General features: G+C 60.1%; 51 protein-coding genes and 2 pseudogenes (2 of these 53 cut by a window edge). 29 read left to right on the top strand and 24 right to left on the bottom strand.

Annotation, left to right across the window (positions count from 1 at the left end; all coding sequences use genetic code 11):
* The 4 genes from LB524_RS16600 to LB524_RS16585 all read right to left on the bottom strand — a co-directional run.
* A protein-coding gene (locus tag LB524_RS16600; RefSeq protein ID WP_224528319.1) for an O-antigen ligase family protein crosses the window boundary here: on the bottom strand, window positions 1–1320 show its 5' portion. The gene continues 168 nt to the left of window position 1, outside the view; 1320 of the gene's 1488 nt are visible here — the first part of the coding sequence; its start codon is at window positions 1318–1320; its stop codon lies beyond the left edge, outside the window.
* Window positions 1275–3245: an asparagine synthase (glutamine-hydrolyzing) gene (gene asnB, locus LB524_RS16595; RefSeq protein ID WP_224528301.1), complete on the bottom strand. Its 1971-nt coding sequence runs from the start codon at window positions 3243–3245 to the stop codon at window positions 1275–1277. The genes LB524_RS16600 and asnB overlap by 46 nt, the downstream gene beginning before the upstream one ends.
* A 70-nt stretch (window positions 3246–3315) precedes the next feature.
* Complete coding sequence (locus tag LB524_RS16590) at window positions 3316–4110, bottom strand: class I SAM-dependent methyltransferase (protein ID WP_224528297.1); 795 nt, start codon at window positions 4108–4110, stop codon at window positions 3316–3318.
* 193 nt (window positions 4111–4303) lie between these two features.
* On the bottom strand, window positions 4304–5584 hold the full coding sequence (locus tag LB524_RS16585) for a nucleotide sugar dehydrogenase (RefSeq protein WP_015316630.1): 1281 nt from the start codon (window positions 5582–5584) through the stop codon (window positions 4304–4306).
* A gap of 232 nt (window positions 5585–5816) precedes the next feature.
* Here LB524_RS16585 and LB524_RS16580 point away from each other — a divergent pair, with 232 nt between their 5' ends.
* Together LB524_RS16580 and LB524_RS16575 are read left to right on the top strand one after the other, a co-directional pair.
* Window positions 5817–6947 (top strand): glycosyltransferase family 4 protein, encoded by a 1131-nt coding sequence (locus LB524_RS16580; protein ID WP_015316631.1) that lies wholly within the window; start codon window positions 5817–5819, stop codon window positions 6945–6947.
* Window positions 6948–7039: 92 nt separating this feature from the next.
* Window positions 7040–7783, top strand: coding sequence for a class I SAM-dependent methyltransferase (locus LB524_RS16575; protein ID WP_051041282.1), 744 nt, complete (start codon window positions 7040–7042; stop codon window positions 7781–7783).
* Between the two features lie 60 nt (window positions 7784–7843).
* On the opposite strand, the gene LB524_RS16570 is transcribed toward LB524_RS16575, so the two are convergent.
* Window positions 7844–9652: an ABC transporter ATP-binding protein gene (locus tag LB524_RS16570; RefSeq protein WP_157163639.1), complete on the bottom strand. Its 1809-nt coding sequence runs from the start codon at window positions 9650–9652 to the stop codon at window positions 7844–7846.
* A 140-nt stretch (window positions 9653–9792) separates the two neighbouring features.
* Between LB524_RS16570 and LB524_RS16565 the strand changes: the two genes are divergently transcribed.
* The 3 genes from LB524_RS16565 (at window position 9793) to LB524_RS16555 (ending at window position 14116) form a co-directional block, all read left to right on the top strand.
* The gene (locus LB524_RS16565; protein ID WP_224528295.1) at window positions 9793–10701 is read left to right on the top strand and encodes a hypothetical protein; all 909 of its coding nucleotides are present in this window, start codon (window positions 9793–9795) and stop codon (window positions 10699–10701) included.
* Between the two features lie 107 nt (window positions 10702–10808).
* The gene (locus tag LB524_RS16560; RefSeq protein ID WP_015316635.1) at window positions 10809–12095 is read left to right on the top strand and encodes a glycosyltransferase; all 1287 of its coding nucleotides are present in this window, start codon (window positions 10809–10811) and stop codon (window positions 12093–12095) included.
* Entirely contained in the window at window positions 12092–14116 is a 2025-nt protein-coding gene (locus LB524_RS16555; RefSeq protein WP_224528276.1) for an O-antigen ligase family protein, read from the top strand. The genes LB524_RS16560 and LB524_RS16555 overlap by 4 nt, the downstream gene beginning before the upstream one ends.
* Here LB524_RS16555 and LB524_RS16550 read toward each other — a convergent pair.
* Window positions 14052–16127, bottom strand: coding sequence for an acyltransferase family protein (locus LB524_RS16550; protein ID WP_224528273.1), 2076 nt, complete (start codon window positions 16125–16127; stop codon window positions 14052–14054). The genes LB524_RS16555 and LB524_RS16550 overlap by 65 nt on opposite strands.
* Window positions 16128–16132: 5 nt before the next feature.
* Complete coding sequence (locus LB524_RS16545) at window positions 16133–18148, bottom strand: acyltransferase family protein (protein ID WP_224528272.1); 2016 nt, start codon at window positions 18146–18148, stop codon at window positions 16133–16135.
* 373 nt (window positions 18149–18521) lie between these two features.
* On the opposite strand from LB524_RS16545, the gene LB524_RS16540 reads away from it, so the two are divergent.
* Together LB524_RS16540 and LB524_RS16535 are read left to right on the top strand one after the other, a co-directional pair.
* A complete protein-coding gene (locus LB524_RS16540; RefSeq protein WP_224528270.1) occupies window positions 18522–19535 on the top strand; it encodes an NAD-dependent epimerase/dehydratase family protein in 1014 nt (337 codons plus the stop codon).
* Between the two features lie 23 nt (window positions 19536–19558).
* Window positions 19559–20311, top strand: a complete 753-nt coding sequence (locus LB524_RS16535; RefSeq protein ID WP_224528269.1) for an MraY family glycosyltransferase — start codon at window positions 19559–19561, stop codon at window positions 20309–20311.
* A 97-nt stretch (window positions 20312–20408) separates the two neighbouring features.
* Here the strand turns inward: LB524_RS16535 and LB524_RS16530 are convergent, their stop codons facing one another.
* A complete protein-coding gene (locus tag LB524_RS16530) occupies window positions 20409–21269 on the bottom strand; it encodes a hypothetical protein (RefSeq protein ID WP_224528267.1) in 861 nt (286 codons plus the stop codon).
* Window positions 21270–21395: 126 nt separating this feature from the next.
* On the opposite strand from LB524_RS16530, the pseudogene LB524_RS16525 reads away from it, so the two are divergent.
* Window positions 21396–21884 (top strand): annotated as a pseudogene (locus LB524_RS16525) (IS5 family transposase); the annotation flags it as partial.
* Between the two features lie 35 nt (window positions 21885–21919).
* On the opposite strand, the gene LB524_RS16520 reads toward LB524_RS16525, so the two are convergent.
* The 4 genes from LB524_RS16520 to LB524_RS16510 all read right to left on the bottom strand — a co-directional run bounded on the left by LB524_RS16520 (window position 21920) and on the right by LB524_RS16510 (window position 24913).
* Window positions 21920–22147 carry a hypothetical protein gene (locus LB524_RS16520; protein ID WP_224528265.1) on the bottom strand — a complete coding sequence of 76 codons (228 nt, stop codon included), beginning with the start codon at window positions 22145–22147 and terminating at the stop codon, window positions 21920–21922.
* A 752-nt stretch (window positions 22148–22899) separates the two neighbouring features.
* Window positions 22900–23253, bottom strand: coding sequence for an SDR family oxidoreductase (locus LB524_RS28890; protein ID WP_263486624.1), 354 nt, complete (start codon window positions 23251–23253; stop codon window positions 22900–22902).
* A gap of 13 nt (window positions 23254–23266) precedes the next feature.
* Window positions 23267–23638, bottom strand: a complete 372-nt coding sequence (locus tag LB524_RS28885; protein WP_263486623.1) for an SDR family NAD(P)-dependent oxidoreductase — start codon at window positions 23636–23638, stop codon at window positions 23267–23269.
* Between the two features lie 6 nt (window positions 23639–23644).
* Window positions 23645–24913, bottom strand: coding sequence for a family 1 glycosylhydrolase (locus LB524_RS16510; RefSeq protein ID WP_224528249.1), 1269 nt, complete (start codon window positions 24911–24913; stop codon window positions 23645–23647).
* An 801-nt stretch (window positions 24914–25714) separates the two neighbouring features.
* Here LB524_RS16510 and LB524_RS16505 point away from each other — a divergent pair.
* The 4 genes from LB524_RS16505 to LB524_RS16490 all read left to right on the top strand — a co-directional run bounded on the left by LB524_RS16505 (window position 25715) and on the right by LB524_RS16490 (window position 29088).
* Window positions 25715–26572: a hypothetical protein gene (locus LB524_RS16505; protein WP_224528246.1), complete on the top strand. Its 858-nt coding sequence runs from the start codon at window positions 25715–25717 to the stop codon at window positions 26570–26572.
* Between the two features lie 41 nt (window positions 26573–26613).
* Entirely contained in the window at window positions 26614–27348 is a 735-nt protein-coding gene (locus LB524_RS16500; RefSeq protein ID WP_224528676.1) for a hypothetical protein, read from the top strand.
* An 84-nt stretch (window positions 27349–27432) separates the two neighbouring features.
* Complete coding sequence (locus LB524_RS16495) at window positions 27433–27678, top strand: DUF2188 domain-containing protein (protein WP_224528244.1); 246 nt, start codon at window positions 27433–27435, stop codon at window positions 27676–27678.
* A 351-nt stretch (window positions 27679–28029) separates the two neighbouring features.
* Window positions 28030–29088: a PAS domain-containing protein gene (locus LB524_RS16490; protein WP_224528241.1), complete on the top strand. Its 1059-nt coding sequence runs from the start codon at window positions 28030–28032 to the stop codon at window positions 29086–29088.
* A gap of 92 nt (window positions 29089–29180) precedes the next feature.
* Here LB524_RS16490 and LB524_RS16485 read toward each other — a convergent pair whose 3' ends face one another.
* Window positions 29181–30302, bottom strand: coding sequence for an alpha/beta hydrolase family esterase (locus LB524_RS16485; protein WP_224528239.1), 1122 nt, complete (start codon window positions 30300–30302; stop codon window positions 29181–29183).
* 1381 nt (window positions 30303–31683) lie between these two features.
* Window positions 31684–31914 carry a DUF6894 family protein gene (locus LB524_RS16480; RefSeq protein WP_224528236.1) on the bottom strand — a complete coding sequence of 77 codons (231 nt, stop codon included), beginning with the start codon at window positions 31912–31914 and terminating at the stop codon, window positions 31684–31686.
* Window positions 31915–34407: 2493 nt separating this feature from the next.
* Between LB524_RS16480 and LB524_RS16475 the strand changes: the two genes are divergently transcribed.
* The 5 genes from LB524_RS16475 to LB524_RS16455 all read left to right on the top strand — a co-directional run bounded on the left by LB524_RS16475 (window position 34408) and on the right by LB524_RS16455 (window position 36589).
* Entirely contained in the window at window positions 34408–34614 is a 207-nt protein-coding gene (locus tag LB524_RS16475) for a hypothetical protein (RefSeq protein WP_224528233.1), read from the top strand.
* Window positions 34615–34721: 107 nt separating this feature from the next.
* Complete coding sequence (locus tag LB524_RS16470) at window positions 34722–34904, top strand: hypothetical protein (protein ID WP_140792186.1); 183 nt, start codon at window positions 34722–34724, stop codon at window positions 34902–34904.
* Between the two features lie 522 nt (window positions 34905–35426).
* The gene (locus LB524_RS16465) at window positions 35427–35621 is read left to right on the top strand and encodes a DUF3606 domain-containing protein (protein WP_411909916.1); all 195 of its coding nucleotides are present in this window, start codon (window positions 35427–35429) and stop codon (window positions 35619–35621) included.
* A 7-nt stretch (window positions 35622–35628) separates the two neighbouring features.
* Window positions 35629–35847, top strand: coding sequence for a hypothetical protein (locus LB524_RS16460; RefSeq protein WP_181763201.1), 219 nt, complete (start codon window positions 35629–35631; stop codon window positions 35845–35847).
* 301 nt (window positions 35848–36148) lie between these two features.
* Window positions 36149–36589 carry an ion channel gene (locus LB524_RS16455; protein WP_224528230.1) on the top strand — a complete coding sequence of 147 codons (441 nt, stop codon included), beginning with the start codon at window positions 36149–36151 and terminating at the stop codon, window positions 36587–36589.
* Between the two features lie 105 nt (window positions 36590–36694).
* Here the strand turns inward: LB524_RS16455 and LB524_RS16450 are convergent, their stop codons facing one another.
* Entirely contained in the window at window positions 36695–37069 is a 375-nt protein-coding gene (locus LB524_RS16450; RefSeq protein ID WP_224528670.1) for a low affinity iron permease family protein, read from the bottom strand.
* On the opposite strand from LB524_RS16450, the gene LB524_RS29000 reads away from it, so the two are divergent.
* Entirely contained in the window at window positions 36960–37571 is a 612-nt protein-coding gene (locus LB524_RS29000) for a hypothetical protein (RefSeq protein WP_224528708.1), read from the top strand. The genes LB524_RS16450 and LB524_RS29000 overlap by 110 nt on opposite strands.
* Before the next feature lie 328 nt (window positions 37572–37899).
* Here the strand turns inward: LB524_RS29000 and LB524_RS16440 are convergent, their stop codons facing one another.
* From LB524_RS16440 to LB524_RS16430, 3 genes are all read right to left on the bottom strand, one after another.
* A complete protein-coding gene (locus LB524_RS16440; RefSeq protein WP_140792768.1) occupies window positions 37900–38196 on the bottom strand; it encodes a hypothetical protein in 297 nt (98 codons plus the stop codon).
* Window positions 38197–38447: 251 nt separating this feature from the next.
* The gene (locus LB524_RS16435) at window positions 38448–38663 is read right to left on the bottom strand and encodes a hypothetical protein (RefSeq protein ID WP_141907404.1); all 216 of its coding nucleotides are present in this window, start codon (window positions 38661–38663) and stop codon (window positions 38448–38450) included.
* Window positions 38664–38984: 321 nt separating this feature from the next.
* Window positions 38985–40082: an ABC transporter substrate-binding protein gene (locus LB524_RS16430; RefSeq protein WP_224528227.1), complete on the bottom strand. Its 1098-nt coding sequence runs from the start codon at window positions 40080–40082 to the stop codon at window positions 38985–38987.
* Between the two features lie 534 nt (window positions 40083–40616).
* Between LB524_RS16430 and LB524_RS16425 the strand changes: the two genes are divergently transcribed.
* Complete coding sequence (locus tag LB524_RS16425) at window positions 40617–40820, top strand: CsbD family protein (RefSeq protein ID WP_027162011.1); 204 nt, start codon at window positions 40617–40619, stop codon at window positions 40818–40820.
* Window positions 40821–42148: 1328 nt separating this feature from the next.
* Here the strand turns inward: LB524_RS16425 and LB524_RS16420 are convergent.
* The 3 genes from LB524_RS16420 to LB524_RS16410 all read right to left on the bottom strand — a co-directional run bounded on the left by LB524_RS16420 (window position 42149) and on the right by LB524_RS16410 (window position 44838).
* Entirely contained in the window at window positions 42149–42454 is a 306-nt protein-coding gene (locus LB524_RS16420; RefSeq protein ID WP_224528224.1) for a hypothetical protein, read from the bottom strand.
* A 470-nt stretch (window positions 42455–42924) separates the two neighbouring features.
* Window positions 42925–43503: a DUF6101 family protein gene (locus tag LB524_RS16415; RefSeq protein WP_224528220.1), complete on the bottom strand. Its 579-nt coding sequence runs from the start codon at window positions 43501–43503 to the stop codon at window positions 42925–42927.
* Window positions 43504–44256: 753 nt separating this feature from the next.
* Window positions 44257–44838, bottom strand: a complete 582-nt coding sequence (locus LB524_RS16410; RefSeq protein ID WP_141907401.1) for an amino acid synthesis family protein — start codon at window positions 44836–44838, stop codon at window positions 44257–44259.
* A gap of 161 nt (window positions 44839–44999) precedes the next feature.
* Here LB524_RS16410 and LB524_RS16405 point away from each other — a divergent pair, with 161 nt between their 5' ends.
* The 8 genes from LB524_RS16405 to LB524_RS16370 all read left to right on the top strand — a co-directional run bounded on the left by LB524_RS16405 (window position 45000) and on the right by LB524_RS16370 (window position 54272).
* A complete protein-coding gene (locus tag LB524_RS16405) occupies window positions 45000–46790 on the top strand; it encodes a helix-turn-helix domain-containing protein (protein ID WP_224528217.1) in 1791 nt (596 codons plus the stop codon).
* A gap of 169 nt (window positions 46791–46959) precedes the next feature.
* The gene (locus tag LB524_RS16400) at window positions 46960–47937 is read left to right on the top strand and encodes a flavin reductase family protein (RefSeq protein WP_224528214.1); all 978 of its coding nucleotides are present in this window, start codon (window positions 46960–46962) and stop codon (window positions 47935–47937) included.
* Window positions 47938–47956: 19 nt separating this feature from the next.
* Complete coding sequence (locus tag LB524_RS16395; protein WP_224528210.1) at window positions 47957–49468, top strand: aldehyde dehydrogenase; 1512 nt, start codon at window positions 47957–47959, stop codon at window positions 49466–49468.
* 33 nt (window positions 49469–49501) lie between these two features.
* A complete protein-coding gene (locus LB524_RS16390; RefSeq protein WP_015316670.1) occupies window positions 49502–50578 on the top strand; it encodes an LLM class flavin-dependent oxidoreductase in 1077 nt (358 codons plus the stop codon).
* 2 nt (window positions 50579–50580) lie between these two features.
* Window positions 50581–51408 (top strand): alpha/beta fold hydrolase, encoded by an 828-nt coding sequence (locus LB524_RS16385; protein ID WP_140792748.1) that lies wholly within the window; start codon window positions 50581–50583, stop codon window positions 51406–51408.
* A gap of 262 nt (window positions 51409–51670) precedes the next feature.
* A complete protein-coding gene (locus LB524_RS16380) occupies window positions 51671–52504 on the top strand; it encodes a transporter substrate-binding domain-containing protein (protein WP_140792746.1) in 834 nt (277 codons plus the stop codon).
* 53 nt (window positions 52505–52557) lie between these two features.
* On the top strand, window positions 52558–53532 hold the full coding sequence (locus LB524_RS16375; protein WP_140792744.1) for an amino acid ABC transporter permease: 975 nt from the start codon (window positions 52558–52560) through the stop codon (window positions 53530–53532).
* Window positions 53529–54272, top strand: coding sequence for an amino acid ABC transporter ATP-binding protein (locus tag LB524_RS16370; RefSeq protein WP_140792742.1), 744 nt, complete (start codon window positions 53529–53531; stop codon window positions 54270–54272). The genes LB524_RS16375 and LB524_RS16370 overlap by 4 nt, the downstream gene beginning before the upstream one ends.
* A 239-nt stretch (window positions 54273–54511) precedes the next feature.
* Here LB524_RS16370 and LB524_RS16365 read toward each other — a convergent pair whose 3' ends face one another.
* The 3 genes and pseudogenes from LB524_RS16365 to LB524_RS29080 form a co-directional block, all read right to left on the bottom strand.
* Window positions 54512–55573, bottom strand: a complete 1062-nt coding sequence (locus tag LB524_RS16365; protein ID WP_015316675.1) for an aromatic ring-hydroxylating oxygenase subunit alpha — start codon at window positions 55571–55573, stop codon at window positions 54512–54514.
* Window positions 55574–55710: 137 nt separating this feature from the next.
* The gene (locus tag LB524_RS16360) at window positions 55711–56325 is read right to left on the bottom strand and encodes a class I SAM-dependent methyltransferase (RefSeq protein ID WP_224528198.1); all 615 of its coding nucleotides are present in this window, start codon (window positions 56323–56325) and stop codon (window positions 55711–55713) included.
* A gap of 128 nt (window positions 56326–56453) precedes the next feature.
* Window positions 56454–56654 (bottom strand): annotated as a pseudogene (locus LB524_RS29080) (hypothetical protein); the annotation flags it as partial.
* A 497-nt stretch (window positions 56655–57151) separates the two neighbouring features.
* On the opposite strand from LB524_RS29080, the gene LB524_RS16355 reads away from it, so the two are divergent.
* The gene (locus tag LB524_RS16355; RefSeq protein ID WP_224528195.1) at window positions 57152–57361 is read left to right on the top strand and encodes a DUF3072 domain-containing protein; all 210 of its coding nucleotides are present in this window, start codon (window positions 57152–57154) and stop codon (window positions 57359–57361) included.
* A gap of 175 nt (window positions 57362–57536) precedes the next feature.
* Window positions 57537–57671, top strand: partial view of a YidB family protein gene (locus LB524_RS16350; RefSeq protein WP_015316679.1) — the 5' portion only. The gene runs 333 nt beyond the window's last position; the window shows 135 of its 468 coding nt (coding positions 1–135); its start codon is at window positions 57537–57539; the stop codon falls past the right edge of the window.

Here is a 57671-nt window from a genome sequence, read left to right as displayed (position 1 = left end):
CCCGAACCGCTCTAATGGATCGGCACTAAGGCGAAGAACCCTCGTTGCGTTCGAGATCGCGACGATGAAGATCGCCGCCAACGTCAGCGCGCCCACAAGTCCGGCCTGTACCAACGCTGTCAGGAAGCCGTTGTGAAAATGGTTGAACCCCTGACTCGCCCCATATTCTTTTTCGAAACCCTGCTGCGAAATCGCCCGGCTGGCGGACATGCCGTGGCCGAATAGTGGCGATTCGCGAAACGCATCGATCCCAATTTCCCAGAGCCCAACACGAAGGCCGAGCGGAGTGGAATGATCACCTTTGGTGGCTAAAGCTTTCCAGTCGTCGAACAGGAAATGAGTGCGCCGTACGATGATTGGAAACGTGATCACCGCAGTGAGCAAGCAGCAGGCGCTGGCAATCACCAGCGCCCGCTTCATGTTCGATCGCGTAAATCTCTTACGATTGATCGCAAGGACGGCGACAATGGCGATCAGCAAGGCCACCCAGATCATGCGCGAGCCAGAATAGGCGGTCGCTACAACGCCGGCGAGTATGGCGGCGGTGAGTGTCTTCCAGGCTTTCTCTATTCCCGACACGGCGCCCGTAAGGCACATTATCACGGCAAGGCAGGTGACGGTCGCAAACACGATCGGATTTCCTGCTCCTCCTTCGGCCCTCAGCATCCCGATCCAGTAGTATTGGACGATGGTCAGCGCCAGCGCACCGACACATGCTGCCGCGCTGGCCAGCACGGCAATGCGTGCGAGCGTCGCCTTGTCGGTGATGCTCCAGGTCGAGTAAGAGATCGGGAACAGCAATAAGGTGGTCAGTGGCAGGAAGTGGGTTGCATCGGCCCGCAGGGTGCCGTTCACGATTGAGGCCAGAACCATCGCCGCGCAATAGGTATAGATCGCAAGCGTCATGGCAAGCGTCGGCCGGTCGATGTTCAAGCGGCGTCGCTTGGCGGCCAGCAACACCACCGACCAGAGCGCTCCACCATGAAATACGAAGCTCACCACCGATCCGAGCACTGCCGGCGAAAAAAAGCAGATCATCGAGAAGTAGCGGTTGACCTGTTCTGCCGTCAGGTGGCGCCGCAGCGATCTAAACGCGTTCAATGCCTTGGCTTCGCGCTTTTGCGGGTCGCGTGCGAATCGTTCGGCTGATCCTTGCTCACCGTGTTTGGCCCCCGTGCTCGAATCCGTATAGCCGCTCGCTTGGGTATCTGGTAGTGTGGATCCGTTTCGCTCGCCATCCGGCTCTATGAGCAAAACCCGGTCTGGACGCGTGTTCAGGCCGCGGCAGCCGATGAAGCTCCTTGGGCTGCTTCCCGCCACGATTGAAACATCAAGACGTCCCAAAGCAGATACTGGTTGTTGCGGCGTCCGGAGAGGTGTTCCGACCAAGCGCGCCGGATCGCATCCGGCCTAAAGAACCCGTCTTCCCGCAATCGGCGCTCGTCGAGCAGCGCCTCTGCCCATTCGCGAAGCGCGCCACGCAACCAAGCGTCGATGGGCACGCCGAAGCCCATTTTCGGACGTTCGACAAGCGCCTTCGGAACATGTCGGTAAAGCAGTTGCCTGAGCGGCCACTTTGTCTGGCCGCCGGCTCGCAGGATGGAAAGCGGCAGCGAAAATGCGAAGCTTATCAGACGGTGATCAAGCAGCGGCACGCGGGTCTCGAGGCCGACTGCCATCGCCGCGCGATCAACTTTGACCAGGATGTCGTCCGGCAAGTAACTCATCATATCGATATACATCATCCGCTCGACGTTGCCTGGCAACGATGGAAGCGCCTCCAATCCAGTCAGCATGGTAGGCGGCTCTGCCGCATCCGGGATGATCTCGGTTGGTTCCCAATGCGAGCAGAGACGGCGGTAGACCTCGTCCATCGTTTGCAGTGAAAGAACCGAGGCCGCCTTGTGGATCTTGTCTCCGACGCGCTCACGGCGAAAGCGTTGCGGCAGAAGCGGCATGAGCCCGCCTGCGACACTGTTGTAGAGACCAGGTGGTGGCAGCGTTGCCAGGTTGGCCGATGCGCGCCGCAGGCTCATCGGGATCCGGGAAAGCTTGTTCCAAACAGTATCGGCAAGTGCATAGCGCGTGTAGCCGGAGAACAACTCGTCGCCACCATCTCCCGACAAAGCCACGGTGACACTGCCACGCGCCAATTTGGAGACAAGAAACGTCGGAATTTGCGAGGAGTCGGAGAAAGGCTCGCAATAAATGCCAGGCAGTTGGGGCACCACATCGAGCGCGTCCCGCTCGCTGAGATAAAGTTCTGTATGATCGGTGCCGAGGTGGTGCGCTACTTGCTGGGCATGATTAGCCTCGTTGTAGCCCATTTGGTCAAATCCGATCGTGAAGGTCCGCACCGGTCGTGAACTGATCGACTGCATGACCGCTACGACGGAGGAAGAATCGATGCCGCCAGAGAGAAATGCGCCGAGCGGAACGTCCGCGATCATCTGCCCCTCGAGCGCGCGGCGAAGATGACGCTCGACTTCGTCTACCGCCTCGTCGGGGCTTCCCTGAAAAGTGTCGCGCTGGCCCTGTTCGGCGACTTCCTTGGCGCTCCAATAACTCTCGACGTGCGGCTCACGCATCGGGTCGGAAAGAACAAGGACGTGGCCGGGTCTTAATTTCCGGATGCCTTGATAAATGCTGTAAGGGGCAGGGATGTAGTTGTGGCGCATCAGCAAAGCCAGCGCATTCCGGTCGATGTCCGGGCGCCAATCCGGGAGTGGTTGGAACGCCTTGAGTTCTGAAGCAAAGGCGAACGCCTTGCCGATCCGGCCGTAATATATCGGCTTTTCCCCCAGGCGATCACGTCCGAGAGTAAGCGTTCTACCCCTGCGGTCCCATAAGCCGAAAGCAAACATGCCAGCGGCCAGTCCAAGGGCCTTTTTGGTTCCAAGCTCTTCAATCGCAGCCAGAAAGGTCTCGGTGTCGGAATGACCACGCCAACTATGAGCGCCGAATTCCCGGTCCAGATGCGCCCGAATCTCCCCGTGATTGTAGATTTCGCCATTGAAAACGATGACATAGCGACCGCTGTGCGAAATCATCGGCTGCGCGCCGGCCGATGACAGGTCAATGATTGCCAGGCGGCGTTGACTGATCGCGACCCCGGCCTCCGCGTCAGTCCAGACGCCGTCGCCGTCCGGTCCGCGATGCCGGATCATGTCCGCCATACGGCGCACGCTTAAGGAGCCGCCGCTTGTCGCGGCCGCTCCACCCACAATACCGACGATACCGCACATCCTGCGTTACAGCTCCACAATGACCTAGGCTCTCTTCTCTCTCTGCCGGGTCAGAGAGGCAAGCCAACTGCTATAGGGCCGTCCGTTTGAAACACCATTCGCCACAGCCGGTGCCAAAAAGGCCAAATCCAGGCACTACGTTGAAGCGCTGCTTGGTGCTAAACCCAAGTTTTTTCAGGGACGTCTCCAACTCTTCGGCTGAGGTGGATTGATAGGGGTAGCCACCTAGCCAGTCGTCCACATCAGCCAGGAACTCCATGCCACGGCGGGCGCGATAATTCTTTACAAATGCGATCGTGTCTCCATGGCGAAGCGTCCTAGCCAACAGGTGGGCCGTGACGAAGACCGCTTTGACCGGAGGCCGCAGCCACCGATGAGACGAGTAGAGCCTTTTTTCGACTGTCCAAAGTCCGCAAAGCGGTGTCTTCAGGTAAATCGCAATCGCAAATTTTCCGCCGTGACCTACGAGGCCGGCCGCGTTGCTGATCGCCCCCCACATGTCTCCCGTGTGATGCAGGACGCCCCACGAATAAACGACGTCGTAGGTTGCGGTCGGAAGCGACGCTTTGTCGAGGACGTCGGCTCGTTTCACACTCCATTGGGCTTCTGGTGCGAAGCGAGAAAGCACGGCTTTGGTCGTTTCCACACACTCGGTGTCATAGTCAATGGCGTCAACTTTCGCCGCCCCCAGCCGAAGAGCGGCCGCGGAATGCAGGCCCGATCCGCAGCCGATGTCGAGAAATGTCTTCCCCTCCAGGTCACCAAGCAGGCGGCGAAGATCCGCGCAAGCTCGGTCCAGATGCTCGTCCTCGAAGCGCGCGGCAAGCGCAGACCAGTTGCGGCCGAAATCGTATCGAGCGTTCATAAGCTTCCCACCATCGCCCCTTCCCAACACCGAAGCCGTGGCTGATTCTGATAGAGGTCCTGAAGCCAAAGCGTTCAGCCGGTCGAGCCGCGCCTGCCACTTGCCACATGGGACCTGAAGTCAGGTGCGTCGGCCATCAGAATGGACCTGCTTGATGTCGCTGTATATCCCATTGTTAAATGTAGGCTGAGCCTCACAGACTCCAATATTTTAAACTGTCAGGAATCTCGTTCGGCTTAAGAGCAGACTTGATGTCGAACAGTGTTCCGCCTTGCTTGATCATTTGAAAAAGACGCGTTCTCTCGCTGGTGAGATAAACCTTGTGAGGTACCGCCAAAACAAGCGCCTGCAAGTCGCCTATCTCATTAATCGGCAGGATTGTCTCGCCATGGTCGCGTAAAGCGGATTCAGTATCTGCAAGAGGATCGTGAACTTTGGGCACGATTCCGAACTGTCTTAGTTCCTTGACCATGTCGAAAACGCGGCTGTTACGCAAATCCGGGACGTCTTCCTTGAAGGTCAGTCCGAGAATGCCGACCGAAGCGCCTTTGACGGGTATGTCCGACCGGATCAGCTGTTTGACGATCTGTTGGGCAACGAAGGCTCCCATGCCGTCATTGATGCGGCGGCCAGCGAGGATGATCTGTGGGTGGTAGCCTTCGGCCTCCGCCTTGGCGGTCAGGTAATACGGATCGACGCTGATGCAGTGGCCGCCGACGAAGCCCGGCTTGAAGGGAAGGAAGTTCCATTTTGTCGAGGCGGCATCGAGGACATCTTGCGTGCGGATATCAAGCCGTTCGAAGATCATTGCCAGTTCATTCATCAGCGCGATGTTGAGGTCGCGTTGCGTATTCTCGATAACCTTCGCTGCTTCGGCCACCTTGATCGATCCCGCGCGGTAGACGCCGGCGTCGATGATTTGGCCATAGACTCTCGCTACGCGCTCCAGGGTCTCGGCATTCTCACCGGAGACGACTTTGATGACCCGTCGCAGCGAGTGTTCCTGATCGCCAGGGTTTGCCCTTTCAGGCGAGTAGCCCAGCGCGAAGTCATGAGGATGCCGCAGGCCGGACATATGTTCGATGATCGGGCCGCAAAAATCCTCGGTCACGCCCGGATAGACCGTCGATTCGAAAACGACGACTGCGCCCTTGCTCACAGTTTCACCGACAAACTGCGATGCCAGTTTCAACGGCGCAAGATCGGGAGCACGGTTGATGTCGATAGGCGTGGGCACAGCAACAATGAAGAAAGTCGCGCCTTTTAACATCTCCCGGTCGGTCGTAAGCACGATCGAGGATTCCCTGAGCGCCGCAGTGTCGACCTCTCCCGTGCGATCAACGCCGCGAAGCAGTTCCTCGATCCGGCGTTCGCTGATATCGAAAGCTATCGTGCCCGGGAAAACCTTCCCAAACGCCACGGCTACCGGTAGGCCGACATATCCCAGGCCTATAACGGCGATGCGTTCGGACATCCGCGGATTCCAGAGCCATTTATGCGTTGGGCGCTTCTATGACAGGCCGCTCGCAAATTCAACGATGTGTCATTGCAAGCGGGAAGTCTCCGCTCACAATGATCCCTGAGCAATGCGAATGTCGCCACCTGAAGATCGATGTTGTGGATAAGATGCGGCAGGATTGGGTTTCGCGTGTTCCAGACCCTACAACAGCGCAATGGTCTGACAAATTGGCCAAGAACCTGAACGCATGGATCGTATCGTTGTTGTCGTGAGCGAGCCCAAATCCCTTGCAACCACGCGGGGACATCTTCTGCTCGCGCTGCGCGCTGCCGGATACGAAGTGCATGCTCTGGCGCCGCGCGATGCCACGACCGTTCGTTGGCTGTCCGAGAACGGCATCCTCTTTCACGCGTTGCCAATGGAACGGGCTTCTATTGCGCTATTCGGCGACACGTCGTTGGCTTTTCGTCTTTACAACAAGCTGCGAGAGCTCAAACCGCGTGCCGTCCTGACCTGCGCGATCAAGCCAATCGTGTATGGCATGCCCGCGGCGCTGATTGCGGGGGTGCCGCGCCGGCACGCGCTTATCACAGGCCTCGGCTATGCGTTCACGGACCGTCACAAATCTCTACGGTGGAGGATCGTCAATGCGGCGGCCCGGCTTCTTTATGGCGCGAGCCTGCGTGTTGCCACCACTGCCACCTTTCAGAATCTCGATGACCGGGATGACTTTCGTCGCCTGGGACTACTCGGGCGCACACCGGCCAATGTCGCCAACGGTTCGGGTGTAGACCTTGAACGCTTCAAGGTCGTGCCATTGCCGGAGAAGCCGCGGTTTCTCATGATCGCACGCCTACTTCGCGATAAAGGTCTCGCGGAATATCTGGGTGCGGCGAGGCTGGTGAAGGCGGTTCGCCCAGAGGCTCGTTTCGACCTGGTCGGCGACCGGGATCCAAATCCAGCGGGATTTCCAGCGTCGGAGATTGAGGCAGCCGTCACAGACGGAACCATCCACTACCACGGGCCTGTCGATGATGTACGCCGACTGATCGGCGATTCTCGCATCTTCGTGCTTCCATCTTACCGGGAGGGTACGTCGCGATCGGTCCTGGAGGCGATGGCAATGGGGCGCCCGGTGATCACGACAGATGCGCCGGGTTGTCGTGCGCCGATCATCCCCGGCGTGAACGGCCTTTTGGTGCCGGTTGGCGCCACGCCTTCCTTGGCGCAAGCCATGATCCGTTTGATCGACAACCCAAACGAAGCCGAGTACATGGGCAAGAACAGTCGATCGATCGCAGAAGAGCGCTATGATGTTCACAAAGTTACAGCTCACATGATGGAAATTATCGAAACCGGGCACCAAGCCGCAAAATGACCTTTGCAGGGAATCCATCCTCAAATCGCTACGAATTCGGGGCTAATTGGGCGTCCTTCATCGATAGGCACTATTCGCCTGAACGCCGTCGGATGGCGGCACAGAAGCTCTTGTCATTCCTCGGCAGACAGAGCCTCGAAGGAATCCACTTTCTCGATATCGGCAGCGGCAGCGGACTGCACTCGCTTGCTGCCTTGGACGCAAAAGCGGACAGGATACATTCATTCGATTTTGACCCGCTTTCGGTAAGCACAACCGGCAAGCTGCGCCATTTGGCCGGTGACCCGCCGAACTGGAATGTTGAACGCGGCGACGTGCTCGACATCGACTACCTGAACAAGCTGGGCACCTGGAACCTGGTCTATTCCTGGGGCGTGCTCCACCACACCGGTGCCATGTGGCAGGCAATCGAAAATGCGGCGCGCACGGTTGCGCCCGGTGGTCTATTCTTCATCGCTCTTTACTCATCGAATGTCGTGAGGCCTTCGGCGCAATTCTGGCTCGACGTGAAACGGCGATACAATGCCGCCAACCCCCACCAAAGACGCTGGCTGGAATATTGGTACATCTGGCGCTTCGGGCTCGGTCGCAATCCATTGCGACTGCTCTCGCTTGTGAAGCAGATCTACGAGAAAAAAAAAGGTCGCGGCATGAGCTATATGACCGACATACGCGACTGGCTGGGCGGCTGGCCAATGGAGTTTGCCGACGACCAGGCGGTGATCGACTTCCTGAACAGACGGTTCGATTTCGAGCTCGTCAGGATCTCCACAGGGGAAGCTTGCACTGAATTTCTTTTCCGGAACCCGATCAAATCGACCTCTAAACCGAACTGAGGGAACGGCATGCAACAACAAAGTCAAGCGCGTCATTGGGTCGATGCGGCGAGACACATTTCAAGCGCTCTGGTCGCCGTTTTTCGTCCATATATGCGGCCGGCCGTCTTCGAGGGTCACGATTTCATCGCAATTTTCCACCGTCGTGAGGCGGTGCGCGATGATCAGCACCGTCAGGTCGGCGGGTAATTCCCGGATCGCCTCCATGACCGCGGCCTCGGTCTCCATGTCGAGCGCGCTCGTGGCTTCATCGAACACAAGCACGGAAGCCTGCTTATACAAGGCCCGAGCGATGCCGATGCGCTGGCGCTGGCCACCCGATAGACGAACCCCACGCTCGCCCACCCGCGTTTCATAGCCCTGGGGCAAGCCTTCTATGAAATCTGCCAAAGCGGCCTGCTGCGCGGCACTGCGCAAGCGCTCACGATCGATCATGGCAGGATCGATGCCGAAGGCGATATTGTCGGCGATGGAAGCGTCGGCGAGGAAGATGCTTTGCGGCACATGCGCGATTTGTGTTTGCCACGCCCGCCGAGTAGCGCCATCCAGCTTCTGGCCGTCGATCTCGATCGCTCCGCCGGTCGGCTCGAGCAAGCCCATTATGAGATCGACTGCCGTGCTCTTGCCGCTGCCTGTCTTGCCTACGAATCCGATCTTGGTCCCTTTCGCGATCGTGAGATTGAACCGCTCAAGTATCGCCGGTTGGTCAGAAGCGTAACGAAACGACAGATCCTTGAGCATGATCGCGCGATCGAATGGGAGGCGCTTGGCCGGCGGCTGGTTCCACTCTGGGCCAACTGGTGCCTCGAGCGCCTGAAGCACGACTTCAGCGCCGGCAAGATTGCTCAGTATCAGCGCCCAATTGCCGTATACAAGCTGCATGGAGGGGAGCAGGCGCTGCGCTCCAAGAACAAATGTTCCCAGTATGGGAAGGACTTGGCCGGGATCGTTCGAGCGGGTGATGAGGAAATAGGCAAGCGCCGCTATGATCACCATCCCCGCGGCTTCGATCGCGAAACGCGGCGCGCCCGCCGCAAGCGCGTTGGTTGCGTTCGCGCGCTGCAGGCGTGAGTCGAGTTCGCTGTATCGCGAGAGAAAGTACGGTTGGGTGTCGTTGATGATGACATCGCGGATGCCACCTAGTCCCTCCTGGACAGATCGGATGCCTTCGGCCTGTGTGGTGGCGATAATTTGTGCATTCCTCTTGAGGTGCTTGCGGATGACAAGCGACATGGCGAGGTAGACCGCGCCAAAGCCCGCGAAGATAACGAAGGTGATGAACGAACTTAGAGCAAAAAGGGCGGCGACGATAAAGAGACCGATGATTATGCCGCTAATTGATTGCAACAGTGGCAGCATTACACCCGCGGTGATGGCTTGAACCTGCCGGAGCGCGGCCAACACAGAACTGGAGTTGCGCGAAACGTGATAGCTGTAGGGCTGGCGGAGTATTTGGTCATAGACCTTCACGCCGACCTCGTGTCCGAGCGAGAAGACATAAGAATTCGTGGCCCAGGCAAGGAATATGCGCACAGCGCCGGCCATGATCGCGACCACCGAAAAAACAACGGTTAGACCGAGGAGGCTGTCTGCAGAGCCGGTCAGCCGAAAGCCGACAAGCTGGCGTGCGAGGAACGAATCGCCGCCAACCGCCTCGGGATTGGCGATGCGCGCGAGAAACGGCAACAAGGCACCCAAAGTAGCAGCTTCCGCAAGTGCACCGAACATCATCAAGACAAGGAGGCCGAAAAACTGCCTCTGTCTAATTTTCGATACCTGCCGCCACAAGCGTCGCAGTGTGTCGAAAGTGCTGCCCGAGTTTCGGTTTCCGCTCAATGCCAAATCGATGTCCGCATCCAGCGCGCTCAATGCACACGTTCGTAGCTCCACGACAAGTCACAACCGATGCCCATTGACAATTTTGTCGCGGAAGCAGGAAGGTGAAGTGTCCACAACTCTGCGTAATGGCGAGAGAGACCGCGATTGCGGTGAAGTGATATGCTTCAACCATGAGCGACGCTATAAAGATTCGGGATCGAAAGCAGCGGCTGACCTTGATTGCGGCATTGCTTCGCACACTCGGCGTGTTCTCCGCCGGGGTAGGGAGCGCGCTTCTGTTCTTCGTCTCGGCATACCCGCTTGGATTGGTCAGCGCCTACCCCGCTCCCCCCGCTGCCGCAATTGAGGGGCCGCTGGGGTTTGCGCAGAAAGTGGGAAACGTCGAGGATCTCTACCGGCGCCAGAGCGAGCCAATGCAGGCGTATCTCGAGCGTCTCACGACGGCCGTGGCGGGTGGAATGGTGCACTATTGGACAGAAGGTGACCGCTGGGCGGTCGCTGATGTGCCCTACACGCGGATCGGGATTTTCGACAACTACCTGCTCTGGATCCTGAGCTTTCGCCCAGAATATCGGCAAACTCTTCAGAATTATGAATTCGTGACTCCCCGCAAAGCACTCGATCGGGGCTATGGGTTCTGCTCCCAAGTTTCGAAGATCGTCTACTCTGTCCTCGCCGATCAAGGCATCGAAGCCACGATCTATAGTGTCCCCGAGCACACTGTGGTTGAGTCCAACGGCAGCATTCTGGATTCCGACTACGGTGTCTTCGTTCCTCACTCGCTCGAGGACGTGCAACAAGACCCGTCGATCATCGACGACTATTACGCGCAATTCGGGCCGATGCTGCCTCTGTTAAGGAGGGCGTATGGTCAGGCCTGGCAGCCGCTTGGCACCGCCGAAGACTTCAACAGCGTACGTGCCTACGAGGCAAAGTTCGAGCGCTTGAAATGGGCTCCGCCGCTGGCGTTTCTAGGAAGCGGTGTCTTGCTCGCGGCCATTGGCATGCTGCTCCGGCACCGTGAAAGGCTTGCTCGGCTTGTGCCGGCGCGGGTTCGCAGAACTGCTCGGTCGAGTTAGTTGCTTGCTCGAGACCCTTTGCAGAGCTCATGGTCCGGCAGAGACTGCCGCTTACAGACCGCCGCCTCTTGTGGCTAGCTGGGAACACCAAAAAGGCGGCGGGGCGGATGATGCTGCGAGATAAATTATCGATGACGGATGCTGAAGCTCAAGAACGCGTTACCGTGCGTTCGGCACCAGTGGCGAAAAGGCCTCGCCGCAAGGTGCTCTTTGTTGTTGGGACGCTTGATCTCGGCGGCACGGAAAGCCAGCTCGTGCTGCTTGCCACGGAGTTGAAGAAGCGAGGCTGGAACGTCGAGGTCTTTGCGCTTTCACAGGGCGGCGTTCTGGCCGAAACACTGCATCGCGCAGGAGTGCGGATATCGTACGGGTTTCACCGAGCGACTCCGTCGCGAACGTCGATATCGGCCACGGCGGAGGCCAAATCAAGCTTTGCCCCGAAGACGCGGCCGAGCCTGAAGGCGATGCTGGTTCTCGGCGCTGCGGTCACTTCGCTGGTCATTCGCACTGCTTTGACGCGGCCGCGCGTTGTCCACGCCTTCTTGCCTTTGACCAACTTCCTGGGCGCTCTCGCAGGACGATTTGCCTTGGCACCACTCGTCATCACTTCGAGACGCGGTCTGGGCAATCACCAGGAGCGCTGGCCGCGGCTGAAGCGTATGGATCGCATCGCCAACCGGCTCTCACATGTGGTGGTTGCGAACTCGCATGCAGTCGCGGCCGATATGGCGGCTCGCGATGGCTACGATATCGACCGCGTCCGTGTGATTGCGAATGGTCTCGATCTGGGTCGCTTCGATCATATCGGCCGCCGACGAGGCGACATGCGGCGCCACCTCGGTCTCGAGGCCGACGACGTCGGCATCGTCATAGTCGCCAATCTGATCCCGTATAAAGGACATGGCGATCTCATCAACGCGTTTGCTCTCGCCAGCAAAAGTCGACCGAAGCTAAGATTGTTCGTGGCAGGACAGGATCGGGGTATCGGGCCGGGTCTGAACGACCAAGCCGAGCGCCTCGGGATTGGGTCGAAGGTACGACTGTTGGGACTGCAGAATGATGTCCCGAGCCTGCTCGCCGGCATGGATATCGGTGTGATCGCCTCCCACGAAGAAGGTTTTTGCAACGCTTTGATGGAAAAACTCGCGGCAGGTCTTCCCGTCGTCGCTACAAATGTCGGAGGAAATCCGGAAGCTGTCGCGGGTATGCCGGGCTGTGTCCTGGTGATGCCTCGCGACCCTACCGATCTGGCTCGCGGGCTCCTTGCCGTTATTGACCAGTTGCCGGAGCCGGCCGCCGATCGCGAGTTTCGGCAACGGATGATGAGAGAGCGATACTCGGTCGGATCCATGGTCGATGCTTATGAACGCCTCTATATCGAGGACAATAAATGAGCGGGACTGCTCTCTCTGAACGCTCAAGGAATTCGGCGCGTCCGATGCGGGCGATCTTGCCCCGCCTCGCCGCCGGCCTGTGCGCATTTACCATAGTCATTTATCAGTCCTGGTTCATGCCATACTTCCTGCCCTTCTTCACGGGACGGGACGAGTTTGCGAGGCTGGTTTTCCATGCGATCTATGGTGGCGTGCTGATTGTTTCGATCGCCATTCTTGCGACGCGTCGGGACGTGCGTAGCGCAATTCTCCTGATTGTGATCGCCGCCGCCATGGCAATCGTCCCGGTTACGTTTCATCCAGTCGGGATCGTAGCCAAGTGTTACCTGATCACGCTTTTCCTCGGCGGCGCGGCGATTGTCCTCATGCTTGCCTCGGCGCCGGCAATCGTGTTGCGCCTCTCGGCATCAGTCACAGTGCTCAATGCGCTGGTTTGCTTCCTCGATCTCCTCTTTGGCAACGGCTTCACCAACACTCCCGGCCGGGCCGCCGGTTTGGCGATCAATCCCAACGTCGCAGCGGCCGGACTTCTGCTTGGCGCTGCCGCGAGCTATCGCGCCGTCGCACAAAAGTGGCGCGCTAGCTTCCTTGTTCTTGTATCCATAACGCTTTTTGCGACGCTTTCGCGCTCGACCCTTCTTGCCGCCTTTGCAACGGTGGCTGTGCCCATCATCGTTCGCATTTGGCAATGGTTGCGCAGCGGCCGTCACATTCAAATCGATCTTGGGGGTTGCGGCCGTGCGTCCATCGTTGCGTTTGCACTGCTGGGAGCGACCGGCATCGCATTGGCCACAAATGCGTCTTTCCGAATTGCGATGCGGGAATCCTTTGCCGGGATATTGTCTGTAAGCACAGCGCTCGACGAAGCATCGGAGGCTATAGATCGATCTCCGCCTGCCGCTATAGTGCCAATTGCGCCATCGCCGGAAGGGGGGTGGGTAGATCAACCGGCTGCGCCTGGGGCGAGTTCTGCCAGCATTGTCACGCCTCCCGCCGAACCCGCGACCAGTTCGGGCCATCCCAAAGCTGGTGCATCTGCGGATGCCGTAACTTCGTCTCCTCTGGCACCCGGTATCGCGCCACCGCCGGCGGTCACCCAATCCACGAACGTCGCCAAGATGCAGGCGCTCGCCGATCGGCTGACGAATGAAGGCGAGAGGAACTCGATTTCGGCAAGGGCTCTCTTTCTCGAGCGGGGCTTGCTCGCCTATCGAGAAGGTGGTTTCTTCGGCAGGGGACTTGAAGACGCGCAAGCCCTCGCGCCCCACAACACCTTCGTCCTGTTTGCAATCGCATTTGGTCACCTTGGCTGGATGATTCCGATTGGCTTGGTCTGCTTTGCCTTCTGCTTTTCGCGGAACGCCGGCGATCTTGCCCTCGGTGTCGCAGTGGGAGGGGTGATGCTGACCTCGCATGACCTCTTGTTGACACCGAGTCTTTTTCTTCCGATTGCGCTTGGGATTGGCGGCATGCTCGCGGCAACGAAAGTGGCTGCCGAAAAGCCAACACCAACAGGTAAAGGGGAGCGGTGGAGCTTTACTTGCGGAACCGTCGTCGGTGTCGCCGCGTTCGGTGCCGGCTGTGTCGCGATATTGGTCGTCACACCACCGCTTATTATCGGACGGCTGCAGAACGAGACCGTGTTTGCCGCGCGGGGCGGATTCGAAACGCTGCTTCCGCGGCCGCAATTTCCCGGCCTTTTCCAATTAGACAACCTGTCTGGCATTCCGTCTTCGCCAGCATCCTATCTGCGCGAAAACGGGACATCGTTGCGTCGCATAGGCTGGTCTTCGCATTCATGGCCGGCCGTCGGGCACGGCGAGTATACTTTTCGCCGGCGCGATGCTGTGCTGTTTGCGCCCACGGATTCGAGCGACCCTCGCAGCAATGAGCGAACCTACGAAGTCGCCGTCCCGCTTTCGATAGGGACCCTCTGTTTCGGTCTTCTAGGCACGATCATCTTATGGTCTGTTGCGACGGTGGCCGTGACACTAACAGATCGGTCTGCAGCCTGCGGATAATTTTCGGAACGACAAGCCTCGCGCCGAAGATCGACAGGTGGTGGTCGTCGACGTATAGACTGTGTCCAGCGTCGTCTGTCCCACGACATTCCGTCGCCGAGCATATCGTCTCGATAGGGTCTACGAGGTCGAAACCGGGATGCGCCCCCGCGAAAACTCGAAACGCCGCTTTGAAGGCGACATGCTCTACCCGCGAGGGCATTTGGCAGGGCAAGGGGATATAGGCCGGTCTCAGCCCGCAAATTAGATTGGTGTTCGGCGCGTGCCCGATCAAGATGACCGGACCATGAAAACTAACGTAGAGTTTAGCGATATCGGCAAGCATTGCTGGGAACAGCTTCGCCAGATCAGGCAAACCCACAGGGGCGCCGGTGCCCTTCTGTTCGAGGAGATTGCGATATCCAGGCCATCGCTGGCCTTGGATGATGGCCACGATTCCACCTGTCTTCATCCACCGCGCAGCTTGATCGTTTGCGGCCCGGCAGTGCCGCGTGACTGCGCCACTGGGTCGGGTCTGAAGATCGGCACCGAAGTAGCAGTTGCCCGCTTGCGCCAGCAGAAAGTGGAATTCCCGTCCACCGAGCTCGTCCAGAGCGCGTGTGTAGTGGTCAACGTGCGAGTCTCCAACCACCAGGATTTTCTCTGAGCTTTGAAGGTTTCCGAACTCGCAGAAATCTACGCATTCCAATGAGCCGGTGATCGCCTTCAAGGCTACACTGTCGGCGAGTTCTGCTCCCGCGGCGGCGGAGTGGAGACGCCAAGGCATACCGCCAGACATCGCGTAGCTGGCGAATGAGAATGAAACCAGGCCAGCCAAAGCAAGTCCGAGGAGTCCGACGAAGCCACGGCCGGCATGATAAGGCTGCTCGACGGCGTGAAACATCAAGATGGCCAAGGCGAGGGACACGAGCCCGACAAAGATGGTCTCGGTCGGCAGCAGTGGTCGCAGGAGGCCATATTCCCAAAACACAATCAGGGGCCAATGGACCAAGTAGAGTGAGTAGCTGATGCGTCCGACATACCCGAACGGTCGATTGCACAACAAAAGTCCTGCCCATCGTGAGCGGTCCGCATGCAGGACCATCGCGGCTCCGATAGCAGGCGGAAGCTCATTCCACACCGGAGCGCCCAAGTTGCTATCGCGAACGAAAATTGTGCCGAAAATGAGAGCCAGCCCAAGCAACACGAGGAACTCGTGAACGATGACGGGCCGCGGCTTCGGAAGCCACACCAGCCCCGCGCCGCAAGCGAACTCGAACACGCGAAAAGGCGTGTTGTAGAAGACGGTTGCACGGCCGTCCGCGATCCACTCAGCCGCGCGCGTGCGTGAAAGCAGCCAAAATGATCCATCCTGGAATACGAGGACTAGGCAGAAGCTTAAGGTGGCGATTGCCATAACTAGCCAAACCATCCGCCGTGGGAATAGTGCTAGCAAAACCGAAAGCAGGGGGGGCCAAGCGAGATAGAACTGCCACTCTACACTCAGTGACCAGGTATGCAGGAGCGGCTTCATGCGCGTTGCGAGGTCGAAATAGCCCGACTCGCGCCAAAAAAGGATATTCGACAAGCCGAAGTTCGCAGCCAGGACAGAGGTAGCGAAGCTTTCCAGATGCTGAGGTGCAAACAAAACAAATGCGGCGACGCAGGAAAACGCCAGTGTCGTGAAGAAGGCTGGCAGGAGGCGGCGAGCCCGGCGCGCATAGAACCGGGCGAGACTGAAGCGTCCTGATTCGATGTCGGCTGCAACAATACGTGTGATCAGAAAACCGCTGATCACGAAAAATACATCGACGCCGACAAAGCCGCCGGAAAAACCCCAAACTCTTAAATGGAAAAAGAGAACCGCCACGATGGCGACTGCTCTAAGCCCGTCTATGTCCGTGCGATGATCATCTGGCCTGTCGGTTGCGGTGAACACGGTAGACGAGCGGGAGCCTTGCTCTTCGGGCAGGATGACCCTCTTATTCTGCAAGGTCCGCCAACTCGAAGATGCGGCTTTGCCACGGGGCATCGGGCTCAGTGGCTCTTGCTGGACGTGTGCGGCGACGCGGTATCCGCAGCCGATAGCTGGTTTTGCTCTAGGCCAGTGGCAAAAACAGAATAGAGGCCCATCCTCCGTGCAAGCACGTCATCGGTCTCCGTCCTCAAATTTCTGCGCAGATGAGATCCGTCGCGGTAGATGAACTCGCCGTTGACGTAGGAGGCGCACTGCCTGTTCGGACACATCCCTTTAAGCGGATCGACAAAGAACACCCCATTTTCATTCGCAAGCGATCCCAGCGCAGTCACCATTGGCGACCACACCCGCAGAATTTGCTCGCTGTCCATGGTGGTCGAGCAACGTCTCAATATCGTGCTTTCACGCATCGCGGCACAGGAAGTCAGATCCACGCCGGGTCCTGGCACCTGTCCGATGATTTCAACGCGCCGATCTGGGCTTTTGATTTCCTTGACGAGGCTGCGCAAGCCATCGCGCAACAACAGGACTTTATCTGCCTGGCGCCCATCATCAGCGACGACGTCTGTGTAGCCAAGGCTTGTCCAGGCTGCGGAGAGCACCACGAGATCCAAGTCTCTGCGCTGCCTCAGCATGCTGACCACCGCTTTACGAGACGATGCGCAGCTTTCCCGGTACAGGGGCAGTTCCGGGAACTGGCGATGGACACCTTCTCCGAAGGCGGCCGGGCAGTCATGAAAAAGGAAGAAAGCGGTATTCTCCCTTTGACCCACCATATCGAACAGTGGGGCAAGATGCTCTGCATGGCTGTCGCCCCACAGCATGGCGTGTCGTGAAGCTTTGTCCCACCGCGCTCCGAAGGCGCAGAAGGTACTGCCCAGTTCAGGGATGCTGACCGTCTGCGGACACGGCCAGCCCCACATCACATCGAGGCTGCGCATTGCCTCGGCTTCCTTCGAAATCCTGCTGGTGAAACCGCCGGCTTCGAAGATCGCGTTGCCGCTTAGGCAAACAAACATCGCGGCGGCACCACCGGCGGCGAATGCCCACGATGGAGGCGTCCGCAGACGGCGAAGGGGTTGCTCGACTACTCGCCAGGATAGATATGCCGCCAGCCATGCTGCAGCGACAAGGATGGACGCCTCGGCCGCGCTCGGCATTGCGTTCCCTGCAAAGTGACGAAAGAAGACCAGGATCGGCCAGTGCCAGAGATAAAGGCTATAAGAAATCTTGCCCGTGGTCCGCAACGGAGCGCTCGCAAGCAGTGCCGAGATCATTGACTGCGAACGCGGCCAAATGAGCAGGACAGCGCCGATCACGGGCGCGAGAGCGTTCAGGCCTGGGAACGGTTGGCTCGGCGACAGCCAGATAGCACTCGCGGCGATCAGGCAAATCCCGGCCAGTGCGCCAAGTTCGGAAGCGCCTCGGCCGCGAATAGGCGCCGCAAAGACCAGCAGGCCACCGAGAGCCAGTTCCCAAGCTCGGCTGAATGGAACATAAAATGCCTGTTTCGGAGCGATTGCCACCAGATGCAGGCTGATCGACAAGCTGATCAGTGCGACGACACAAATCAGCGAGATGATCGGCAGAGGGGTGCCACGTGCTAACCGGTTCGCAACCAGGAGCAAAACGGGCCATACTAGGTAGAACTGCTCTTCGACTCCAAGTGACCAGAGATGGAGGAGGGGCAGAAGCGTCGCCTCCCGGTCGAAATAGCCCGTGTTCCAGAGAAAGTAGTAATTGCCCAGTCCGACCGTAGAATATGCTGCACTGCGTCCTAAGCCGGCATAATCTCCAGGGAGCAACAAAAACCACCCCGCCACGAGCGAGAAGCAGATCGTTACCAGCATGGCCGGCAGAATGCGGCGCATGCGCCCGGCGTAGAATGCCATCAGTGACAGCCCATGGCCTTGGCCCACCAAAAGGCGCGTGATCAAGTAGCCAGAAATAACAAAGAAGATATCGACGCCGACGAACCCTCCCGGCAAACCGGGCACACTGAAATGGAAAAGAATGACGGCGATCACTGCGATTGCGCGCAATCCATCGATGTCAGGCCGATAGTCGAGCTTCAAAGCTCCCCCCGAATATCCCGCGGCCTCATAGCCTATTCGCGCGATATGAGTCGATGACCGAACTTACACAGTGACGACACTCGCGGTTCGACTTACAAGTCGCATTTCGAGAAACGTGGGGATACTCCCACAATTTGTTTCGCGCTAGAACGACGAAAACCTAACATCGGAACGCATCTGCCGGAATCAGTTCGGCCTCCTTGACCACGGTCGTCGGACGCAGAATTCGGATAGGTCCTCGTTCGTGGACAATATCGCGGGCGGCGAGAACTCCCTTGCTTGAGAGAAACGGGTTGTTCACCTTGTCCATGAATGTATAGAAAGACTGTCCCGTGCGTTGCGAGGCCGCGGGTTGTTCTGGAGGATGGCAACTGTGGACAACCATAGCGCGGACACGGTTGAATTCGGCCCGCAAACGCATCTGTTGGTTACTGGCGGCGCAGGCTTCGTAGGGTCGGCACTCGTCGATATGTTGCTGACGCGCAGTTGCAGCGTGACCGTTGTCGATGATCTCTCGAACGGCTTGCTTGGCAATCTCCCCGCTGGTCACCCTCGGCTGACGATCCGTACCTTCAGGGTTGGCGATCCGGCTTACCATGCGGCGATCCGGGATGAAGTTGGCTCGGCCGATGCCGTGTTCCATCTGGCCAGTCCGATTGGCGTTGAGCGCGCTCACAAGGAACGCTTCGCCGTCACCAGCGGCATTCTCGAATCGGGCTGTTCAATCGTTGAAGCATGCCGGCTGCACAGGCGTCCCCTTCTTTATACATCGAGTTCGGAAGTTTACGGCTCCGGCCGGGACCGGCCAATCACAGAGTCGGATCCAGTTATGACGGATCTTCGACCGCGATGGGGCTACGCCGCCGCCAAGGCAGCTGTCGAGCATCTGGTTGCTGGACTGTTTTTTGAGTTGGGCATTCCTACTTGGATCGTTCGGCCGTTTAACATGGCCGGACCGCGCCAGCGCTCTGCGACCGGCCTCGTATTGCCAATGTTTGTCAACGCAGCGTTGCAGGGCCGACCCCTCGTGGTTCACGACGACGGCGAGCAGAGGCGTGCGTTTCTTCACGTAGCCGATGCCGCGGAGGGGTTGCTTCTTGTGATGCAGTGTCGGTCGTTGCAAGGCCGCCCAGTCAACTTGGGCGGCAGCGAGGCGGTTCAGATTGGGAATCTTGCAAGGATGGTGGTTGACGCCACCAAGACGAATGCGCCCATTGTAATGAAACCTTCCAGTGCGGTCTTTGGTGAGCGGTTTGCCGTAACGCACGACCGCGTGCCTGACACAAGTCTATTGACCACCATGACCGGATGGCGACCACTGCGAAGCACCAAACAGACGGTGGCCGATTGCATCGAGCACATGCGTGCCGAGCGAGCAATGGCTTGACACCTGGTCCATTGCTCCCGTTCATGGGGGCCTTGCTCATATCGGCTGCTTGTGTCTGGCCGTTTGCGCGTCTGGCGAAATGCATCGGAGCGGTCGCGACGGTCAAGAGCGATCGGTGGCACACAGCAGGCGAGGTTCCCCGACTGGCAGGGCCTGCCATACTGATCGCGATGTCTCCGTGGCTTCCGTTCGAGCATATTCTTCTGCTGGCTGTTTTCTGCCTGATCGGCGCGCTGGATGACGTACGATCCCTTTCGGCCGGGGCAAAGGCGGCGGCGTTGGCTGGGGCCGCTATTTTGGCTGGCATTGTCACAGGTCTGTGGTGGGTGCCGATCGTCATTTGGATAGCTTGCAACGCCGTCAACATGCTCGACCATGCCGATGGGCTTGCAGCGAGTGCAACCACGGCCTCCTTCCTCGGCCTGGGCGGCGATATCGGCATGGCCGGCGCGGGGGCTTGCCTCGGGTTCCTTTGCTTCAACTATCCGCCCGCCCGCTTGTTCATGGGGGACAGCGGCAGTCTTCTCCTCGGGGCGGCAGTCGTGCTTCTTGCTTCGACAAGAGGTTTTGACGCCTCGTTGGCGTGGATTGCCGTCCCGCTGATTGACGCGATATTCGTAACAACTCGACGCTTGCTGCAGGGGCGGAGGCCCTGGATCGGCGGCACCGATCACCTCGGTCACACGTTGCTTCGGCTTGGTGTGAACCGTCAGGTTTTGCCTGCTATTTATGGGGCGGCGGCGTTGACGGCAGGGCTTATTTTCTGCTGCGGTTGATCAGTAGGCGGCTTTTGTATTCGCGATGCTGGCGATGAGACAACTTGGCTGTGAACTCATAAAGCCGGATTGACCGAGAGATGGGGTCGAAACAGACTTAGCGCGATTTTGAAATAGGACTACCGCAAGGGTTGCCACCCGGCCCGACACTGCTCTTCGGTTTTTTCAGTTCGCATACTACGGCCAAAAGAGCCGGGAAGTCCTCGGACGGTCCGATAGCGTGGCGCACAAATGCGGTGATGGCTTTGCCTTCACGCTCAGCTTGCCGAGAACGCGTCTCACCAGTGCTATCCCAAACCGTCCATACCGCGGCAAGATGCTGCTTGATTGGTATTGCTGCCGTACAAAAAGTGGTTTTAGAGGGATCGAGGTTCCGATCACAAACGACAGATGCTTCGTTAACCTTCAGTTGCATCGAATGAAGTTGGTCGGAGACGCGTTCGGCGCCGACGGTGAAATGGTTGTCGAACGCATCAAATTTCCTGTCGTCGACAACATAAAAGCGATTTTCTGGCATCGCCTGTTTAAGCGCCGCCCACGGGTCGTCGCAAACGGACTTGGACCATTGCCGGCTTAGCTGAGTACAGATTCTTTTGAACGGCTGCGGGTCGAGGTCATTCCATCCATAGGCATACACCTCAATCTCAAGCTGATCGATCGTCGGCGCGCCTTGCGGGTTGCTGGCAGCCTTGCGAAACGCCTCCAGGCGATCTGTCGCCGCCTGGCGATCTTGCTGTCTGTTGAGCGAGAATGACGGTTTCGCGGCGACATAACCGGTGAGCGAAATAAAGGGCAAGACGAGAGGCACGCCGCCGACAACGACATGAGCATCGGACGCGAGAAAATCGATGTCAGCATCCGAGACATGTTTCGGCGAGGGCGAGCACGATTCCAAAATGGTGCCAAGCATCACGAGGCAAGCGAGAAAAACGAACGAAGACAAGGAACGTCGCGTCATTCTTCGCCTCTACATGATGCCGATTGCGGAAGAGTTAGCGGTCGTCACTGAATTGACGCAACGACTGCAGTGGGTCGTTTCCGACTAGCGGCTTTCATATTGCCGCGAAATCCGATTCGCCTCAGCATGACCCGATATCATCGGACCGATTTCGAATGGATCGTGATCGAGCCGAAGTTGCCCAACAAGCCGCGACGAGTGCCGCGCGTCGATGACCGGCGGGTGCTCAGCGGCCTCTTCTGGATGCTGCGATCCGGTACGCCATGGCGCGATCTGCCAGAGTGATACGGCGCACGCACCACCTGCTACAACCACTTTGTCCGATCGCAAAAGCAGATGTGTGGGACCGCCTCGTGGCCGACATGCCAAAGCACATGACGCCGAGGTGCAGATGATCGACACCTCATTGTCCGCGTCCATCAGCAGGGCGCGACGGCAAAAAATCGGGGTCGAGATTATTGTCTCGGTCGTTCTCGAGCCGGGCCGGCAACCAAAATCCATGCTCTTGTCGACGCCCAAGCCGATCAAGCTGCGCTGACGGCAGGCCGGAAGTGCGACACTGCCTCCGCAGTCGACTTGATCAGGGATTTGCCCGAGGGTGCCATGCTGCTCGCCGTGCGAACGCCTTGCGAGAGATGGCAGTGTGAATACTAGTTGCCGGCCAGTTCTGTGCATTCTTCATGCAGTCCGCCGATTTCCTGACATAAGTCGACCCGCCCAAGGCGATCGTCGCCCTCTTCAATCCCCATACGCCTGTGGTAGGCAGCGACAATATTTTTCAACTGCGATATTCTGCCGGCCCGGTGCCCGCTGGAATATGCCATACCCGCGATGCCACCGCACAAAGCGATTGCGAGCACCGCAGTTTTGCCGTTCATTTAGCTCCGCCCCTGCGAATCGTGTCACGAAGTACGAAGTCGATATTACTCCGCCGACATTGGGAGGACTGCAAATGGAAGATGCATTGGCCGCCCTGTTGACGAGTTTCCACAGGAAGTGGGACGCGTGGGCGCCGGCAGCAGGCATGTTTATAGCTATTGCGGCCTGCCTTGTCTGGACGGTCTACCTCCCGATCGTGGGTTTGCGCCACCTGATGGGCTGGTAACTCTGCGACTGAGCGTCGTCTCTCGGCCAGTCGCCGTCCCAAATTATTGGCGCAACAGCGGGCGTGTTGAACGTATCTGCGCCAAGCCTAGCTGGATGGGCTGGATGTCGATGGTCCTGGCCGAGATCGGTCACCTCAAGCTGCACCACGGCTGCCTTTGGCCGGGCTCAGCATCTGGTCGGCCCGACGCTCCTCATCAGGGCATTCGCGGCCGGCGGCTGGAGCCCGCTCGTCTTCATCGACGCCGCTCGTCGCCCCTCACGTGATCTCCTCGTGGCATTGGTCCGCATCGCTGCCGCTATCGGTGCATGCCTGTCAGAGCGCTGGCGCGATAGAGCGACTTGGCCGCCCAGCTTGGATGATACATTGTCGAGCCTTTCTCCAGCCGAACCAGTGACAATGTGATTGTCGTCTAGCCCCCGAGCGCGGGATCGTTCCCTGCCGACGCGCGCGCTGTCGACGCCGGTGCGGGTGATCCATGCGCGACTTGGCCTTCGCAGTGCCGCAGCAATACCGCTTGCACGTCTAGAGCCGCGCCAACCGGCCGCCATCCACGTTGAGCGCCGCGCCGTTGACAAAGGCGGCGTCGTCTGAAGCAAGAAAAGCAGCAGCTGCGGCAATCTGCTCCGGCTTGCCGACATCTTCCGGGCTGATGGTTTCGACCCCTGATTTGATGTTCGGATTTTCCCAAAGCATCGGTGTGTCGATGGCCCCAGGCAGGATAGCATTGGCGCGTATGCCACGCGCCCGGCCTTCGATTGCCGTGGACCGGGTGAGCGACAGTAGCGCCGCTTTCGCCGCTGCGTAAGGGGCGACATGCGGCGTCGTTTCAAGCGCGTGCACGCTCGAGATGTTCACGATCGACCCGCCTTGGGTCATGTGCGCGAATGCCTCACGCGTGAAATGGACTGCCCCCCAGCAAGTCCACACTCAGCACCTTCAGCCAGTCCGCGCTGGTGAACGCCTCGAGGGGCTTGAACATTATTAGGCCGGCGTTATTGACGATGATGTCCAACCTGCCAAATCGCGCGAGGGCCAGTCGACAGCACTGCCCGACGGCAATCTCGTCTGAAACGTCGCAAACCGAGGCGGCGGTGTCCGGCGCGCCGGCTTTTCGGACTGCCTGTGCGGCCGCCTGCGCACTGCCTCCATCCAGGTCGGCGATGATAACCCGGGCGCCTTCGGCGCCTAAGCGGCTCGCGATGGCCAGCCCAATGCCGCTTGCCGCGCCAGTCACAATCGCGCTCTTGTCAGCCAGCCGCATCGGGTTTCACCTTGTCCTTGGAGGGTTCCAGCGGTTCGGCTCCAGCTTCGGCGATCCGGTCCACATGCAAAAGGCCCCGCGCAAAGCGAGGCAGACACTTTGGGTGGCGAGCAGCTTGTTCCAGTTGGCGATGAGCGCCTTGTATGCGGTTCCCACCGCCCTGGGGTTGCGGTCCAGATCATAGAGGCCGACCGCATTGACCCTTCCGTTGTTCTCGCGCAGGGCGCTATCCCAGTCCACCTGATCGGTGAGCGAGTACCAAGTGAAGCCCACGATAGGTATGCCGTCGTTGCGGATCCTAAGCACGTTGGCCCACTCCTTCCACAACCAGTAAACGGCTTCGTCCCCGTTCGGCCCTTCGCGGATGTTTGTCTCTGTATGCATCACAGGTAGGCGGTAACGGTTGAAATACTGGCGCGTAATTTCGTCATAGCCGAACACCTCGCCGGAAGCCGACGTGGTTCCGTCCGCCCAAACCCGGTGCTCGTTGGTCTGGTAATAGTCAGTGCCCATCACGCAATGCCTGCGCAAATGGTTTTCCAGGAAAAAGCTGTACTCCTGCGCGGTCATCCCGTTTTCGAGCAGGTAGCGATAAGTGCGCGCGTCGACGTCATGCCCGTAATTGAGGTCGAGCGATAGGAAACGCTGGCTATTGAAACGCTCCGCCTTGCCGATGGCCTCGGGGGAATCGGCGTGAAAGTATTCCGAGGACTCGCTTTGAATGAAGATATTGTCGGGCCTCACTTGCAGGATTGCCCGCATCGCCACCACGTTGCCCTTCACGATATGCTTGAGGGCGGTGACGAAGGCGGTGTCGGTGCTCAGTTGCTCGTTCCACCAACCCCAGCGCGCTGAAAAGGTGGCGCAGACGAACATCTCATTGACCGGCGTGTAGAGCTGGATCCAAGGAAAGCGGGTTGCGAAGTCGTGCGCGTAACGTTCAAACAGCCGCGGAAAATCCGGGTTCTGGAAATTGCCCACCCAGTCTGGAACGCCGAAATGGCAGAGGTCGACGATCGGAAGAACATCCCTGGCCTTGAGGTCAGCGAAGGTCTCATCGGCGAAGGTCCAGTCATAGTGTCCGTCGCCGAACCAGGTCTTGTGAATTGGAGGCCCGTAGCGGAGAAAGCGAAGACCCAGTTCCTGGAGCAGTTCGAAGTCGGTCCGCCATTGCTGGTAGAAGCGACATTTCTCCATTTCGTCGACCCGCTCCCGTCCTCCACTGATCGTGGGAGCGCTGTTTTCAATGCCGGTGGCAAAGACGAAATTGAACATCAAAGGTCCTGAGCAGCCAAGCTGCAGCAATTTCCTAACGTCCAGCTTGCAACGCAGTTCCGGCCGGCAGGTCAGCACACTTTTGGCGATACGCGACTACGGCACCGGATGGCGCGGCGGGTCTCGCCAGCCACATTATGCGGCACCTGCGTGTTCAGTTCCTGCCGTTCGAGTCCGGGTGAAACGGATTGCCGCCGAAGGTGACTGCGTCAGATATCCATGCGACGAGATCGCCAGACGATGTGGGATTGCGATCGTTGATTTTTCCGCCTGGATGGACGAGCGCCAAGGGGAATGCCAAGCGAGGCAGGCATTTATAGAATGAATCTCCCGTTCGTTCGAATGATGGCGACTAAGGAACCAGCAGTTAGGATCCAACTGATGCTTTGGCCCGCGCGGCGGTGTTTCGCTGGCTTCGCGCTTTTGCTCGGCTGCACCGGATGTTCGACAGGTGGAGATGCAATGCGGTGAGGGCCGCGGTCTTGAGGTTCAGCGATGGGTCATGTGCAGAGCACGAGGGCGAATTTTCTCCTCGGTGCGTTCAGCTCGATTGGACGATGGACTTCGATTTTGCCGCACGAGACGCGCGGAGAACGGGCCGGGGCCATCTTCGCCCTCTTTCTGTTATGCCTTGTTTTGCTGTTCGCATCTCCGGCTCACAGTCAGCGGGCGCCTGACGCCTCAGCGCCTCTCCCAGCCAGCGACATCTCGTCGGATGCATTTACGGAACACGTCGATGTCGGCAAAGAGGCCGACAAGGCACCGGCACGGGCATTCGGATCCCACGCACCTGGAGAGCTGGTGCCCAGCGAAGCACAGGCACCCGACGCAGAGGCACAAACGCCGCCAGGCGAAAATCAGGAGATGTTACGACGCGAATTGGATGCCGCACGAGCGGAGCTAGCCAAGCAAGCACAAGCTCTAAAAGAGCAGCAGCGAAAGGACGAAGCCCTTTCGCTCGATCTGCAGACGGCGCAGCGCGCCATCGAAAGCTTCAGGGCCGAAGCCACTCTCTGGGGCGGTGACAAGCCCGCGCCCGGTGCAGCCCAGCCCTCCAAGGACGTTCCCGAGACTGCTGTGACGCAAGCTCTTGACGACGAACGGCACAAGGTTGAGCTCTTGGGGCAAGAGCTCACAACGGCTCACCGAACCATCGAGGCCCTCAAGACAGCCGCAAATGCGGCCGCCGTCGAGCTGGCCAACGCCAATAAGAACCGTGAGGCGGCCGAAGCAGGTCTACGGCAAGCTGGAGAAGCGCTCGAACTGGAACGCAACCGAGCCGATTCAGCTGCCCGTGACCTCGACGTCGTTCGCAAGGAGCGCGACGCTTCAAACCGGACCTCGGTCGGGTTAAGCGCGGCGTTCGAAGAAGAACGTGAACGGGCGACCGGTCTGGCCCTGAGCCTGAGTGCCGCGCGCGAGGCAATCGACGACGTCGCAACCATGAACCGGCCTGCGGCTGCACCGCGCTCGCGAATGATCCATAAGCCGGCAGGCGTGGTTGCAAGTGCACCACCCAGATCAGGGGTTGAACCGGGGCGCAAACCGCGCTCGCGAGAAAAACAGACAGGGAAGCAGGCTGCTGTCTTGGCCCCGATCTCTCTTCCTCTCGCATTGCTGCCGACCCGACCACCAAAAGGGCTCGACCCGCGCCAATGAACAGACCGTGGAGCCGAATGTATGCCGAGGTCAACATAGCAATGAAACAGTACGTCGCCGCCGCCCTGATGATCGGGATTGGAATCGGACCTGCCTCCGCTCTCGACAAAGGGGTAGGCGCCAGCGTCGGCGGAATCGGAGTCGGCGCCGGAGTAAACGCCGGTTCGCAAGGCGCATCGGTCGGGGTGGGAGCGAGCGTCGGCGATGCAGGGGGATCACATGTCGGAGCTTCGGTTGGCGCGGGCAAGGGATCAGTCGGCGTTGGCGTTGGTGCCAGCGGCAATGTCGGCAACGCAAGCGGAGGCGTTTCGACCAGTATTGGTGCCGGCGATGATCCGGCGGCCGATAACGGGTCGCCTACCGCTAGCGGCAGCCCAGCCACCACACCCAAAGGAACGGCTGGGCCCACCGCCGCTGCGTCCGCCAGGAGCGGCAAGCAATCGATCGCCTTGCCGCCAATTCTTAAGCCTTCCATATCTGACGGCGGCTTCACCGACGGCTATCCTGTCAAGCCTCAGAGACCCCTGAGAGCGAAGCCCGGTATACCAGCTGCTGTTGTGCAAGCCTGCCGCTCCGCGATCACGTCCGCCGCCACACCGCTTGGCGCCGTCCGCGTCAGGGCGTTAAGCGCAGGATTGTTGCGTCGACGTGGGGGTACACTCACGGCCCCAATCAAGGTTCAAATAGATTATGCAAGGCAAGGGGGCGTCGAGGTTCGGCAGGCCGACGTCGATTGTCGACTGGACAGGGCGGGCAGGGTCACGGCGATAAAATGAGAACTGGTTGGCCACGTTCGAACGCCGCGCCGTTCGGCTGCCTGGGAACTATACCGTCAATTTGCGATGCTTGTTGCAAAGCCAGTGAACATCGTGATTTCTAAACGATCATCGGGGGCGGGCCGTGGGCATGTCAGGTATTTCATTTCAAAGATCGGTGACCAATGGCTGGTCCGGTTTGACGGCAAGGACTATCCTTATGCAGCGCATTCGGAGGCCGTGCGTGCGGCTGTCAAGGCAGCCAGCAGTGCCTCGGCTACTGGCTACGGTGCCGAGGTATTGGTTCAAGGCGTCGATGGGAAGTGGCGAACGGAATGGCCCATTGATTGAGTCGGAACGCCCTGCACTGACGGCTGTACTGCGCGTTGGCGCTCATCTGTTCGCAGTTTGCGGCCGCGCCTTGTGGCGACCTTTTGATCGGCTCACCTTCGATGGGAAGCTATAGGTCAAGCTGTCGACCAACATAGCTATCCTCCTGACACACACCGGCGATGCTTGGTCTGTCCGGTAGGCTGCACATTTCAGCTGCGGCACAAGCGCCGTGTGCCTCGTGTCAACCAAATATTTCGAAGAACCGATGCGCGGCTTTACTCACCGCAACCAGTCCGGCTCGAAAACGTGACATTGGAAACCTTGTAGGAAGTGGGGCGTTATCGCTGACCTCTATCGAGTGAGCAAAGAGTGCCTGACAACGCCAAATCATCGTCAGCCCTCCATGGCGACCCCCCGGCGGCAGCAGCCACCACCGCATGGGCGGATCGCAAGGAGCTGGCATCGGCGGCGTTCGAGCGCACCCGCATGCCCATCGTCATCACCGATGCTCGGCAGCCTGACAATCCCATCGTGCTCGCCAACAGGGCCTTCCTGGATCTGACCGGCTATACATCCGATGAAGTCCTGGGTCGAAATTGCCGCTTCCTACAAGGGGAGGGAACATCGCCCACGGCCGTTGCGGAAATTCGAGTGGCGATAGAGCGTCAACGCGAGACGAATGTAGAGATACTGAACTTCCGCAAGGATGGTTCGCCGTTCTGGAACCAGCTCCATCTGAGTCCCATCAAGGACGATGAAGGCGGCCTCCTCTACTACTTCGCGTCGCAGATCGACGTAACCAAACATCGCATGATCCAGAGCCTGGAGGCGGCGGAGCACCGCCTTCTCATGGAGGTCGATCATCGCGCAAAGAACGTTCTAGCGGTAGTCGATGGTATCGTTCGGCTGAGCAAAGCAGACAGTGCACCGCTCTATGCAGCGGCCGTTCAACGCCGGGTCCAGGCTTTGGCGGTCGCACACGCCCTGTTGGCCGAGCGCGGCTGGCGCGATGTGCCGCTGGACGAAATCGTCTCCAGGCAGGTCGCCCATTTCGCGTCTGGCAGGACAGCGATGACTGGTCCTGAAGTTCTGATCCCAGCGGTGGTCGTTCAACCACTGGCTCTCGTCACCCATGAATTGATCGTCAACGCCGCAACCCATGGAGCTCTCGCCCAGGATACGGGGCGGTTGCAGGTCAGCTGGCAGGCGACCGGCCATCATGGCGGCTTTAACCTGCGGTGGGAAGAAAGCGGCAGACGTAAAGCTGGATCTCCGCCAGGGGAGCCCGGCTTCGGAACGACCATGGTCAATGCGATTGTCCAGAAGCAGCTTCAGGGTGAGATCCTGCGGGATTGGACATCGGACGGTTTGAAAATCAACATAAGCATCCCGGGCACGGCTGCCCTTTCGACAGCCAAGGGTGCCTGAAACCCTCGTTGATCTCAGCCCATTTTCGCATAGCGACATGGCAGGCCGGGCCCCCCGCTAGACGAACGTTTATCAACAAGTCTGGCCGTGAACTATTTCATCAAGCCGGCAGCGCGAAGGGCGCTTTCGATAAGCTGACCAGGCCCGGCCGTCGGACCGCTGCGTGGTTCGAAGGGCGGATGCGGGACCACCAGAGGGGAGCGTCCAAACGATGTTGCCGGTAAACGCGCATCTGGCGAGGGGTCCTCAGAACCCGCGTCTTCAAGTCCCCAGAATCGGGATATAAGCGAGGTGGACGATATGCCGGTGTCGAACACAAAAGATCCCCCCTGACTCAATCCGTCCGCGGAGTCCACGGGTGTCCCGTGCGCCATGCCCGAGATCAGGTACGACTCGATGACTTCCTCATTCGCGCCGTTCTTCCAGACGTCGCGGCGGTAGCCCTGATGCACCTGTGTCTCGCATTGCACTCTACTTTGCCCGAACAATGTGAGCCACTGCCTGACGAGCTGATCGGAGTTGATCGGACTAACTGTTGTGTCGGCGCTTCCATGCCAAACGGAGAGTTTCGGCCATGGTCCGCAGTGACCGGAAGCTTGCTGGACGGTCGTCGCCAATCGCCTTGCGGTGGGGGCGCCGTGACCTCGCATGCGGTCGAAAGCCTCCGGCAGGCTGTTGGCGCTGCCATAGGGTAGACCGGCTACGATGGCCCCGGCCGCAAAGACTTCAGGGTAAGTCGCCAGCATAGCGGCGGCCATTGCCCCGCCGGCGGAAAGGCCGGTGATAAAAATCCTTGTGCGGTCGATGTCGTGAGCGGTGACCACGGCCTCTATCATTTGGCGGATCGAAAGCGCCTCACCGGAGTCCCGTCGGGTGTCGGCCGGGACAAACCAGTTGAAACAAAGATTGGCATTGTTGCTGCGCTGCTGTTCTGGAAAGAGGACGGCAAAGCCCATGCGATCTGCAGTCCTCGACCAGCCGGCGCCGCGGTCATAGGATGCAGCCGACTGCGTACAGCCATGGAGGACAATCACCAGAGGGGCCTTCGCCGCAAGGTCCTTGGGGCGGTATGTCCAGGCCCGCAACTTTCCGGGGTTTGACCCGAACAACTGGAGTTCGGAAAAGCGCTCGTTTTCGTCAGGACCATTCAAGACGCCATCCATCTGTTTTCGCCGAGCTGCCAAGCGTGCAACGGTATCGGCGAGACTTCTCATGTCGGTATCCTTTCGCGGGCGGGTCCAACAAGCGGAACGCCGTGTTTCCAGGTTGGTTGCTGCAGTGCAGCATAATTGCTTGCAACCGCGATCCCCATGGGGTGGTGGGGGCCTCTGCCTCCGCGAGATAAAAGCCCCGCGCCTTTCTCAAACCGTGCTGCGTCAGGCCTTCCACAAGCCCGGACAACTTGCCTCAACGGGCCATCATCCGGGCTAGACATTGCGCCGAGAAAGGCTCGCCGTCCGACGATCGCCAAAACGGTTTTGCCGCGCCGGCAATGATTCCGGCTTCGGTCGAAGCAAGTCGAAACGGGTTGACATGGGGCATGCCGTCTCGCCGTGGACGACGGCCAGAGTGCCCACGCGGGAGGGGAACATCAGAGCTTGCTAACGGTTCTACTTTGGTGGATTTCCAATTGAGAGGACGATCGTGTCAGCCTTTGAATTCGTCTATTTTTCTGGTCTCACGGGGAATGATCTCCTGGGCGGTGTCGTCTCGTTGTTGGCGTGCTGTGTTCTCTACAACGTTATCGCGGAGGATCGCCCGCACCGGTGAGCCCGGGACCGCAACAGGTGGATCCTAGATCGGCCGCTCTCCACATTCGAGGTCGCATGCGGATGATTTCTATTTCCCATCGTGGGACCCACTCCGTCAGCTCTCGTCGGCCGATGCCAGCACTTGCGGACTACCGCAGCCACCCGCCCGCAGTTTCTCTCCGCATTGAGGGCCCCCCGCTGCAGCCCGTGAGGAAGACTTACGAGGGACGCGTTCTGAGCAAACCTGCACGCCTGTCTGCCTTGTGAGCACGACATCTCCGGCCATGATCGTGACCAACCGGCTGACACAAACAAGACCGTGGCATTCCGCCAATCAAGCCCGCTGGCGGCCTGCGGAACTTTCCTGCGCAGAGCGAATTGAGCCACGGCGGCCGATTCCCTATCAGAATCCGCCGCTGACCAAAGACCCAATCTTGGTCGGCCCGCGACTCCTCAGGAAGGCGCGGGCCAATACTTTGGCACTTTGGCAGGATTCGGGTGCGCGGCCTCGGGGTGATTTGAGTACCATGTGAGACAGCGGCTCGCGGAAATCAAAGCCGGTCTTGCCCTTCGCGGAGACCCGCGAGCGAAGGGTAGGACTTCGCCAAGGCAGGACAGTTGGCGCGTTGCCTGAGGGCTGCCGAGCAGGCGCGGCGCCCGGAGATCTGCCGTGCTCTCGCGAAAACAGAACCGTCATGAGATCAAGATTGTGTAGGACGAGGTGCGCTTGCAGGCGGAACTTTTCGCACCCATTTCTGAACTACAAGACCGATATGCTCATTCTGGATGATGAACTAGCCGGCGGCGGCCGCAGGGCCGTCGACGTCACAAGACAGGATGACGGTCACACGACCACGTTGAAAACGATGCTTGCTCGAAAGGCAAGATCGCCGCCCTCGTCTCGTACGACGATCGCCAATTTGTGGTGATCACCGTGTGGAAGGGCGTCTTTGGTCATCTCCGCCAAAGCTTTGATCGCCTCATATCTGACCGCGCCAAGGTCTTGGCATTCCGTTCCCTCATCGTCAGGGAATATCGTTCCGTTGTCGTCGAAGTCGAAATAGTAGAGCGCCATCGCCGACCGAGCTGGAGGGCTCGGCGTTTGTATTCCTCGCTCTGGCCCTGATGATCCATTACAGGAGACAGCGTCAACCACTCTCGCACGCGTGAAAAGCGCAACACCAGCCCTCAGCGAGGCTCCGCGCCAATTTACGCTCCAGTGCCTTCATTTGTTCGACTATGAGAAGCGGGTGCGCGGCCAAGTTCAGCCCAGTGCAATGCCTGTGCGAACAATCCCGAGCTTCAGTGTCGCGAAAGATGGTGTCGTGCAAAATTGCCTGCAGCGTCTCGCCGTCTGCGGGCTGCCACACTGGGCGTCGGACTTCTCCGGCCAATCAGCTGGACCCCGTGTCTGGTTCGGTGTGGCCGACCGTGCGGATGCTCCGACTAACCGATCGAACATTCGACGTCCGCTGAAATGTCCCCGAGATGAGGGCGATCGATGGCCGATTGGCTGCGGGGCTGGCAAGCAGAGTTTCGTCGGCTCGGCGCCCAGAAGGAGAGTTGCCTGAAGACGCCGAGCCTAGCCAGCGAGATTAGCGGGGGGCCGCATCCTCTCGCCGGCTAAGAGGTTATGCGCTCTCTTAGGCACTCGTGAAGCATTCGAATGCACTAAGAGGCCGGGACATTTCTGCCTGAAATCCGACTTGCTTAGCCATTTCATGTCGGGAGGAATAAACCGGGTTGTCCAATCGTCTGCTCGAGAAGGACCTGACCTTATAGTCTCGGCACTGCATAGCCAGCTGGCCCGGACGGGCTCCTGGATCAAGGCCGTTACGACGTTCACCTGCAGTTGCAGGGCGGATGATGCCGCCCGTCGCGCGACATGAGTTTCCATCCTGATCGTGTTGCGCTCGATGTCGATAACATCCCGCAGCCTGAGTGCGGCCGCTGGACCCGAGCTTCGACACGTGCGTAACTGCCAACCCTGCGGTGCATGAGATTGGTGCCGCAGGCGACCTCCTGAACATGCGCAGCCGCGGCCCAGTTCACGGCAATGCGGCCACCGAGCTCGTTTCTGGAACATGTGTCGGGACATCCCGGAGCCTGACGCTTATCCTGCTGCGGCGCCTTCCCCATCTGCCGCGGGCCAAGCCGCTGCCTTTTATGCAACATGTGGGAACCTGATATTCGTCGGCTGGTTCGAGAGGCGGCAGCTCCCGTGCTGCTGGTCAGGTCCCCAATACTTGGCCGGGCCCGCTTCCCTCGCCAGTGAGGCGGGCCCACTGCATCGGCAAAGGCGTCCGGCGCCATCGTTTGGAACCTAGATGACCATAACTGGTTGGGCGCCCGTGGGCGCGGGTGACGATTTTTAAGGGACCGATATGCGTCGCAAGATCGACAAGCTAAGGCACGAACGGACTGACCGGGAATCTCGCGTCGTCATCGATGCGGAGCATAAAGCTAGCGAAGCGAAGACGACAAACGGGTCGGTTCTGACGTTGAAGAGGAGCCAATGATACTGCTCGATCTAGAAGAAGGTCTCGAAGAAGCTGGCTTCCCGTCTGCTGGTATGAGTAGCGCCACGTAAGATCTGTCTTCGATACCGACCCGGACTTGATCAGCGCTCTTATCTCGGACATCCGGCTGGGTGATGGACAATCCGGTTGGGAAGTTGCCCGGCATGTGCAGCAATCCAATGCGATGATCCCGGTTGTCTATATAAGCGGGGACAGTGTTCCTGGCATTGGGGCGCCGAGGGTGTCCTAGAAAGTATCATCACGAAGCCGTTTTGCTTTGCCTCAGGCCATCACCGCCCTTTCCATGCTGCTCAACCAGCAACATCCGCACCAAACGAGCCAGGCGCGTAGGCGCTCTCGATTGCCTCACGCGCGTACGCGCCAAAAGGTCGAGGCGGTGCCTTCTGCTAATCTGGCAATGCCTTACCAGTTTTGGTGAGTAGCCCGGGGCCTCACCGCGCAATACGGCCCACAGCCCACCCGAGCGAGATAGCCACGACGAACCCCAGAACTATGGCCGTAAAGAACCACATAAGGCGTTCCTTCGCTCGTTGTACGAGCATCAACGCGGCAAGCGATTTATAGTTGCAGGTCCGCGGGGCAGCGGTCCGCTCGGGCGCCCGCCGACGCCGTGGAGCCGCATGTCTGGTGGTCGGTCTCTGAGTGGGTCCTTGTTGGACGTAGTTGCCACCCCTCGATGGACCGTTCCAGGTCGGTGGATCTCGATTCCGTCGTGGTAGGCGTCGCCCAGGAAAGCAGGGGCAAGGCTGACCGAGAAGGAGATCAGCAAGGCGAAGGCGGTCGCGAGCAAGACATGGTCCCTGTTGAAAGCCGGGTATAACCACCCCCAATCCGGTTCGTTCATTCACAGTCTGCTTGCTCGTGTGTCATGGTTACCGCGCCGTTAAGAACGGCCGCGCACCTTTGCAACTTGGACGCAGCCTAGGGCTGGGCGGCGAGCCCTTTCAGCAGCCTTCGAAACGCCGCCTGATTGCCAATAACTCCTCTGTCTCGCTTGGAACTTTTTTTCGCCGCGCGGATTGCTGTGCATGAAAAAAACCCCTGAAGTTGCTCCGCCCATCCTAGCCGAGACCAGCCCGGACCGGCCTGTCAATTGCGAGGTCGCTCTGGAATCCGCCTTCGCGGCCCTTGTCGCCACCTCCATCGGCCAGGGATGGACTCCGGAAGAGACGGCCGAAACGCTGCACAAGCTGGCCATGGAGCATCTCGAACAGCTCAAGGCCATAACGGCCTAATCGCTCCGGCGTGGCTCCGGAATTTTGACACGCCACATGTCGAATTATTTGCATTCAAATGAATTTCACGACGCTATAGATGCTGCCTCAACGTCTGGGAGGAGAGCATGGCTCCGCACGAACAGCATGCCGTTGAAATTATCCGCGAGAAGAAATGGACCGTGCGTGTAACCGCCTATGGCAGCGCCATCACGTTCACTTTCGAATCTGAAGAGTACGCTCGCTCATACGCGGACGGGCAGGCGTTCCGCCTCGGAGTCGAGGTTGTCGAATTCAAGAAATGCGCCTAGATGCAGATCAGCGAACTTTTTCCCGCAGTTCCTGTTGGCCCTGAGGGGGAACTTCGGACGCAACGGCTTCAGATCGCCACCCTGCTCAGGCCCAGCCTGCGCAGGCAGTCGGCCGGCGCCAGGATGCGGGCAGGCGGTCGTAACGGTCTCCATCTGTCGTTGGGCTCACAGCTCGCGATCGCCAGCGCGCGCACGAGTTCGCCGGTTGCGTTATCGGAATACTTCCTCTCAAACTAGACTTCGGGAAACTGTCATGGACTTCATGGCCCTGGGGAGGGGTGTTTCCTATTATACCGGCTCCAAAATTCTGCCGTTTGAAGTCGCCGTCGACGGTACCTGAGAACCCGGGCTTTATCGCGGGGAAGTATGCCATTGCTGCCGATGGGCTCACGGCGAGCATTGACGGCTAGTTGGCCAGCCCCTTCCGGAGTTCAGCCCCGCGCGGACTCAGCCCGCCGAGGCGAAGCGGCCATGCAGTGCAACAAAGCGAAGCGAACCACGTTGCCCCTCAGGAGTGGAGGAATGAAGATGGCAGACGACAAGAGCAAGAGAGAGACTCGGGATCGTAACCGCGTCTCGGTCGAAGAAGACTACGAGGTGCGATATCTCGCTGAGAAGGCCGCGATTACGGCCCAGCAGGTCCGCGACCTCATTAAGCAAAACGGTAATAACCGCGATACGCTGGAACGCGGAGCGAAGAACTCAAAGGTTCGCTGAGGCCAAGATGGCAAGGTACCAGGTGGAAGAGATCTACGGTGACACCGTCGTGTCGTCTGGCGTCGTCGTGGAGGACGATCCGATGAAAGCAGCCGAACAGGCTGCCGGGCAAAGAGTGTCCCCAAGGGCACTGCAGGAACATTGGTTCCGTGTGGTTGATGAAGAGCAAGCCGCCGTCTACGAGTACAGCCTGGCCGCACGTGACGAGCAAGATGCCCGGGTCTGAACTCGCGGACGAGCACAACCATTTCCACAGTTGTCCAGTATGCGGTCGGCAAGTCGATCAGCGGGGCTTGCGTCAACCTATGGCATGAGGTGCCTGAGCATGACCCGCTGGAGAAGGAGCCCGCGCCGATCCTCGAGTTGCCACCCCGAAACTGGTAAGCCCGCCGACCGAGGGCGTCGATGAGTTTCTTCGCGGCCTGGACGAGCCGGACGCAATAAGTCTGTACGGCAGAAAACCAGACCTTCACACAGGCGCTCAATCGCGCGATCAACACGAAGCCTCCCTTGAACGGTGCATGGTCATGAACGTCATCGCAGTCAGTCTGGTATCGCTCGTTTTGGCGATCGCGTGTGTTCTGGTCCACTATGAGGCTTTCAGAATGGTCGCGAGCTCTGCCCGTTCAGCCGAGGTCGGCGGGTTCCCGAGCCGAGGACGACTGCTGATCGTAATCTTCGGAGCGCTAGCCGCACATACTGTGGAGATTACGTTCTACGGTTTCGTCTTCTGGGGCCTCCATAACTACCGGCTGTTCGGCGAAATCGTCGGAGAAATCTCCGATGGATGGGTCGATTTCCTGTATTTCTCCGTCACCAATTACACGACGCTGGGAGTTGGCGATATCAGGGCCGAGGGTCCGATCCGACTGATTGCCTCGTCGGAGGCGCTCACTGGACTGGTGCTGTTGAGCTGGACGGCCTCGTTCACCTACCTCTCCATGGAGAATTTTTGGAAAAGGAGGTAGGGCCGCGAGATCTCTGGCCCGTCTCGATGTGAGGTCTACTGACGGAGGCTACCGGCAGCGATCGCGGGGCATGTGCCATGCTTCGTTCCATTGGCGAGGAGCGGCTTAATACCGTTTCTCCTCCTTGCCGTCAGCCATGTTCCTTTCCTTGCGCCTTCGCCTCTTTGCGCCTGGCCGGTTGATCTGGGCGCGGGCCACCGCGGCCTCACAGGTCGACCTGATCTCTTCAACCTCGGTCGCGGTCAGAAGATCTATCCCGATAAAGCTGTTCTTGGCGGTACTCACCCGCACCAGCTCGTCAAGCTTAGCCTGTACCGCTGCCCCATCTCGGTTCTGCGTATTCTGGATGAGGAACACCATCAGGAACGTAATGATCGTCGTAGAGGTGTTGATGATTAGCTGCCAGGTTTCTGAAAAAGCGAGCACAGGTCCGGAGAAGCCCCAGACCGCTATCAAAGCGATGCAAAGGATGAATGTAATTGGCCGGCCCGCTCCTCGAGCAACGGCGTTAGCAATATTTACAAACCACTTTTCCATTCAGCGTCACGGACCCATCACAATCAACCCCGCCGAAGCGGAAGTCTTTTGCTTCATTGCGCCGTCGCTTCTTCCTAGCCGCCGATTTGGACTGACCAGATTTACTTTTGAGGTGGAGTTCTTTGAGGGGGCTGTCATTGCGGGGGCGGCTCCGGCCTTCTTGGCCGCGCTCGCCTTCGCACTCGATGGCTTCTCCGCAGCTGCCTTCTTAGGGGCGGCCTTCTTAGCAGGAGCCTTCTCCACTGCCTCCTTGCTGGATGAGAAAACGCCGGTGATCCGGTCGATGATGGACACTGCGCTACCCTCCGTTCAACTCGATCATCAATGTGCAGCGGCAGGAAACGGTTCCATTCAGGGATCAGCAATCGCTAATGGAACGACGCCGACGGTCGGCCTGAAATCGACGCACCGCGCGACGTTCTACACCGACTTTGCCCAAGATTGACCAGCGGCGGGGGGCTGCGCTTGAAAGTTGTTCAAACAACTCTCCAGCGCCTCGATCCGGTAACGCATCAAAAGGGCGCAAGACTTGGGCCGGCGGCACAAAAAGCTTGACGCACCTTCGACGCGGGCGAGGTCTGCCGGCGCGCTCGACCTAGCCACCAGCGGGGCAGGATGCCGCCGCCGAGTTCCTGCTTGGTCGTGTACCCGGACTTAACTATGCGGGCCTCTTCCCAGATGCTCTTCGACAACTGCATGACACGCCTGCTGAATGGGTAAGCGCAGCCAATCCGGCTCCCGCGTTGGACGCATGGAGCCGGACCAAAGAGCGATCAGTCCTCCTGTTGGATGACGACGGGCCGATTGTGGTGGTGACGGTGCATCGAGCGAGTGATGACGACGGTATCACGGCGGTGATGCCGATGGCGCCATGAGCGATGGCCGTTGTCATAGAATGCTTCCTGGCCGTGATGTCGGTGGTGAAGACGGCCACCTTCGTCATTGTATATGACGGTGGTACCATGGTGATGTCGGTGATGTGTTGAAACCACCACGTCAGCCTCGGCAGCAGAAGCGACCACCGGAGCCGCAAGCGAAAGAGCCAAAGCGCTCAGAATCAAAACCTTCATTTTGCTATTCCTGTATGCCTGAAACACGTCCCTTCACGAAGCCAACGAGGCAGGGGTGCCTTTGTTCCGGTCTGTCCGCCGGGTTTCGCAGGGGCCATCCCTCCAAAGCTGACTCGCGTCGATGCGCACCGTTTGATCGGTTAGGCCACGTGTGCTGTGACGAAGCCGATACGGGGACTGGAACAGGTGTGAAGGTGATTCCGGTTTGCGGCTTGGGTTCACCGGTCTGGCGATGCGGCGGGCGGTTCTTATCAGCCTGCGGCAGGCGAAGCGGGCGCGGGTGCGTTGCCGCCTTCGTTCTGCTCGGGGGCAACCTGCGGTGTCGGTTGCCGTGAAGCGTTTGACAAGGGTGCGAATATAAAAAAGGCGAGAAGGCCTAGAAAAACCAGGGCGATCACGACCACGGCCCAGCTCGCGATCCGAGCTGTACCTCGCCGTTCCTGATTGCGTGAGAGATCGTTGGTCATTGAGTGTCCTTCCGGGATCGAATGGTCGGTTCCCATCGGCGCCCGAACTTCAATTGAGCGCTGATGTTCCTTTCATTCGGAAAGACCAATGCTAATGTCAGGCTCATCCCGAAGGATCACTTGCCAAGGGAGAGAGCAGCGCGGCGCGCCGAGCAAGAGGTCGACGTGAAGGCTTCCCGCGGAAGCGGCTGCATGGAACAATCCATCATGCCCAGATTTCTCGGGGCCGCCGGCCACAGCGTGGAGAATGCTCCAAGCCATTGGATGGCCCCAAAAGTGACGGCGCTGCTGCGCCGCGAACTCCCGCCAGCCAACTCCGCCTCACCTGGCATCGTCAACACCCTTGATTTGCGCCGGGTTGCCCGGTGTTCTTTCGGCGATTTGAATCGGCACACCAGTCCACTGCCAAACGGTCGTAGCTGGTGTGCGAAAGAACTGGATGTGGCCACGGGTGCCGGCAACCTCTATCCGCGGCCATGACTCTGCGATGCTGTTCCGGTCAGTGCCGTAGGACCGTATTGCCTGAGCAAGGACGACGATCGTGTCGTATCCTTCCAGAGCAACGAAGGAGGGCGCCTCGCCCAACTTCTCCCGCAGGGCCCTTTCGACGCGTGAGCCTAGCGGGTTGAGGTCTCCGGGTCGATAGCGCAGGAAGGGGATCGCAGCGCTATCTTCGCCTAGCAATGTGGCCCATTCAGCGAATTCTGGTTGCCCAGCTGGAGCGCCGATCTTGATCGTGGACAGGCGACCGTCATTGCGAACTGACTTGACGATTGAGATTGCTGGCTCTGGCTGGCCTACAAGAAGAAGAAGCACTGTCGCGCGATGGTGGATGAGTTGGTCGCACAACATTGACGGGTCCAGCGAGCTCATGCTGATGTCCGATAACGTCGCGCCGTTTGCTTCAAGGTGATCACGCAGAATGTGAACGCCAGATGCCCAGTAGACGCTCTGCTGCGATGCAACGGCGATCCGATCGTGGCCAGCGCGCGACAGGAAGTCGGCATATGTTTGCCAGCCGCGGGACTGCGGCGGGGCAAGACGTGCGACCCACTTGGTTGGTTGATCCGTTAGCCTGTCGAGTACCGCCGACGAACAGAGAAAAGGGAGTCCAAGCTCGTCGGCCCTGACAGCCGCCGCGCGAGCAACGACACTGTGATACTCTCCCGCTATCGCTACCACGCCCAAACGGGCCAGTTCATCCACCGCCGCGACGGCCTTCTGTGGATCGGCTGCAGTGTCTCGGACGAGCAGCTCAAGCGCCTTGCCGCCGACGCCACCAGCGCTATTGATTTCGCTAACAGCTAGCTGAAGGCCCGCAAGCAAATGTCTGCCTGCCTCAACCCAGCCGGGGCGAGTCAAAGGGACGAGTGCTCCGATTGTGGTCGTTTCTTCGGAGCCCGGACCAGTCGATGCCATTCAGTATCTCCTGGTTCGCAATCCTCACCGCGTGCCCAGCTACAGCGCACATGCCTCGACCGATAGAGACAGTCGGACCTAACTCCAACGATCTGTACCATCGCCACTACCGACACAGTTCCGATGCGGCGGGTCTTAGTGGACTGGCTACCGGCGTCGATAATCCCGCCGCCACCGACACGAGGCAAAATTCGATGGCTACTGCCCGCAGATCCTAAACGCTTGTACTGAGACGCTTAGCGGGTTGTAAGGCAGACGGTGTGCCAATTTAACGCCAGAGCAGTAAAAAGTCCGAAAAACACTTGGTGGTTGACGCCTGTTTGGGCGTCTGGTCCGGGCTGATTTGCGGCCAAATCCGAGCAGCTAGTGGAGACTAGGTGTTGAGACCCGGAATGGTGAGTGTGTTGTGTTTGCTTGGGGCGCGACGGTCTATTGGCCTTCATCCTGCCGATAAAGCGAACCTTATGGAAAGGAGACGGTCCGGAACCTCGCTGCCCCGACTACGTTTCGACTATCAAACGAAGGAGGCCACACATGGACTGGAACCGCGTTGAAGGGAACTGGAAGCAGGTCAAAGGCAAGGTCAAGGAACAGTGGGGCAAACTCACCGACGACGACCTCGACCGCATCGCCGGCAAGCGCGATCAGCTCGAAGGCAAGATTCAGGAACGTTACGGCCTGGAGAAGGATCGCGTCCGCCGTGACGTCGACGATTGGTACAGCATGCAGGGCTGGTAACCATTCCCAAAGAAGTCCCAGAAAGCCCGCGGCTCTGGCGGACGATCTGCGCCGATGGGATAGCCGGATCGCGGGCTCTTCGCCTTCAGCATTACTCGACGACGGGACCGGGCTTCAGCGATTCGGCCTTGTCACTCACAGGTTCGCCAGCCTTGTCTTGCACGCAATCGTGGAAGCGATTGCGCTTGTCTGACGAACGCACCGCAGGCTGAGCGGCTGCTCGAGAGCTTTGCGAAAATCTGAATTCCGCGTAGGCCGCTCTTCAGCGGCTCTCAGCATCAGTCATACTGCGCTCGCTCGGCAGCGCCCCCTGTGTCGTTCCAGCACACGCGCTCTGGCATTCGTCTTGCAAAGCCACTTCATCTTGGGAGAAGATGAAATGGCTCTATCCAATCAGCTGCTTGACGAAGACCTAACTTTTCAGTGTCCGAGCTGCAAAACCCTACTGGTCAGGAAAGGCTCGTGGGTCAAGTCCGTAACGACGTTCACCTGCAAGCGATGCGGCGAAAGGGTACGGCTCTCGTACAGCGAGAAGCTTGAAATTTTCAGGTTGGGTGCCACTGCCCGCGACACTGGAACCTAACGTCGCGTAGTCTTCTTTGCTCATGCATTTGAACGACGCCGGTCAATGGCCACGATGCTAATTTCAGATAAGCTGGCAAAGGTCAGTTAGGCTCGGCGGTTTGCCCCTGCGAGATCAAGCCACCGAGCCGTCGCCTGGTCAGACAGGCCTCCCATGCGGGCTGCAACATCCGGCCCTGCGGAAGTTCAGGAAACGGCGGACCGGTTGTGTGCTCGCACGTGCTCATGGCCCAGGTGCCGGCGGCGGTGGAATGAGCCGTTCAACGGGAGTTAATCAGCGTCGATAATGCCGTGACAATCTGTGGCATGAAAAACGGTTTCCAGATGATGATGCTATTCGACACCCCTTCCGCGCCCCAGTGTGAGGCAGTGTCGCCGGTCGCGTAAACGACGGGCAAATTTGGATTTGCCTGCCGAATATGTCGAGCGACGCCCCGCCTCGCATTCCCGGCCCCAGACGGATGTCCGCCACGAGAGCCCGGATTCTTGAGGGGTCGACATCGAACGCCTCAATCGCGCTCGCGGCGTTGCTGGCAGCAACGACGGTGAAGCCGGCCTTGGTCAGCGCGAAATCGAGGTCAAGCAATATGACAGGCTCGTCTTCAACCACGAGGACTTTGCCGTCATGCATCATGGACCATCCCGTAGGCGTTGGCCGCCCTAACAATGAGAGGATGACTAAGTTCCGGCCTTGTTTGTGAGCCCACTAGCCGGCAAGTGCGGGCAGGATGCACAATGGGCCGGCCTCATGTCGGCTTGTCCACCAGCGGCGCCTTTCTGATCGACGACTTGTACGCGCTCACCAGCCTGACGACGGCGGCATCGATTGTGACTGGTACGCCCAGATTCACCGTCACGCGGTTTTCGTTGATGTGGGTGACGCTGCCAATCAACTCGATGTGCTGCCCCTTCTGTACCTTCGTCGTATGGTCGATCACCGAGTGGGGTTGCCCATAGGAAGGGATGGAAACGCTCACCCGGTCCTCAGTGACCCGCTTGCGCACGGTTGCCGTGATCACGACCTCGTCGCCGATATTGATGCCCTTTGCCATAGCCGTGAGTCTGGTGCGAATAATGGCTTCGTCAAGCAGATGCTAATATGAATTGTCTGGCGAGGCCGAACCGCCCGCTTGCCGGCCGCGTCCAGTATGTCGCTCCAGCACACGCGCTCTGGCATCGTCTTGCACGGACGCATTCGCCGGCTGCGCAACAACACCGCTCGCCAAACTGATGATCATCGGGCGCGAAACTCACCATTTCGGAGGCGGCGGCCGACGACTGGCATGAGTCAGGCTACCTAGCCAGCCAGAGGAACAACTGTGTCCAACCCTCGAACGACCCGCGCGAGGCGCGTTTCTCAAGTCCTTCTCCAAGCAACAACAAGGCAGCTATCCTAGCTTAGAGGGCCGAGGGATTCGTAATGAAGCCGACGCTACCTGGCCGCGCCTGGAGGGGGGCTCAGCAACCGACCCAGTGGAGAAGGATCGACCCTGCCGACCAAGTGCACGAGACATTTGTCACATCACTTCCTATCCAACAATCGACCGATATGCTCTAGCGACGTCAGTTTGTTCATCAGGCCAGCCTTTGAAAGCCTAGGTGCATGGTCGAGACGCGGTCCGTCTTGGGGTCGCTTCGATGAGAGCGAGTTGATCTTGGCACCGAGCGTTTCCTCAAGCGTGCGGGCAACGCCGTCGGCCCCCAGCAGAAGCATGGGCAGACGGTAGGCCACGGCCCAGGCACGCCAGTCGGTGGCAACAAGCTCGAGCTCGTCGGACACCAGTAGCGGCACCGTCAGCATCGGATCATTGTGCAGAAGCTTGAGCTCCGCTGTGAAACTTCCACTTGGATCCTCCATTGCGCAGGCGGCCACTCCGCGGAAAAGCTTGGCGGGGAGGGCAATGATTGCCGGCACGCTGCTCACATTTTGCGTGCGGCGGACCACCACACCACGCTGGTTGAGCGTAAAGGTCACGCCGCCATAGTTGTCACTTGTGGTGTAGCTCACCTGCTCCGGCAGGCGCGACGGGTCGAGACGCCTGTTGCGGCCGGTCCAAGAACTCGTCTCCGGTTCAGTATGAGTCCGCTCACCGTCGTCCATCATTTTCACCTGGAGAGAGAAGGGGCCGGAAGCGCAGCAGCCAACCAATGCCCAGAGTGAGCCCCCCTGCGGCGCCGCCGTCTTCGGCTTGCATCCAGCAACGGCAGCGTGCCTTGGCCATCTGTGCCTCCTATTGAGGCGGAACCGGACGTACCCGGCTCGAACGCTCAGCACATGTCCTAGTGCCAGATAAAATAGGAGCGTATTCTGCATTAGCCATTACTAATTCATGTCAATTTTTTGGTAAGTCTCGCAAAAGACCGTCGGCCGAGTTATGCAACTCGACAGCCGCGGCCGACCCCAGTCAGCGCATTTGTTGCGCGAATTCCGTGTAGCTTCGGCTTTTAGCGGTCGAACAGGCAGTGCGCTAGGCTGTGGCGAACGATCCGCTGTCGGTCGAGCTGATCGACGCGATGCTGTCGCGAGCGGGTGTGGCGACAGTATTGCCGACCGCATCCCGCAACGAACCATGCCGGCGACTTCATGACTTCATGGCCATCCCCTGCGTCGGCCCGGTGACGGCGCTCTCGTGCCTGACGCGATCGACGATCAGTCGCGCTTCCGCCTTCGCGTGATATCGCGGCCTCACGTTGAAGGTCAGCTATCGTGCTTCCCTGGTCACAAGCGAACCGACCGCTGCCGGCCCCCAATCTGCCGGTCAGCTTTGCGCCTCATGTCGGCCGTTGAGGCCCGCTGCGCCGATTCTCGAAAGCGGACATCATCGACCACAGGGCAAGGGATGCAGCGCAAGGATCACATCGCTGCTTCCTGCTCCATTTCTTTCACGTCCTGAAAGCGGTCCGCAATCCGTGGGTGAACACGTCCGCCGTCCGCCGCGCCGATGGCCACGACGATCTCGTCGGCTGCCGGGCCGTCCGCGATCTGGAAGTTGGCGGTGATGAAATGCGAGCGGCGGCCGTTCTCGCTCTTGTGCATCATCGGCAACGACAGCAGCGCGCCTGGGGCGTTGCGCGTGTTGCAGAATTCGAGATAGGTCGTGCCGCCGACGGCGTCGCGAAACACATTGCCGAACCGCAGCGTATGGATCATGGCGGAGGCGTGTTCGATCTCGCCTGCGACGCCCACGGCGGCGGCCTTGCCGTAGCTCTCGATGCGATCGGCAGGCATAAGCTCGAGCAGGCGACGCGTGAGCTCATGCCCCAAGCGCGGTGCGATGGCGACAATCTCCGGCCGCAGGTTCTCGACGAAGCCGCGCGCCGCCCATGGATTGCGTAGCACGGCCGCGACGACGATCGACTTTACAGGCTTAGCGCCCGCCTTGCCGCCTTCAATGTGCACTTCCTCGATGAAGGTGCAGACTTTTCGCAATTCCATGATCTCAGGCCCTGTTGGTGGAAGCCCAGCCTAATCAGGCCCGGAAAGCTGGTATTCCTCCGGTTCGTAGGAAGAATCGGCGTGCACCCCGCTTGGAAGCGGTGTAGCGTTCGTATATCCGCGACGGCTTAAATGGCCCTTCGCGAGGCGGAAGACCGGGCGTGGACCACGAGTCGCAAATTCTCTCTTTGCGGGACGCCGCCAGCCTCATCAATTCGGGTGGCGATCTCCAGTCCGTGCTGCGCGACCTCGTGCTGGCAGCCTGCCGCCATGCCAAATGGACGCTGGGCTCGATCATGAGCATCGATGCGCCGCATGGCCACGCCTATGTCATCGTCCGTCATGATCCGACGCTCATCCAACGCGCTTTGCCGGACCGCTGGGAACTGGCGACCAGTCCTTCGATCGTCGCGCTCAACCGCAACGAGCCGGTCTATATCAGGGATGCGCGGGTGTCGGAGGAGTTTCCGGGTTATCGCCGCGAGGCGTTCGAACGCGACTATCGCAGCGTGCTCGTCATGCCGATGAGCTGTGTCGATGAAGATGGCCGGCCGATGGTGCTGACCGTGGTCTCGCGCGAGATCACCGAAGTGAGTGCCGAGGATATCGCCTTTATCGGCATGATCGTGCATCTGGGCGAGATCGCGGTGGAGAAACAGCATCGGCTGCGCCAGGAAAAACAGGCGGGCGAGCGTCTGCAGCGCGCCTTGCAGGCGCATACCTCGCTTCTGCAGCAGGCGCTGTCGGAAGGATCGGTCTCGCTCGCCGACAAGGTCGGCGAGCTGTTGCCCAACCCCGTCGTGGTCATCGATTTCCACGCCAATCTGGTCGTGGCCGGCCGCTCGCCGAGCCAAGCGCATTTCGATGCCGCGACCTGGCGCCAGGCAGTTGGCGGCGTGCTCAACCGGCAGATCGTCAAGGTCGCGCGCGGCGCGTCGGAAGCGCGCCAGGACGAGACTTTGTTCGTCGACGACGGCAAGCATCGCCTCAAGCTTTCGGTGCGCGTAGAGCCGTTGACAATCGACGACGAAGTCGTTGGCGCGCTGATGATTTTTCCGACGCCGCAGCAATCCGGACAGCTCGACCAGATGCTGCTCGACAGCGCCAAATTTGCGCTCAGCGTGCAAATGATGCGCAGCTTCGTCCGCTTCCGTTTCGAGACCAGATCGCTGACCGAGCTTTTCCTGGAAGTCGTGGAACGCCGCTGGCGCGATGAGGCCGACATCGTCAACCGGGCACGGCGGCTGGGGCTCGACCTGACCGTGCCGCAAAGACTTATTGTCGTCGACTACGCCGATACGGCAAAGGACGGCGGCGGGCTTGCCGATCCCCATCATGCCCTTGTCCGCCTTCTGGAACAGGCAGGCGTGGCGGGCACGGTTGTCGCCGTGGAGGGCGGTCTTGTCTGTCTCGTCGCGGGCGATGCCAGGGAGAGCATGCGCCTGGCGAAATTGCCGAACACAATCGCCACGGAGTTTGGTCGCCATCTCGGCCGTGAGCCGGCGGTGCTGGTTTCCGAGGTCTGTGCCTTGCTGGCCGATTATCCCACCGCCTGGGAGCGTTCCCGACGCATGATCCGCATCGGCCGGTCTTTTGGGCGCACCGGCGTTTTCGCCGGCCAGGATTTCGGTCCGCTGCCGATGCTGGTCGCGGCCGCCGATGTGCCCGATGTGCGCAACTTCGTCGACAAGAGCGTCGGCGCCTTGATCGCGCATGATCGCGAGCACGGCACGCCGTATCTGGACACGTTGTTTGCCTTTCTGCGTGAAGGTTGCCGCAGCCAGGCTTGCGCCGACGTGATGGGGCTGCATGTCACCACCTTGCGCTATCGCCTGTCGCGCATGGAAGAGCTGTTCGGGATCAAGCTCGACACGCCAGAACAACGTTTCGCGGCCGAGCTGGCGATCCGCCTCAGCGGCATCATCGACAGCCGCGTGCCTGAAACCCGCTAGTACCACTCCATCCCGACATTGCCGTCGCTATCCGCCGCCAGGCGCGGGCTTATCGCGCTCCTGCTTGCTCGGGATGGCAGCAGCCAGTCGCGAACTCTTTCCTACAGATCCGAGGAAGAACCGGTGCCGCCTCCTGCCTAGCCTTCGTCCGACGATGTGGAGGAAGATAATGGCGGACGCGGTGGCACAAAGGATGATCGACCCGATCGCTTTGCGTCGCGCCTTCGGCACCTTCGTGACCGGGGTTACGGTGATCACCACGCGTGACAGCGACGGCAATCCACGCGGCATGACGGCCAATTCCTTCACCTCCGTCTCGCTCGATCCGCCGCTACTACTGGTCTGTGTTGGCAAATTGGCGGCGAGCTTTCCGGCCTTCAGTGAAAGCCAATCCTTTGCGGTCAATTTCCTACATGAGGGGCAGGCCGATGTCTCATCGGTGTTCGCATCGAAAGCTGCGGACAAGTTCCAGTCAGTGAACCATGATCGCGCCCACACCGGCGCGCCGATCCTCACCGACAGCCTGACTTGGTTCGATTGCACCGTTCACAATCGCGTCGAGGCCGGCGACCACGTCATCCTGATCGGTCAGGTGCAGGCCTTCGGAACCAGCCCGTCAGCGCCGCTCGGGTTTTGCCGCGGCCGCTACGCCAGCGTGAAGGATCCCCTGCCGGCCGGTTGGCTGGCCTCGCAAGACATGATCATCGGCTATCTGGTTGAGGCTGCCGATCGCATCCTCTTGCGCAACGACGGTAGAGGCGGCTGGATGTTGCCGACGGCACGGCGCCGCAAGGCGGATAGCAACCTGATCCTAGATGGCGGCGAGGCGCTGAGCCTCGTTCCCGAAAACACCTTCCTCTATTCGGTTTTCGATGTCGCCGACAGCGACCCCGGCTATCTGATCTACCGTGCCGAGCTGAGCCGCGAGGGTGCTGAAGCCGCCCTGCCGGATGGTCACGCCTTCTTTCCAGTCGACATGCTGCCGTACGAGCAGATCGCCACGCATGAAGTGCGCGTCATGCTGCGCCGCTATGCGCGCGAGCGGCAGGACAAGTGCTTCGGCATCTACATGGATAGCGGTGACGGCGGCCGTGTCGCAATGATCGACGGACAGTCGCAATCGTGGACGCAGGCCGCGTCCAAATGACGAGACACGCAGGACAGACATGAAAACGACGGTCGCATCGCTCGAAGGCTCGCGCCAGAGCCTGTTCATCAACGGCGCGTTCACGGCGCCGAGGAGCGGACAGTATATCGACAGTTTCGACCCGACCACCGGCAGGCCCTGGTACCAGTTTGCCGAGGCTGGCGCCGAGGATGTCGGCGCGGCTGTGGACGCGGCGCGCTCTGCTTTCGCCAATCCGGCCTGGCGGCGCATGACCCAGACTGATCGCGGCAGGCTGGTGCGCCGCCTGGCGGAACTGGTCCTCGACAACGCCGACGCGCTGGCGCTGATCGAGACGCGCGACAATGGCAAGCTGCTCAAGGAGATGAGGGCGCAGATGCGCGCCATGCCCGACAGCTACACCTACTTCGCCGGCATGGCCGACAAGCTGCTCGGTGACACGATTCCCGTCAACAAGCTCGACATGCTCAACTTCAATCTGCGCGAGCCGATCGGTGTCGTCGGCATGATCACGCCGTGGAACTCGCCGCTGATGCTGCTCACCGGCACGCTGGCGCCGTGCCTGGCGCTCGGCAATACAGTGGTCGTCAAGCCATCGGAGCATGCCACGGCCTCGACGCTCGCGCTGGCTGAACTGATCATGGAGGCCGGCTTCCCCGCCGGGGTCGTCAACGTGGTAACCGGCACCGGCGCTGTCGCCGGCGACGCGCTGACCAGGCATCCAGGCATCGCCAAATTTGTCTTTACCGGCTCGACCGGAACCGGGCGGCGCATTGCAGCCAATGCGGCGCAGAACCTCATCCCCTGCTCGATGGAGCTTGGCGGCAAGTCCCCTCACGTCGTCTTCGGCGACGTGGATATCGAGCATGCCGTGAACGGCGTTGTGTCCGGTGTCTTCGCGGCCGCGGGCCAGACCTGCGTCGCTGGCTCACGCTGTTTCGTGGAGGCGAGCGTCTATGAGCCCTTCATCGAGGCTCTGGTCGAACGCACAAGGCGGGTGCGGGTCGGGCTGCCGATGCTGGAGGACACCGACATCGGCCCCCTCGCGCTCTCGGCACAGCTCACCAAAGTGGAAGGCTATGTCGCTTCCGGTGTGCGCCAAGGCGCGCGGATCGCGGCCGGCGGCAAGCGTCCGCAGGCGGACGAGCTTGCCGGCGGCTGGTATTTCGAGCCGACGGTGATGACCCGCGCTGAGAATGGCATGGAGTTCATGCAGGAGGAATTGTTCGGTCCCATCGTCGGCGTCATCCCGTTCTCGTCCGAAGACGAGATGATCCTGCTCGCCAACGACACGCGCTACGGGCTCGCCTCCGGCATCTGGACACGCGACATCAACCGCGCACTGCGCTTCGCCCGCGATGTCGAGGCGGGCACCGTCTGGATCAACACCTATCGCGCCTCCTCCTTCATGTCCGCCAACGGCGGCTTCAAGGAGAGCGGCTATGGGCGGCGCGGCGGCTTCGACGCCATGGAGGAGTTCTCGCGCCTGAAGAACGTCGTCATCGACTATTCGGGTGCCATGCAGGACCCGTTCGTCATCCGCCTTCGCTGACCAAGACCCCGACCCAACGACCGGGAGACCGACATGAAATTCGCCGTATCGCTGACCATGGAGCGCTTCTCGCCCGATATCCCGATGGAGCGGGTGAAGACCAATCTCCTGGACCTCGCGCGGATGGCTGACGAGGGCGGTTTCGAAACGCTATGGACTGCGGAGCATCACACGATCGAATGCACGATCTCGCCCAACCCGCTGATGACGCTGACCTGGCTTGCCCAGCACACCGAACGGATCCGGCTCGGCACCTCGACGCTGGTCGCGCCCTACTGGAGCCCGATCCGGCTGGCCGGCGAGGCCGCGCTTTGCGACCACCTGACCGGCGGACGGCTGGAATTCGGCATCGCGCGCGGCTCCTATCAGTACGAATTCGACCGCATGGCCGGCGGCATGCCGCAGCAGGAAGGGGTCGCTTATCTCAAAGAGCTGGTGCCGGCGGTGACGAGGCTGTGGGCCGATGACTATGCCCATGACGGTCACTACTGGAAGTTCCCTGCGGCCGCCGGCGTACCGAAGCCGCTGCAGAAGCCGCACCCGCCGATCTGGGTGGCCGCTCGAGACCCGGGCACATTCGACTGGGCGGTCGGCATCGGCGCCTCGATCCTGTCGACGCCGCTCTCGGCGCCGGCGGCGGAGATCGCCGTGCTGGGCGAGAAGTTCCGCAAGGCCGTCGCCGATCATCCGGAGGTGCCGCGGCCGCGCCTGATGATGCAGCGTCGCACCTGCGTCTACGAACGGGCGCAGGACTGGGAGGTCGCGGTCGGGCATGCCATCGACTATGGCCGCGCCTTCGAGAACCTGTTCCAGAACATCGGCACGGTGCGCAGCGGCTTTCCCGAAGCCGTGCCCTACGACAGCGTCAAGGGCAAGGACAACTACAATCCCGAAAACATCCGCCGCAACCTCATGTTCGGCACGCCGGACGAGGTGATCGAGAAGCTGCTCGACTATGAGGCGGCGGGCGTCGACCAATATTGCCTCGGCCTGACGTTCAACCTGCCGTTCGAGCTGCAGAAGAAGACGATCAAGCTTTGGGTGGACGAGGTGATGCCGGTCTTTGCCGCGCGCGAGCGCGACAAAAAGCGCCATATGGCGAGGGCGTGAGGATGGCACGTTCCGGCCAGCTCGATGTCGAAGGCGTGCTGCTCAACTGGCGCCTCGAGGGCGAGGGCGGCGCGCCGTTGGTCTGCATCCATGGCGTCGGCTCGTATCTCGAAGCTTGGAATGGCGTGGCCGAGCGGCTGAGAGACCGTTTCGCGGTCCTTACCTTCGATTTGCGCGGCCACGGCCGCTCAAGCCGGGTCAAGGGCCGCTACGAGATCGATGCTTTCGTCGCCGAGACGCTCGCGCTGGCCGATCATGTCGGGTTTGCCACTTTCAATCTGGCTGGGTTTTCCTTGGGCGGTTTGATCGCGCAGCGCCTCGCGTTGACGCATGCCGAACGCCTGCAAAAACTGGTGCTGCTGTCGACGGTCGCAGGCCGGACGCCAGAGGAGCGACACGCCGTGCGCGGCCGGCTGGCGGAGCTGATGGCGAGCGATGCCTCGGCGCATCACGCCGCCTCGCTGTCGCGTTGGCTGACGGAAGATTTTCAGAACAGGAACCCTGAGATCATCGCAGAACTGCGCCGGCGCGACGCCGAAAACGACCGTGACTGCTATGTCGCTGCGTATCGGGTTCTCGCCGAAACCGATTTCGGCGGCATCCTCGACCGCATTACCTGCCAAACCCTGATCGTGACGGGCGCGGACGACCAAGGGGCCAGTCCGCGCATGGCGCGGCTGATGCACGAACAGGTGCAAGGTTCACAAATCGCCATCCTGCCCAGGCTTCGCCACTCGATCCTGATCGAGGCGCCGGCTCTCGTCGCCGACACGATGGCCGATTTCCTGCTGGGCGTCGATCGCGCGAGAGCGGCCGTCGCCCATGCGTAGCCATCTTCGCGGGGCAGGAGAGGGCGTTTCGGCCAAGGCGCCGGGCGACACGCGTCGGCAACAGGCCAAGGCTTTCCCGTGAGCGAGGGAATGACGGCCGCAGACATCCTCCGCGGCAGCGGAAGACCGGCTAGGCCCGGGCGTCGCTAAATCCGCGAGCCATCGGGAGGATGCCGATCTCGTCGGCGAGGGATTGGGAAGTCATGACCGGCTGAACGGCCATGAGCGCATGGGACTGAACAAACAACAGGGGAATACGCACATGACATTCTGGAACAGACGACAAGTGGCGATGGCCGCGCTGGCGCTTGCGCTTGGCGCATATCCTGCCCACGCCGGCGCGGTGCTCGACCGCGTGACCGCGGCCGGCACGCTCAAGGTGGCGACCGATGCCAACTGGGCCCCGCAGTCCTTCGTGAACGCCAACAATGAACTCGACGGTTTCGACGTCGATGTGGCCAAGGCGATAGGCAAGCATCTCGGCGTCAAGGTCGAGTTCGTAACGCCTGGCTGGGACATCATCACCGCCGGCAACTGGGCGGGCCGCTGGGACATGCATGTCGGCTCGATGACGCCGACCAAGAAGCGCGCCGAGATCTTCGATTTTCCGGCTGTGTACTACTACACGCCCGCGGCGGTCGCCGTGCACAAGGACAGCAAGGCCAAGACCCTGGCCGATCTCAATGGCAAGGTGGTTGGCGCCACCAGCACCTCCACCTTCGAAGCCTATGCCAAGAAAGATCTGGCGCTCGACGCCGCCGGCGCACCGGCCTTCGAGTACAAGCTCAACCCGAAGGAGGTCCACTCCTACGAGAATTCGACGACCGCCTTCGACGACCTTCGCCTCGGTGACGGCGTGCGCCTGGACGCCGTGGTGTCGTCGCTGCCGTCGATCCTCGATGCCGTGAAGGCCGGCTATCCGATCAAGCAGGTCGGCGATCCGGTGTTCTACGAGCCCCTGGCGATCGCCATCGAGCACGGCGATCCGGAATTGTCGGCCAAGATCGCCGACGCCGTCAAATCGATGAAGGCGGACGGCACTCTGAGCAAGCTCTCGGAAAAATGGTACGGCCAGGATTATTCGAAGACGAACTAATCTCTCAAAAGGCGGCCTGCCACTGCAGGCCGCCGAACCGCCGGTGCTCAAATATGCTCTACCCGGATACCGTCGAGGCCGAAGTCCTCGTTCACAAGCCCTGGTTCGTGGCGACGATGTTCGGCATCGTCCTGCTGGTCTTCATGGCGTTCAACATGTCTGGCACCGGCTTTGCCGAACTCATGCGTCCGGTAATCGGTGAGCCGTCGATCAGCGGCCTCTACGGCCGCTTCGCCATCGGCTTCGCCATAGCGGTGATCTTCACGCTGAACGTCGTCCTGATCGGCTTCGCACCGCTCAAGCTGCAGATCGGCATCGTCTGGCTGGAACTGCTGCTCCTGTTCATCGCGTTCTTCGAAACGTTCCACCTAAGCCTGCCATTCATCCGCGAGAAGCTGCCGTTCCTGATCAGCCAGGGCGTCGTCACGACGCTCTACGTCTCGGCGATCTCCATCGTCATCGCTTCGCTCATCGCGGTGGCGGGCGCTGTCGCCAAGCTCTCCAACAATGGCTTCGCCTACGCGATCGCCAGCTTCTACACGTCCTTCTTCCGTGGCCTGCCGCTGCTGATGCAGGTCTACCTGATCTATCTAGGGCTGCCGCAGCTCGGCTTCGTGATCAATGCCGTTCCCGCCGGCATCCTTGCGCTGTCGCTGTGCTACGGCGCCTACATGACCGAGATCTTCCGCTCCGGAATCCAGAGCATCGATCGCGGTCAGTGGGAAGCATCGCGCTCCATGGGTTTCGGCTTCGCGCTGACCATGCGCCGCATCATCCTGCCGCAGGCGTTGCCGGTCATCATTCCGCCGACGGGCAACCAGTTCATCTCGATGCTGAAGGATTCCTCGCTGGTCTCCGTCATCGGCGTCTGGGAATTGATGTTCCTGGCCCGCACGCTCGGCCAGAAGACCTTCCAGCACATGGAGACACTGATTTCGGCCGCCATGATCTACTGGGTGCTGTCGATCTGCCTTGAGCTGATCCAGTCGCGCATCGAGCACCACTTCCGCAGGAGCAAGGTGCGATGAGCGCTCAGGCCATAATCGAAGCCAGGACCGTATCCAAATGGTACGGCCAGTTCCAAGCGCTGAAGGACATCAACCTGACGGTCCACAAGGGCGAACGCATCGTCATCTGCGGGCCGTCCGGCTCGGGCAAATCGACATTGATCCGTTGCTTCAACCGCCTTGAGGCGCATCAAGCCGGCGACATCGTCGTCAACGGCGTTGCCCTGCATGGCAGGATGAGCAACGTCGCGGCCGTCCGCTCCAACGTCGGCATGGTCTTCCAGCACTTCAACCTGTTTCCGCATATGACGGTGCTGATGAACTGCATGGCCGGGCCGATGTGGGTCAAGGGCGTTTCGGTGGCCGAGGCGCGCAAGACCGCTCTCCAGTTCCTCGAACGGGTCCGCATTCCCGAGCAGGCGAACAAGTTCCCGGTCCAGCTTTCCGGCGGCCAGCAGCAGCGCGTGGCGATCGCCCGCAGCCTGTGCATGAAGCCCGATGTCATGCTGTTCGACGAGCCCACATCCGCGCTCGATCCTGAAATGGTCTCCGAGGTGCTGGAGACGATGACCGGACTGGCGCGCGACGGGATGACCATGGTGTGCGTGACGCATGAGATGGGCTTTGCGCGGGCAGTGGCCGACCGCGTCATCTTCATGGACGCCGGACAGATCGTCGAGGAGGGCACGCCCGACGCGTTCTTCGGCAACCCGCGCCACGACCGAACCAAGCTGTTCCTTAGCCAGATTTTGAAGCATTAGCCATCTTGGAACTGGCTGCGTTTCGATTTGAAATGCGGGAGACGGAAAGTCCACTGCCGGCCCCGGAGCGGAATGTCAACTTTCTGGCCCATTCATCAGACAATCGGACAGTCCGCTATCGACCCCGTTCCAGCCGTCAAGGGTTCGTCTTATCTTGCCCGCCCTATACCCTCGACTGGCCGGGGGCTCTCGTGCGCCGAGCCGGAGCACTATCCGGCGGACAAGGACGCCAGGGGCGGTCACAGCCCCAGTGCCGCAGCGACCCGTTCCTGGAAATACTGCACTCCCCGCTCATGCCGCCCCGAGAGTGGGCCGGAGCTATAGGCCCCTGCGGCATAGTTGCGATGCGTATCGGCGCAGATGGAGTAGTCCTCGCGTACCACGGCCAGGGTGCCTTGCACGGATTTCGCCCTGCTCTCGGTTGCTTCTGCAGAGGTGTCGGCAAAGAAGAAATGGTAGTGCTGGTCTGTGTGATGCGGTGAGGTCGGGTTGATCCGGCTAACGTTCATGCCGCCATCGAAAAGCGACAGCGTCCAGTTCGGCCACATCCAAAGCCATTTACCGCGATAGAATAGACCGTCTTTCGGCGGTGCGGTCATCCGGACATAACCGGGATGGGCAGTGGTCTGGAAAGCTTCGAAGTCGATGGCAGCGTAGAACGAGGGATGCGTGCCAGGGATGTGGTAGCCTTCGACGAAATTGTCGGTGTAGATCTTCCAGTTCGCCGCAAAGCTGACGGTGGCCTGATCGGTGGCGGCATAGGTCTCCAACGGCTCGTCCGCCAGTTCGGCGGGCAGAGAGCCAAGTTGCTCCAGAAGACTTTCCTTCGGGTCGAGTGCCGCGAAGAGCAGCCCGCGCCACTCGGACAATTGCACCGTCTCCAGCGGCCAGTCCTCGGCGATGATCGCGGGATCCTTGCCATACCATGGGGCCTGCACCAGCCGTCCGGTGTCGGCAAAGGACCATTTGTGATAGGGACAAACGATCAGCCCACATTTGCCCTCGCCATCGGCCAGAAGTTTCGCCCCCCGGTGGCGGCAGACGTTCTTAAATCCGCGCAAGGTCCCGTCCCGGCCCCGGATGGCGAAGATCGGCGTACCGGCGATGTCGATGGCAAGGTATTGACCGGACGTCGCGACCGAGGCGACTGGCCCCATGAACTGCCAGGTGTGCGCGAAAATGTTGCCCCGTTCCTGCTGCCAGATATCATCCCGGACATAAAGCGAAGGGTCCAGATTAAGGTATTGCACGGGCGGAGTGTCGAGTGGCAGGTGGTTGGGCCGCAAGGTGTCTGGCGTCATAGGCTAACCCTCGAATTGCTGCAATCCTGTCGTAAGTGGGGCGACATCGCAAGGGAATTGGCTCTGCTGCGCACAGCCTGCGCGGTCCCAACTCGGCTGCTCTAAAATCATGCTGATATCTGCCCCTAAAGCGGGCTTCAAACCCGCTTTTTGGAGAAGGTCCACACCATCAGCGGATATTCGTCGTCGTTGGTTAAGTCTCGCCATAGCCCATACGCCCTAACAGGACCGCCAATATGGGCTCTGGCGCAGGCTTTGTTGCCCCAACCAAAGGCCTGCACGTCGTCCGGGGCGAAGCCGCCTTCGACTATTAGCTGCTTAAGCCCCGCTGGCGTCCAACGGTTGTAGTCATGCGGGCGCGCATGCACGCGGAACAGGAAGGGTGTGGCCACCATCGCCCAGCCGCCGGGCTTGGTCATGGCGTGGATGTTGGCTGCGGCCGCTTGCGGGCGCTGCACATGTTCCAACACCTGGTCAGCGATGACGATCGAATATTGCTCCTCGGTCCGATCCAGGCAGATGTCGAAGTCTGGAAAGTCCACGGCGCGATAGTCCGGGCACAGCGCCCGCCAATAGCGGTTCCAGCCTGGCGAGATCTCGATCACATCTCGCGACTTGCGGTTGGCCGCTTCGATGAACGCGGTAAAGGCCTCGATCTGGCGTATGCGCAGCCAGTTGCGGCTGTCGTAGCGAAGCAACCGCTTGGCAACGTGTTTGCCGCGATTCCTCAGGGCGCCAGCAAAGCTAGTCATTATCGACCTCCTCCTGTCCGCCTAAGCAAAATATAGCAGCACGAAGTGCGGAAAAGATGACGTCCTCAATCTTTCACGGTCGCGGAGCTGAAGGAGATGCTGCCCCCTCCAGCCACGCAATCTCGTAATCAGTAATTGCGGTTGTAATGGCGCGGTCGTCACAGGGTGCGGTGCCGATGCGGCCGTAGCACTCCTGGTGGCGGCAGAGCTGGTCTTCGCGCCGCTGCGGCGTTGCGGCGGAGCCGACCACCGCACTGATCTGGGCGCCGCCAGCGGCACCGATCACCGTGCTCTGTGTCGCCGATCGCCTGTCCGAGCAGCGCGCCTCCCCGGGACCAACACGGGGGAGAACGAAGCCGAGTGCGGTTGCATAGCGCTGAACGGCCGCGCGCCGGCTCACGAGGTGAGACAGGTTTTCCGATGGTTGAAGGCAATGGCTTCCAAAGCGGAAAGCGTCGCCCGGATATTATCGGCTGGTCTTCAAGGCCTACGATGGTGGCAAGCGCGCCATGAGCACCGGTGGTGGCGCATGATCCAGCGACGACGGCGCGGAATAGCCTCGTCATCCCAACCAGGCCGGTTGCGTGCAGCGCAAGTACCCTCACAGCGAGCCTCCGTGCTCCTGCGATGTCGGAGTCGGCGGTGACCACCCGGAAGTCGCGAAAGGACACGAGTAGTGGATGGCTTGTGCCCTCGTTGTGAATCCATTCGAAAGTGGGGAAACGATGCGGCTGCATGCTCGGGCTCTGCGCTCACGACGGCCGCAACAAGCAGATGGAACAAAACAAGATCAAATGCATTCCCCATGCCAAGACAGGAGATCGCAATGGAAGACTCGCGCGCAAAACCCGATGCAAACGTCGAGAAAGATCCCGACGGAGGGGTGAGTGGTGACGACCCGATGACCCCATCCCAAGCGTCTTATCTGAAAACCCTGTGTGAGCAGGCTGAGGATCAGGAAAGCTTTGCAGACAACCTCAGCAAGGCAGAGGCCTCCAAGCGCATAGATGCACTAAGGGCAAAGCTGAAACTTTAAGCACCAGCTCGGGCGCTCTGTCTTTACCGCCTCGACCTTCCGTCTCGCGCGGGCAGGCCTCATAGTCGGCTGGGGAGCGGGTCGGGATTGCCAAGCCCTTCCTGATATTGCTGGCAATCGCGGAACTTTTGGCAAGGCGAGACCTTCTCCATATTCGAAACCCCAGGAGGAACGAGTGGCCAATCTAGGAAGACTTGCGATCGCTATGCTGGGGGTTCTGGCTTATCAAAACCGCGACAAGATTGCCGAGGCGATCCGCGGAGCGGGCGATCCCAATAATCCCCAGGGCGGGATACTGGACCAGGTGTCC

Source organism: Mesorhizobium sp. ESP6-5 (genome assembly GCF_020164695.1).
In the GTDB taxonomy this organism is placed as follows: Bacteria; Pseudomonadota; Alphaproteobacteria; order Rhizobiales; family Rhizobiaceae; genus Mesorhizobium; species Mesorhizobium australicum.
This window is presented reverse-complemented; position numbering and strand designations above follow the sequence as displayed.

Coding starts and splice junctions, on each gene's coding strand:
- asnB (WP_224528301.1), bottom strand. CDS start 3,245: ATGTGCGGTATCGTCGGTATTGTGGGTGGAGCGGCCGCGACAAGCGGC.
- LB524_RS16590 (WP_224528297.1), bottom strand. CDS start 4,110: ATGAACGCTCGATACGATTTCGGCCGCAACTGGTCTGCGCTTGCCGCG.
- LB524_RS16585 (WP_015316630.1), bottom strand. CDS start 5,584: ATGTCCGAACGCATCGCCGTTATAGGCCTGGGATATGTCGGCCTACCG.
- LB524_RS16580 (WP_015316631.1), top strand. CDS start 5,817: ATGGATCGTATCGTTGTTGTCGTGAGCGAGCCCAAATCCCTTGCAACC.
- LB524_RS16575 (WP_051041282.1), top strand. CDS start 7,040: ATGGCGGCACAGAAGCTCTTGTCATTCCTCGGCAGACAGAGCCTCGAA.
- LB524_RS16565 (WP_224528295.1), top strand. CDS start 9,793: ATGAGCGACGCTATAAAGATTCGGGATCGAAAGCAGCGGCTGACCTTG.
- LB524_RS16560 (WP_015316635.1), top strand. CDS start 10,809: ATGATGCTGCGAGATAAATTATCGATGACGGATGCTGAAGCTCAAGAA.
- LB524_RS16555 (WP_224528276.1), top strand. CDS start 12,092: ATGAGCGGGACTGCTCTCTCTGAACGCTCAAGGAATTCGGCGCGTCCG.
- LB524_RS16550 (WP_224528273.1), bottom strand. CDS start 16,127: ATGCCCCGTGGCAAAGCCGCATCTTCGAGTTGGCGGACCTTGCAGAAT.
- LB524_RS16535 (WP_224528269.1), top strand. CDS start 19,559: ATGGGGGCCTTGCTCATATCGGCTGCTTGTGTCTGGCCGTTTGCGCGT.
- LB524_RS16530 (WP_224528267.1), bottom strand. CDS start 21,269: ATGACGCGACGTTCCTTGTCTTCGTTCGTTTTTCTCGCTTGCCTCGTG.
- LB524_RS16520 (WP_224528265.1), bottom strand. CDS start 22,147: ATGAACGGCAAAACTGCGGTGCTCGCAATCGCTTTGTGCGGTGGCATC.
- LB524_RS28890 (WP_263486624.1), bottom strand. CDS start 23,253: ATGACCCAAGGCGGGTCGATCGTGAACATCTCGAGCGTGCACGCGCTT.
- LB524_RS28885 (WP_263486623.1), bottom strand. CDS start 23,638: ATGCGGCTGGCTGACAAGAGCGCGATTGTGACTGGCGCGGCAAGCGGC.
- LB524_RS16510 (WP_224528249.1), bottom strand. CDS start 24,913: ATGTTCAATTTCGTCTTTGCCACCGGCATTGAAAACAGCGCTCCCACG.
- LB524_RS16500 (WP_224528676.1), top strand. CDS start 26,614: ATGAAACAGTACGTCGCCGCCGCCCTGATGATCGGGATTGGAATCGGA.
- LB524_RS16485 (WP_224528239.1), bottom strand. CDS start 30,302: ATGAGAAGTCTCGCCGATACCGTTGCACGCTTGGCAGCTCGGCGAAAA.
- LB524_RS16480 (WP_224528236.1), bottom strand. CDS start 31,914: ATGGCGCTCTACTATTTCGACTTCGACGACAACGGAACGATATTCCCT.
- LB524_RS16475 (WP_224528233.1), top strand. CDS start 34,408: ATGAAAAAAACCCCTGAAGTTGCTCCGCCCATCCTAGCCGAGACCAGC.
- LB524_RS16470 (WP_140792186.1), top strand. CDS start 34,722: ATGGCTCCGCACGAACAGCATGCCGTTGAAATTATCCGCGAGAAGAAA.
- LB524_RS16465 (WP_411909916.1), top strand. CDS start 35,427: ATGAAGATGGCAGACGACAAGAGCAAGAGAGAGACTCGGGATCGTAAC.
- LB524_RS16460 (WP_181763201.1), top strand. CDS start 35,629: ATGGCAAGGTACCAGGTGGAAGAGATCTACGGTGACACCGTCGTGTCG.
- LB524_RS16455 (WP_224528230.1), top strand. CDS start 36,149: ATGAACGTCATCGCAGTCAGTCTGGTATCGCTCGTTTTGGCGATCGCG.
- LB524_RS29000 (WP_224528708.1), top strand. CDS start 36,960: ATGATCGTCGTAGAGGTGTTGATGATTAGCTGCCAGGTTTCTGAAAAA.
- LB524_RS16440 (WP_140792768.1), bottom strand. CDS start 38,196: ATGAAGGTTTTGATTCTGAGCGCTTTGGCTCTTTCGCTTGCGGCTCCG.
- LB524_RS16435 (WP_141907404.1), bottom strand. CDS start 38,663: ATGACCAACGATCTCTCACGCAATCAGGAACGGCGAGGTACAGCTCGG.
- LB524_RS16430 (WP_224528227.1), bottom strand. CDS start 40,082: ATGGCATCGACTGGTCCGGGCTCCGAAGAAACGACCACAATCGGAGCA.
- LB524_RS16425 (WP_027162011.1), top strand. CDS start 40,617: ATGGACTGGAACCGCGTTGAAGGGAACTGGAAGCAGGTCAAAGGCAAG.
- LB524_RS16420 (WP_224528224.1), bottom strand. CDS start 42,454: ATGGCAAAGGGCATCAATATCGGCGACGAGGTCGTGATCACGGCAACC.
- LB524_RS16415 (WP_224528220.1), bottom strand. CDS start 43,503: ATGGACGACGGTGAGCGGACTCATACTGAACCGGAGACGAGTTCTTGG.
- LB524_RS16410 (WP_141907401.1), bottom strand. CDS start 44,838: ATGGAATTGCGAAAAGTCTGCACCTTCATCGAGGAAGTGCACATTGAA.
- LB524_RS16400 (WP_224528214.1), top strand. CDS start 46,960: ATGGCGGACGCGGTGGCACAAAGGATGATCGACCCGATCGCTTTGCGT.
- LB524_RS16395 (WP_224528210.1), top strand. CDS start 47,957: ATGAAAACGACGGTCGCATCGCTCGAAGGCTCGCGCCAGAGCCTGTTC.
- LB524_RS16390 (WP_015316670.1), top strand. CDS start 49,502: ATGAAATTCGCCGTATCGCTGACCATGGAGCGCTTCTCGCCCGATATC.
- LB524_RS16385 (WP_140792748.1), top strand. CDS start 50,581: ATGGCACGTTCCGGCCAGCTCGATGTCGAAGGCGTGCTGCTCAACTGG.
- LB524_RS16380 (WP_140792746.1), top strand. CDS start 51,671: ATGACATTCTGGAACAGACGACAAGTGGCGATGGCCGCGCTGGCGCTT.
- LB524_RS16375 (WP_140792744.1), top strand. CDS start 52,558: ATGCTCTACCCGGATACCGTCGAGGCCGAAGTCCTCGTTCACAAGCCC.
- LB524_RS16370 (WP_140792742.1), top strand. CDS start 53,529: ATGAGCGCTCAGGCCATAATCGAAGCCAGGACCGTATCCAAATGGTAC.
- LB524_RS16365 (WP_015316675.1), bottom strand. CDS start 55,573: ATGACGCCAGACACCTTGCGGCCCAACCACCTGCCACTCGACACTCCG.
- LB524_RS16360 (WP_224528198.1), bottom strand. CDS start 56,325: ATGACTAGCTTTGCTGGCGCCCTGAGGAATCGCGGCAAACACGTTGCC.
- LB524_RS16355 (WP_224528195.1), top strand. CDS start 57,152: ATGGAAGACTCGCGCGCAAAACCCGATGCAAACGTCGAGAAAGATCCC.